Here is a 57,671-nt window from a genome sequence, read left to right on the forward strand (position 1 = left end):
ACATGGAAGCCGACAAACCCAGCGGCTCCAGTTACCAAAAGTGTCAAAATGTATTGCCCCACGCCGCAGGGCAACTTTTTGGCCCCACCCATGATTACTGCAGAATCTCAGCCGCAAAAGCGGCTGTTAATTAAAGCTTTTTACCTAAAGATGGTGCTTCCACCTTATCGCCTACAGTAATGCCAAACTTGGCAGTTACCCCCCCTGCCAGCTCAAGCGTAGCAGCTACCGGGCCATGACTGCTGATTCGTGCCAAGCTGCGTGGCACTGCATTTTCTGTAATAGCCTGAATACGATGATCCGCATCTATAAAAACAATATCTAGCGGAATCAGCGTATTTTCCATCCACATGTCACTCTGCTGTGGTGTTTTCCACACAAAAAGCATGCCAGAGTTTTCTGGCAGATGTTGGCGGAACATTTCCCCCACCTGCTGCTCACGCGGAGTTTTTGCCAACTCAACTGAAAAAACATGCCGCCCACTGGGGGAAACTATAGCCAATTCTTCCCGCTGTAATTCAGCCTGAGCGTGTGTTGGCTCTCCCGTTTCTTCTGCATAAGCAGGTAAGAGAGAACCCGCGGCACCGCCGATCATGCAGGCTGCCATCAGCCCCAACAGTTTTTTTGTCAGCACCTTATCTGTTCTCCTCGGTCCCATCATCTTTGCAGAAATGGATTACTGGCACGTTCTGCCCCTAATGTCGTCAACCCGCCATGCCCAGGCACGATAACAATATCATCCCCTAAAGGAAGTAGTTTTTCCTTTATGCCTTGAATAAGCTGTTGGCTATTACCGTATGCAAAATCGGTTCTACCTATTGTTCCTCTAAAAAGAACATCTCCCCCAAAAGCAAAACGGGCCTTTTCATCCACAAATACAACGTGCCCGGGCGTATGCCCCGGAACATGCACAACACGAAATGTACATCCTAGATAGTTCAGACTTTCACCATCTTGGGTGAAACGGTCAACATCTGCATTTTCTAAATCTGAAAGCCCAAAATGCCGAGCTTGCTCTACAATGGATTGGAGCAAAAATTGATCATGAATATTCGGCCCAATGACATCTGGCCGCGTTACCTGCGTATTTTCCAACCCACGACACAAAGCCGCCACCCCTCCGGCATGATCTAGATGACCATGCGTGAGCAGAATGGCTTCTACTTCCAGTATATTTTTTTTTAAGAAATCCAGCAGGACATTCGCGTCTCCACCGGCATCTACAATAACGACTTTACGTGTTTTTTCATTCCACAGAACAGAGCAATTCTGCCGAAATGGCGTAACCGGCACGATACGCAACTGCATATCCGGGTAATTGACGTGCATACCTTATTCCTCTTGTTCTCTATAAATTATCTAAAAAATGCTTTTATGAGTTTTACACAAAAAAAAGCTGCCAGAACCAGTGTCTGGCAGCTTTTTATACAGCAAAAATGCTCTGCTTATTGAGGCAGCACCCAGCCTGTTTCTGGAATATCAAAGTGCTTACGCAATTCATGCGCAGGCACGTTGGTTAGATCCTTGGTGAAGGTTTTGATAATCTTTGCCGTTGCAGGCTTGCTCAGATGCGTCTTGATTTCATGAATAATTGGTGCCGGAGCAGCCACCACAAACCCATCAACCTTGCCGCCATGCGCAATCATGCTGTTCATGCGGTCTGCCACAACGCGGGCAAAAGCATCTTTCGCATCATCCGCCGGGGTAGAACCAGAAGGCATTTTACCCGGGGTACCTTCATGGCCACGCGTGTCAAAATCCTGCACATCGCGCATTTCGCCTTCTGCATCATGCAAAAAACGCACTTTGCCACCATCTGCAACAACATAAACTACCAGGCCATCTCTTGCTTCCGTCATGGAATACATCCTTTTCAAATCACTCTATCAGCCTGCCAGCATGCCGTATTATGCGACATTTAACCACCAGCGCTGCTGCGCTGCTGATGTGCAGTCTGCGTGCTGAGTGATATAGGATTGAGGCATGACAATTCCACCCTTCTTTTCCCAACTTGTTACTCCTCTGGATCATGCCCTGCTCTGGGCCCGTCAGGGCCAAGCCGTTGCCATTGCAACCGTAACAGGCACATGGGGTAGTTCCCCCCGCCCCCCAGGCAGCAATATGGTCATGAGCAAAAATGGCCTTATGGAAGGTTCCGTAAGTGGCGGCTGTGTGGAAACAGATGTTATGCTCCACGCACAAGAAATTATGGAAGGGCAAGCACCAACCGTTCTTTCCTATGGTGTGAGCAGTGCCAAGGCGTGGGAAGTCGGGTTGGCCTGCGGAGGCACACTGGATGTTATGGTAGAAGCCGTTCAAAGCCCTGCCTGCCCAACCGGAACATGGCCGCTACACCTGCTAGAACAGATATGCGATCTTCAAGCGGCTCGAAAAGCCGCAGTGTTGGTGCGCAGCTTGGATGGCAAGCAGCACATTCTTGCGCAGGAACACCAAAAAAGCACTTTCGAAGAGCTTCCACCATTCGTGAAAGAAGTCGCCTTTCACCAGCTACAAGAAGGGCGCTGCGCAGCAATAGAAGAAGCTCTTGGGCAAAAATGGTTTGTGCAACCCATTATTCCGCCACCTCGGCTTCTTATAGTGGGCGCTGTGCATATTGCGCAGTATCTTGCTCGCTTGGCGCAGATAACCGGCTTTTCTCCCATAGTCATAGACCCGCGTGAAGCACTGGCGACAGCAGACCGCTTTCCGGGGCTGGAAAGTGGAAGCACCCTTATTACAGAATGGCCGGATGAAGCTCTGGAAACCTTAGGGGTTGATAGCATGACTGCCATCGTGACCCTAACGCATGATGCCAAACTAGATGACCCAACACTTGAAGCAGCCCTGAAAAGCCCAGCTTTTTATATTGGTGCTTTGGGGTCTCGCAAAACACAGGCGAGTCGGTTGCAACGCTTGCAAACTCTTGGCTTTACCGAGCAGGATCTCAAACGCATACGCGGCCCAGTTGGCTTAGCTATTGGTGCAGTGGGAGCTGAGGAAATTGCTCTTTCTATAATGGCGGAAATTGTTGCCACCCGCCGCCATGCCCCCTTGTCAGACATTCGCGGGTGGTAAAACCTGCGTTTCTGCCAGGAACATGGGCCTGCGTGCTATGCGCAGGTCGTTCTGCCCGTACTGCCCCAGCCAACAAATTATTAGCTCCGGACGCTACCGGACAACCTATGCTGGTGCAGACACTCAAAAATATTCTCAACAGCAAAGCTGAAACTGTTCTGGCCCTTCTACCGCCAGACCAGCCAGAGCTTGAAACCATTGTGCAAGCGCATTTCTCCCACTTCTTGAAAGCAGACAGGCTACAGCTACAAACTGTTTTGAATGCGCGCTTGGGCCTTTCCGCTTCTCTGCATGCAGGTGTTCAGGCTGCTCAAGCAGGAAATGCACAAAGCCTTCTTATGTGTCTGGGCGACATGCCTCTGGTTTCCACAACGCTGTTGAACACACTGTTGGAGAACCAGAATCAATATGCTCCTGCCGCCACCGCACCGTTACGAGACGGCAAGGCTGGAAATCCTGTTGTCTGGAATCCATCACAATTCAGTAAATTGCTCCAGGTTACGGGGGATCAGGGCGGGCGGGCTATTTTGCGCAGTCTGGGTGCTGATATACGCCTCATTCCAGCCAATTCTACCGAATTGGTCGATTTTGATACGCCAGAACGGCTGAAAATATATCAGCAGATGGCTTTTCCTGGCAGTTGACCAGACGGACACACCCTCCGACAATTCACAACAGACCGTAAGTTTTCACTGAACGGTCGTTTTATCTATTTTTCAACAAGGTCTCACCATGAGCAAAATTCTACGCACTAACCCCAACCTCATTCTTTCTGCTGCGGTTGAATATCACGGCTTTATTTTCACGCAGGGTGTTGTTGCCCGCAATCTGGATCTGGATGTTGAAGGCCAGACACGTGATGTGCTGGAACAGATTGACACACTGCTAGAGCAGCACGGCACAGATAACACCCGCATTCTGCAAGCTCAGATCTGGGTGAAAGACATTAATGACCGTGACAAGCTGAATAAAATCTGGAGCGCTTGGCTGCCAGAAAATATGGCCCCTGCCCGCGCTTGTGTTCAGGCTGTGATGGCTGACCCACGTATCCTTGTGGAAATCATGGTCACCACCACAAAATAAGCCCTTAATATTGACCAGTTGGTGATGTGAGAAAACGTGGCATTCATGCAACATTCCTCCGAATCATCACCAACTGGCGCGTGTTCCCTATTCTCTTAAACAAAGGCTGGAATGAAACGGAATCAGGCGAATTTATGACGTAATATAGGATAAAAATCCTATTTTTCCTTTTTAATACCCATCAATGAAGCAAAGAGTAACTTTAACGATTTTGGTGCGCAATGAACGCTTGCCTGATCTGCATGGATGTTTAATACCTGAACCCGAACATTGCAGTACCCCAACTCACGGCAAATGCGATCAGGAAAGGTAAGCACAATGCGGCACGGACGGTCCGGAATTTTCAAACTGAAGCTGGCCGTTTTGTCTTTTCTGTCCGTTTCTGCCTTTACTGCTTCTGCATCTGCCCGCACCCATCATGCCGCCGCTCACCATAGCGGTGTGCATAAAATTGTATTTTCTGCATCCGGCCATGCGGCAGGCCGATACGCAGGTGGCCGCTGGCACCCATCTGCGGGGCGTTACCGTTCCGGGTATTATGGTGGGCACGTTATTCAGTGCGTTGCTTATGCCAAATCTGCATCTGAAGTGGTGCTGCATGGCAATGCGCGTGATTGGTGGCATAACGCAAGTGGCGTTTATGACCGTGGCCATGCACCAGAAGCAGGTAGTGTGCTGAACTTCCGTGCAACACGCCGCATGCCTTTGGGCCATGTTGCTGTTGTGCGCAATGTTGTAGATAACCGCACCATTATGATTGATCAGTCACACTGGGCACAGGCAGGCATCAGCCGCAACGTAGCCGTGATTGACGTTTCTCCAAACAATGATTGGTCTGCCGTTCGTGTAGCCCTTAACAATCATTCTGGTGGTTTCGGGTCCATCTATCCAACTTACGGCTTTATTTATGCACGCCACCCTGGTGCAGAACGGAACATGCAGCAGGAAGTTATGACAGCATGGGCCAAAAAAGGCACCACCACGCAGCTGGCACAGGCTCCGGCAACACCTCGCCAGATCTCTGCTGGTCAGGAAGATCCGAATATTGCCTTTGATGATAACAACTGAAACCAACCTTTAGTTTCTTTGCAGAATCTTCTTTTCAACGCTCGGCTTTGTCGGGCGTTTTTTATTGCTTTTTCCATAACAAGAAACTCTTACACAGAGCATAAAAAAAGGGGGGCAACCTCCTTTGGTTGCGCCCCTTTCTTAGTAACCATCAGAAACGATTTGCTTATTCCATCCATTCAGCAATATCTGGACAAGAGCAAACTAGGTTTCTGTCACCATATACGTTGTCAATTCGGCCTACAGGTGGCCAATATTTGGTAGAAAGCTGCACATTACCGGGGAAACACGCTTCCTGCCGTGTATAAGGGTGCGTCCATTCCGTTGCAGTTAGTGCAAGACCTGTATGAGGGGCATGACGCAACACTGCATCTTCTGCCGTAACCTTACCACTTTCAACTGCACGCACTTCCTCACGTATAGCCAGCATGGCATCGCAAAAACGATCCAGCTCCGCTTTTCCTTCAGATTCAGTTGGCTCGATCATGAATGTGCCGGCCACCGGAAAGCTAACTGTTGGCGCATGAAAACCGTAATCCACCAAACGCTTGGACATATCATCCACAGTAACGCCTGTTGTATTCTTGATCGGTCGTAAATCCAGAATACATTCATGCGCAACACGCCCGTGCGCCCCTTCGTAAAGCACAGGGTACGCATCTTTCAGGCGGCTCACAATATAATTGGCGTTCAGAATAGCCACCTGCGTAGCCCGTTTTAGGCCTTCATCTCCCATTAAGCGAATATAAGCCCATGAGATCGGCAGAATAGAAGCTGATCCAAAAGGAGCAGCGCTTACAGCCATAACAACATCTACATCTGCCGGGTTTCCGGGCAGATAAGGTGCCAAATGTGCCCGCACACCAATTGGCCCCATACCCGGGCCACCGCCACCATGTGGAATGCAGAAAGTTTTATGCAGGTTAAAGTGGCTAACATCCCCACCGTAGTCTGCCGGGCGTGCAAGCCCAACCTGAGCATTCATGTTGGCGCCATCCACATATACCTGCCCACCGGCTGCGTGCACCAGATCACAGATTTCACGCATGTTTTCTTCAAACACGCCATGAGTAGAAGGATAAGTGATCATCACTGCGGCCAGATCATTCGCATGCGCCTTTATTTTCTCACGCATGTCTTCCAGATCAATGTTGCCGCCTGCATCACACTTTACCACCACAACCTTCATGCCCGCCATTTGGGCAGAAGCTGGGTTGGTACCATGCGCAGAAGCCGGAATTAAACAAACTGTCCGATGCCCTTCCCCACGCCCCTGATGATACGCACGAATAACAAGCAAACCTGCATATTCCCCCTGCGCGCCAGAATTAGGTTGGAAGGAAACAGCATCATAACCGCTGATAGCACACAGCCACTTTTCCAGATCCTGCAAAAGAACCTGATACCCTTTTGCCTGATCTGCCGGTGCAAACGGATGAATGTCACAAAAACCAGACCACGTAATGGGCAGCATTTCCACCGTGGCGTTCAGCTTCATGGTACAAGAACCCAGCGGAATCATTGTCCGATCCAACGCCAGATCCTTGTCTGACAAGCGCCGCAGGTAACGCAGCATATCCGTTTCTGAACTACAGGAGCGGAACACAGGCTGCGCCATAAAGCCAGACTGGCGGCGCACACCATCAGGCAATGCTGTGGAAGCCGCCACAAGCGCCTGCGCCATTTTTTCTACACGCCCGTGTTCAGCGCAAAAAACAGACCATACAGCGTAAACAGTTTCCGGCGTGCTGGTTTCATCCAGACTGATGCCAATACGGCCATTCCCTGCATTACGCAGATTCATGCCAGCAAAACGCGCACGTTCCAGAAGGTCAACAGCACCTTCGCCTACATTCACGGTCAGCGTGTCAAAAAATGCGGTTGTTTCAACAGTTACGCCCAGTGTGCGCAAACCAGCGGCCAGTGTAGCAGCCAGATCATGAATGCGCTGTGCAATTGCCTTCAGACCTTCTGGGCCATGATAAACGGCATACATGCCCGCAATAACAGCCAGCAACACCTGCGCCGTGCAGATATTGGATGTCGCTTTTTCACGCCGGATATGCTGTTCACGCGTTTGCAGGGCGAGACGATAGGCCGGGCGCCCAGCACTATCGACCGATACCCCAACCAAACGCCCCGGCATGCTCCGTTTATAGGCATCCCGCACAGCCATATAAGCTGCATGCGGCCCACCATACCCCATGGGAATACCAAAGCGCTGGGTAGAACCAATAGCAATATCCGCCCCCAGTTCACCGGGAGAAGCCAGCAACGTTAAAGCCAGCGGATCTGCCGCCATAACAGCAATACCCCCCGCGGCATGCAGGCTTTCTATCTGCTTTTGCGGGTTTGCAATCTGGCCGGATGTGCCGGGATATTGGAAAATGGCTCCAAATACGTTTTGGGCATCCAAATCTATTTCAGGCTGCCCAATCTGGAGCGTAATGCCCATAGGTTCCGCACGGGTTTTCAACACAGCAATTGTCTGCGGGAGACATTCTGCATCTACAAAAAAGACGCTGGACTTAGAGGTTGCAACCCGGCGAGCCAACGCCATGGCTTCTGCCGCTGCTGTTGCTTCATCTAGCAGAGAAGAGTTGGCGATATCCAACCCTGTCAGCTCTGTAATCATGGTTTGGAAGTTCAACAGGGCTTCCAGACGCCCTTGGCTGATTTCTGGCTGATACGGCGTGTAAGCTGTGTACCAAGCCGGATTTTCCAGAATATTCCGCTGGATAACAGCGGGCAGCACCGTACCGTAATACCCTTGCCCGATCAGGGATGTCATAACCTGATTTTGTCCGGCCAGTTCACGCAGGCGTGCAAGAACCTGTGTTTCCGTCCATCCAGCACCGAGCCCCAAAGGCTGTGTGGCACGAATGGAAGCTGGAAGTGTCTGATCTATCAGATCATCCAAGGAAGCCGCACCAACAACACGCAACATTTCGGCCTGATCTGCCACAGTCGGGCCAATGTGGCGCGTAGCAAACGCCTCACCTTCAGCTTTTAAGGCAGCAAAAGCGGGAAGAGCTTCAATATTCTGTTGGGAACGCGCATCCGAACCGGGAGCAAGGGAGAACATGCAGAAATTTTTCCTGAACAAGGCCTGTTTGGAACAGGCCATTTTTTCCAATCAGGCAGAAATCAGCCTACAAAAGCTGCATATGCTGCGGCATCCATCAGCCCAGAAAGCTGATCTGGATTAGCAACGCGAAATTTGACAATCCAACCTTCGCCTTCAGAGTCAGAGCTTACCCGTGCTGGATCATCAGCCAGTGCTGCATTGCTTTCCAAAACCTCACCATCAACTGGCGCGTAAATATCGGAAGCTGCCTTAACGGATTCCACAACTGCGATGGATTCCCCAGCTTTGACTTCCGTGCCCGATGGGCGGGCTTCAATAAACACCAGTTCACCCAGTTCATCAGCCGCGTGGCGAGTGATGCCCACGGTTGCTGTTGCACCCTCAACGCGCAGCCATTCGTGTTCTTTTGTGAAATACAGGGTCATTTCTCAATTTCTCCAGTTAAGCGTAAATTAATGTATCAACGGCCTAGCGTTTGAAATGCGCTGACACAAAAGGCAGTGCGCTCACGACGGAAGGTACGGAACGCCCCCGCAATTCAGCAAAAATGGTGTGCCCTATTTGGGTATCATTGCTTGCCACATAGCCCATCGCCACCGGGCCACCTACTGTGGGGCCAAATGCACCAGACGTTACCTTGCCGATATGCGTGGCAAATTCTGCATCTGCATATAAAGGTGCATCATGGCGCACAGGCGCACGCCCCTCCGGCCGCAATCCAACGCGGCGGCGGCTTACACCATTTTCAAGCTGGCCAAGAATAATATCGGCACCCGGAAAACCACCTGCACGCGCGCCACCATTGCGGCGAGACTTCTGGATAGACCATTCAAGCGCGGCCTCAACCGGAGTGGTGGTTGTATCAATATCCGCCCCATACAGGCACAGCCCGGCTTCAAGCCGCAGGCTGTCTCGGGCACCTAAGCCAATCAGTTTGACGTTTGGCTGTTCTAGCAGTTTACGGGCAACCCGATCTGCATCCTTGGCGGAAACAGAAATTTCAAACCCATCTTCTCCCGTATAGCCGGAACGGGAAATAACACAGCGGGCACCGTCTACATCCAGCGTACGCACATCCATGAACATCATCTTGCGCACATCTTCAGCAAACGCTGCCAAAACTTGTTCAGCTTCCGGCCCCTGCAAGGCAAGCAATGCGCGATCTTCCTGCGGCTCTACAACGCATTCTGCCACCAGTGCAGATTGCAGAAGCTCAAGATCAGCCTCCTTACATGCGGCGTTAACAACCAGCAGCAGACCATCTTCCAGACGCGCCACCATCAGATCATCCAGAATACCGCCTTCGGCATTGGTAAACTGGGTATAACGCTGGCGGCCATGTTTAAGGGCAGCAATATCTGCTGGCACCAGTTTTTCCAGCGCCAGAGCCGCATTATCTACATCCCCCGAACGCGGGCGCAGCAGCACTTGCCCCATATGGGAGACATCAAACAGACCAACATGCTCACGCACATGCCGATGTTCGGCCATAATGCCATCTGCATACTGCAAAGGCATGGCATAACCCGCAAACGGCACCATTTTGCCGCCGGATTCTTCATGCAATGAATAGAGGGGAGTATGAAGGAGAGTATCGGTGCCCATGCACGCTGCCTTGCCAAAAAGGCCGGAACCCACTGCAATCTGACAGACACATCAGCACAACACGAGGCTCCGGATTACATAATCCGCTGCCCCTTCTGTGCTTTTGCCTGAGATCGCTATCCCGTCGGCGGGTGCGATTGCACCTCTCTCCAGAAGTTTTAAAACGCAGGGTCCTTCTGCCTGAGAGTTTCCGGGGCGGTTGCTCCTTCGGCGCTGGCTAAGCCAGTCTCTCCCTCTGCGTTAAGGAACCGTGACATCATTTCGCTTTCAAGTCAATCACGGCCCCTATTATGCGTATTACCCCGCAGCTTTAGGCAAATGCTTGGCAATATAAGGCGGTAGATTAAACGAACCTACGTGGATTTCAGGCGTCCAGTACTGGGTTTTTTCCAAAATGCCGGATTCCTGAGCACGGGCACGCACCTGCTCTACATCCTGCGCTTGCAGGTTGCGACCTTTGCTGGCGATCCCCAGTGTCATAAACCCACCTACATAAGTTGGCACAGCAGCCACATAGGCAGATACATGCGGAAAAAATTTTGCACGCCGCACACTGGTTTCATGCAGTTCATCCGCCTGCATAAACGGCACACCGCACTGGTTTACAATCAGCCCTTCGGCGGTAAGGATACGTGCGCAATGTTCGTAAAATGAATCTGTAAACAGCACTTCGCCCACACCTATCGGGTCTGTGCTATCAACAATAATCACGTCAAACGAGGCATTATCTGCGCGGGCAACGTAATCTATTCCATCCCCCACAATCACTTCTGCCCGCGGATTATTCCACGCATCACCGGCAATAGATGGCAGATGCTGTTTTGAAAGCTCTATAACAGCACCATCAATTTCCACCATCACAGCTTTTTCGATGCCGGGATGTTCCAGAACGCGGCGCAGTACCCCGCCATCCCCTGCGCCAATAATCAGCACTTTTTTCGGGTTGGGGTGAGTAAACAGCGGAACATGCGTAAGCATTTCCTGATAAACAAATTCATCCTTTTCGGTAATCTGCACCACGCCATCCAGCATGAGCACACGACCGTGGGATTCACTTTCAAAAACAACAATATCTTGAAACGGGCTTCGCGTGCGGGCCAGTTCCTTTACCACACGGAAGTGCTGCCCCCAGTTATCATATAGGGTTTCTTCAATCCATGTTTCAGCCATACCAGCCTTATCTTCCCACATACGTCATGAGCTGCACTGCTACAGCCCTTTTACAGAACTGTAGCAGCACGACGATCAAACAGAGTTTTACAACTTTAAGAAAAACAGCCTTTAGGCAACCACGCGGCCACGGCGTTCTTCATCCACCTCAAGCCGTTTGGCCTGAAAGAGACGCTGCATAACAGGGATGGACAGGTGCGGATCACACGCACCACACATAAAGATGTCCACCGCAGCAAAGTTGCGTTCTGGCCATGTGTGAATGGAAATATGGCTTTCAGCCAGCACCACCACGCCAGAAACACCCCCATTGGGTGAAAAATGATGGAAATGACTGTGCAGGATTGTGGCCCCGGCAGCACGCGCTGCTTCGCACAGTGTTGTGTCGATCTTTTCTGGATCATCCAGATTTGTGGCGCCCCACATATCGACAAGCAGGTGAGTACCTGCAAACTTCTCGCCATTCTTTTCGACGAAGTAATCTTTACGCTCTTCGTCAGCAGACGAGACCGGAACAGAAAATGCCTGGTTATTGCTCGGGTGTTCCGAGACCATCCCCAGTTGAGCAAGTGCGTTCATAGACGTACCCCCAAACCAGTAGACAGCCTGTTGGGCAAAAATTGCCCCCTTGGGCCAAGAGCGCGCTTGGTAAGACCCCTGCGCCTGAGTTGCAAGCATTATTTACGTGTTTCATAAATTTTTCAGAAACACGCCACCCCAAAATACAGAATAATCAACGCTCTGTAGAATAATGCACAGTTTGTTTCACAAGCATGTCAAGCTGACGATCACGCTCTTTCCCCAGCGTTCGCCCTGCTAACCAAGCCTTTAAACGCTGCAAGGTATCTGCATCATGTGCGGCTGCAGAATCGGTGGCAAGCTGCATGGCAAGGTCTTGCTGCGGTTCTGTTAAAGGCCCTGTTTCTGGTAAAGCACGACTGGCCAAGCGGCCCACCACGCGCACAGCATCTGCCCATTGCTTGCCTTGCTCATACAATTGCCCGCGCAGTTCTAAACCAGTGTCGGATTCATCATCCGCCAGTAAGGCCAATGCCCCAGCCCTATCCCCCTTGGTAAGCGCAAGATGCGCTTCATCATAATGGCGGCGGGCAGCCATATCCTCCGGCAAGCCGGGAACAGTGCTTTGTTCCAATGCTTCCATGGCGGCATTCACATTTCCCGCCTTGAAAGCTGCCTGAACAATCTGCTCCTGTATTTCTGCGCGTGCTACCGGATCAGCCGTCAACACAACGGCTTGTTTGAACGCCATAACAGCAGCTTCGGCTTGCCCTATCTGCAATAGAAGCGTTCCGTAACCTCTTAACAGTTTTGCCTTAGATGTATTCTCTTCCAGTAAAGGCAATTGGGTCTGCAAAATATGCACCCGTTGCTCTGCGGATAACGCCCCATCCTCTCCGCTTACAGCTTTACCAGATGGTAAGGTATTAAACACAAGCACATACAAAGCCTGCCGTCGCACAGCCTCCAACCTGTCATATGGCGTTTGTGCAGAGGCAGAAAGCTCGCCCAGCACAGCTAAAGCCTGTCGTGCCCGACCACATTGCACAAGTGCTGTAGATAATAACAAACTGGTGTATGCCCGAGCAGTAGGCACAAGCTTTCCAACGCCTTCTTTTCCATCAAGAAGGTTTTGAAAGCTCTCGGCAGCCATGGCCGCAGCAATCTGATCATGCTGCAACAGAAAATTCACCAGATCTGCACGCGCATAAGCGGCTTTTTCTGGATCTGCCGCAGCCGTTAGATTTTCCAGCGTAACCCGTGCGGTTTCTACATTCCCTTCACGATCCTGCATGCGCGCTCGCGCAAGATCATAAACGCCATCACTGGGTAAAGGCTCCAAAATCAGAGCTGTTTCATCCGCACCATAACGCGCGATATAATTTGTAACTTGTGGAAGAAGCAGATCACGCAGCGGTTGTGGATAGCGCAGAATCTGTTCGTAATGACGCGCAAGTAAAACAGAAGCATCTTTGCTGTTTGCGCCACTCATCATCAGATACAATGCGTGCCATATTTCCAGTTCTGGGGGGGCTCCATCCATCTGCGTCAGAACGGATGCCGCAGCATCCACATCATGGCTTAATAACGCTGCGCAGGCCCGCAGAAAGAGCACTCCCGTTGGGGGGGCTCCCGGTTCAGACCGCTGAGGCATATTTTTTACAAGACGCCACGCATCTGCTGGATACCCAGCCACAAAAGCAGCGCGCGCAGCAGCAACCTGCGCAGGCCATCGTAAAGAAGGTGGTGCTTTTTCGGCGTCAACCTTCGCGCTAAGCCAGTTCTTTTGTAAAATGACAACTGGTGCAGCATGCAGTCCCAGCCAGAACCAGTCTAACCCACCTTCGGGTGGCACTGTCTCTGCTGTTCCCTGCCCTACAGGCAAAGCATCCAGCCCTAAAGCAGAGAGGAATACGCCTTTATCTGCAACAGCATCTAATCTGATTTGCGATGAATCCGCAGCCACTACAATACCTTGGGCAGAATCTCGCACACCATACCCTATGGCCCGGTAAGAAGAGCGATATCCCGTTTCCATGACAGACGGCGTTATCAGCAAACGTGCGCCAGTTGTCGGATCTGGAAACGAGATAACGTGCCCAGACTGTTTTTGTGGAAACAAAACGGCTTCTGGCATCATAACCGCAGGCGGTGCAGCCCTTACGCTACCTGTATCGCCTTTTGGAAGCTGTTCCAGCAACCAGCCATCCAGCTTTTTATGTAACGCAATATGTGGATGAGACGGCACATGAACGCGCAAAACCGTGGCGTATTCCAGCACCGTTACATCCGTATCTGCAAATATGCCTTGCCCTGTAAAATTATGAACTAACGAAGTCACGGGACGGTCTGCCACAATCAGCAAATCAGACCCAGACCAGAAAGCCGCAAGAGCAACCTCCGCTCCTATAGGCAGAAAAAGGGATGCCCCTTGCTGGCCATCCAGAGATTCCTCCTGCACTGCGGGAACAGGAAGCGCATGCAGGCCATCTTCACCCGCTACAGCCGACAACGTGGGCAGCAACAAATAGGCGAAAAGCATTCCGCACATATATCTGCCCATTACGGATTTACCTGTTGCCACATCTTCTCCAACCTCAAACGTGCTGCAACGCTGCTTTTGGCAGCATACGACCTGCATGACAAAGGAGCCACGGTCTGTGCTAGAAAAAACTAACCATTTCCATCATGCCGGGGCACTATAAATGCTCGATCGCATCACCAGTATGCAGATTTTTGTCAAAGTTGTAGCTGCGGGCAACTTTACAGGGGCAGCACGCCTTATGGCGCTTTCCCCAACAATGGTAACCAAACATGTGACTGCACTGGAAACCCGGTTAGGAGTTTCTCTCTTTCAACGTAGCACGCGGCATCTTTCCTTAACCGAAGCAGGACGCCTGTTTTTGGAAAGCTGCCAAAAAATTCTGGCCGATGTAGAAAACATGGAGCAAACTGTAAGCGAGCAGTACCGTGAACCACGTGGGCAATTACGCCTTAACGCTCCGGTTTCCTTCGCCATTCGGTATGTCGCGCCTTATCTGCCTGAATTTAGCAGAAGATACCCGCAGGTTCAGGTAGAGCTTGGCTTGAATGACAGACCCGTTGATTTGGTTGAGGAAGGGTGGGATCTTACGCTGCGTATCCGCAACCTAACAGTCAGTACGCTACGTGCACGTAAATTGGCTGCTGTACGTATGATTATCTGTGCCTCTCCTGCTTATTTAGAAAAGGCTGGCACACCCACGCATGTAAATGAATTGCAGCAGCACAATTGTCTTGGATACACCCTTAGCGGAAACAATAGCGCATCCCGTTGGCATTTTGGAGAAAGCGGAGAAAAAACCGTTTCTGTTTCCGGCCTACTTTCCGCCAATAATGGAGATGCTTTGCGAGAAGCCGCAGTAGCTGGCGCAGGCATTGCTTACCTGCCGCTTTTTGTTGTGAGCCAAGAACTGCAACAAGGCCAACTTATTGCTTTATCATTGGATTACCCCACCACACCGGGGCCAGACTTACACGCCGTGTATGCACCCGGCACAAGTATTCCCTTAAAAGTCCGCGCCATGATTGATTATCTTGCGCAGTGCTATGGCCCGATTCCACCATGGGAAAAAGCAGCATAACCCAAGGGTTATAGGCGCTAAAACTGTCTTTTATATTTTGGAAGATTTTAAAATGGTGAGCCGGGAGGGACTCGAACCCTCGACCATTCGATTAAAAGTCGAATGCTCTACCAACTGAGCTACCGGCTCACACCTTTTAATCGTGCAAAACTTAATGTCTGCGCGATGGAGGTGTTCCTAAACGGATTACCTTACCTCTGTCAAGCAGTAGAAAGAATTTTGTGCCATTCCTGAAAAATCAGATGGTTCGATCGGTTTCAGATATAAAAAAAGCGCCACCCCAACCGGAGTGACGCTTTTTTGCAGATATTCGAAAAATCAGGATTTTTCGCCAACAGCCGGACGCATGCGAGAAATCCGATCCGGATCCTTCACCATGCCGGACATGCCAGACCCATGTTTGATTTTATCGACGTTTTCCATACCTTCGATCACTTCACCCACAATGGTATACTGGCCATCAAGGTGCGGAGAAGGTTCAAACATGATGAAGAACTGGCTATTAGCACTGTTCGGATCAGACGTCCGCGCCATACCAATGGTGCCACGTTCAAACTTGGCTTTGTTTGTGAATTCTGCGGGTAGATCCGGTAATTTGCTACCGTGCATACCCGTACCCGTTGGATCACCACCCTGTGCCATAAAACCGGGGATAACACGATGGAAGGGTACGTTATCGTAAAAACCTTCTGCCGCCAGCGTGCGAATACGTTCCGCAGCCTTGGGGGCCAGATCTGGACGCAGTTTAATAATAACGCGACCGTGCGGGATATCCATATGAATGATATCGTTTTTATCTTCTGAAGACATCAGAAACTCTCCTTGTGTTTGCAACACCCATGTTTACCACGTCAGGCAGAAACGTTTTTCCTGTCAGCAAGGCGTGCCAACAAACGCACCTGCGTGCCCGGTGTTACAAATTCCGAAATATCTCCACCGTAACTGGCAATTTCTTTCACCAGACGGGAAGAAATAAATTGGGTGCGTTCTGAAGCCATAAGAAACACGCTTTCAATTCCGGCATCCAGCTTGCGGTTTACGCCGCTCATCTGGATTTCGTAATCAAAATCAGAAAGCACCCGAAGACCACGAAAAATCAGTGTTGCACCATGTTCTCGTACAGCTTTCACCAGCAGAGAATCAAATGGCACCACCAAGATATCCCCACCCGTGTTCTGACGAATAGCAGGCAAGGCTTCTTCCACACAGCCAATCCGCTCATCCAATGGCATAAGTGGATTTTTGCCTGGGTTATGGGCCACACCTATTACCAGCCGATCCACCAAACGGGATGCGCGTTCAATCACATCCAGATGGCCAACCGTTACTGGATCAAAGGTGCCCGCATAAAAACCTACACGTTTGGGCACCACAGAGCCTGCGGGGGCGTTCATTCCCCCTCAGCCTCTCCCGCTTCATCTTCACCGTCATCCATAACAGGGAAGACACTGGTTACGCGCTCATCGTCATTCAAGCGGAACAACGTTACACCGCTTGCCTGACGCGCCATAACACGCACCTGATCAACCGGCACACGGATAAGGCGGCCCGCATCCGTTACCAGCATAACATCCGTGCCTGCCAGAACCGGCAAAGTAGCAGCCACTTCTTTCCCACGCTTGTTGGCCGAGAACGTCATGTTGGTAATGCCTTGCCCTCCACGCCCGCTTACACGGTAATCATACGCGGAAGAGCGACGCCCAAACCCACCATCACTCACGATCAGCAGGATTTCCTCGGCGACTTCAAGCTGCTCAAACCGTTCTGGAGAAAGCAGAGCATCCGTATCGGTGCCTTCTTCATCCGAATCGGGCTGCACCGCATCCACATCTTCCTCAGCCGCTTCTGCTGCGTTTTCAGCCCGACGCTTAGCATTCGCCATCCGCAGATAAGCCGAACGTTCTTCCACCGTTGCTTCAACGTGGTTCAGCACAGCAAGGCTGATCACACGGTCACCTTCGGCCAAGCGAATACCCCGCACGCCAGAAGAGCCACGACCGGCAAAAACACGCAATGTGTCATCGGTAATCTGGAAGCGGATACAACGTGCCCCACGCGTGGCAAGGAACACATCCTGCCCTTCACGACAGGTAGCAACACCTATCAGGCTATCTCCTTCATCCAACTTCATGGCAATCATGCCAGACGAACGGATATTCCGGAAATCACTCAAACGGTTACGACGCACATTGCCGCTGGCCGTTGCAAAGACCAGATGCAAGGCTTCCCACAGTTCTTCATCCTGCGGCAGCGGCAGCACGGCCGTAATGCTATCAGAGCCCAAATCTGGCAACAGGTTCACCAAGGCGCGGCCTTTAGCAGCAGGCCCGGCTTCTGGCAGACGCCAGACCTTCTGACGATATACCTTACCGCCTGAGGAGAAGAACATGACCCACTGATGGGTGTGTGCATTAAAGGATCGCACAACAATATCATCGCCACGTGTGCTGGCCCCCGTACGGCCACGGCCACCACGGTTTTGCGCCCGGAACACATCCAGCGGTGTGCGTTTAATAAACCCTTCCCGCGTGATGGTTACAACCATCTGGCCCGGTTCGATCAGGCTTTCATCGTCCTGATCTCCTGCATAATCCGCAATTTCGGTCATACGTGGGGTGGCAATTTCCGCCCGTGCTACGGAAAGTTCATCACGCAGCACTTCCATACGGCGAACGTGGCTACCGATAATTTCCAGAAGCTCGTTAATACGCTGAGCAACTTCCGAGAGTTCCTGCTGGATCTTGTCTCGTTCCAGCCCTGTCAGACGTTGCAGGCGCAGTTCCAGAATGCCGCGTGCCTGTGCTTCTGTTAGCCGCACTTTGCCATCCACAACCACGTTGCCGTCATCATGAATCAGGGCCAGCAGCGGTTCCACTTCTGCGGCGTCCCACTGGGCGGCCATCAGGGCTTCACGCGCTGCGGCTGCATCTGGCGCGCCACGAATAAGAGCAATAACCGCATCAATATTGGCAACGGCAATGACCAGCCCAACCAAAATGTGCCCGCGATCTCGCGCCTTATTCAGTTCAAAGCGCGAGCGGCGCAGAATCACTTCCTCACGGAACGCAATAAAGGCTTCCAGCACATCCTTCAGGCCCATCAGGCGGGGCTTGCCACCATCCAGCGCCAGCATATTCACGCCAAAGGAAGTCTGAAGCTGCGTGAAGCGATAAAGCTGATTCAACACCACTTCTGGTGTGGCATCCCGCTTGATTTCGATAACCACACGCATACCGGAGCGGTCAGATTCATCGCGGATATCAGCAATGCCTTCAATCTGCTTGTTACGTACCAGATCAGCAATACGTTCCTGCAAGGTGGCCTTGTTAACCTGATACGGAATTTCCGTAACAATAATGGCCTTACGATCCTTACGGATTTCCTCAATATCTGCCTTGGCACGAATAATAACGGCTCCGCGCCCTGTGGCAAAAGCACTGCGGATGCCAGAACGCCCAAGAATAATGCCGCCTGTGGGAAAGTCTGGCCCCGGCACATATTCCATCAGATCATCAAGTGAAAGATCCGGGTTAGCAATCAGCGCCAACGTGGCATCAATAACTTCTGATGGATTATGCGTAGGAATATTGGTGGCCATACCCACCGCAATACCTGTGGCACCATTGATCAGCAGGTTCGGGAATGTGGCAGGAAGAACAGTTGGTTCTTCCTCACTTTCATCATAGTTCGGCTGGAAATCTACCGTATCGCGGTCAATATCATTCAGCAGAAATGTAGAAGCTTTGGCCAGCCGAGCTTCCGTATAACGCATGGCAGCGGGGCTATCACCATCCACCGAACCAAAGTTGCCTTGCCCGTCAATCAGCTTGACCCGCATGGACCAAGACTGCGCCATACGCACCATGGCATCGTAAATGGAGGAATCACCATGTGGGTGGTATTTACCCATAACCTCACCAACCGCACGGGCAGATTTACGGTAAGGTTTGTCGTAGGTAAAACCACTTTCATGCATGGCATACAGGATGCGACGATGAACAGGTTTAAGACCATCTCGCACATCCGGCAGCGCACGGCTGACAATAACCGACATCGCATACGCGAGGTAGGAAGAGCGCATCTCCTCCTCAATGGTTACGGGCAGAAGGTCTGAGGGTTCCGGTACACCCGGCTGGTCAGAAATCTCGGTCAAGGTTTATCCGCTCTGTCATGCTGCACGCCCCGGATTATGGAGCATGTGCCAAATCCACTTCTGCACCGGTTACCCGGCACTTGCAGAATATTTTCTAGCACACAAAACCCGCACCACCTAGCGGCTGAAAGAGCAGACTTGCTTCAGGCAAAAGGCTGTGCCCATCATGACGGGCACTATAAGGAGTTTCAGCCATGCGCCTGCTTTTGGCATTACTGTTTCCGTGGTTTCAGTTTTTTACAATTGGTCGCCCTTTTTCGGGCATTATCTGCCTAATATTGCAGATAACGGTTATTGGCTGGATTCCGGCGGCCATCTGGTCTGTTTACGCACTCAATCAGTATGAAACAGATAAAAAAATTTCCCGCATGGGGCGATAAGCCTCCGATTTATGAGATGAGTAAAAAAGGCGGCTCCCAGTAGGAACCGCCTTTTTTATAGAAATCAGCATTTATATCTGGCTAGCTTAACGTCCTGTCATAATCCGATCCACCAACTGCTGTACTGTTGGCACAAACCCGTTGGCATAGAAAGGATCGGTCGCAAAGCGCCAGGCGTTTGTACCACCGAACATCAGATTATGATCCAGCACCTGAGCAGCATCTGGCCCGCTGGCATGTGCCACAGCCTGAAGCGTTTTCTGAATACAGAAAGAACGTGGATCTGCTTTATGGCCCGTTGAATACTTGGGGCCACGCTGGCTCCAATTAGAGAACTGACATTCAGACAGGCAGCCCATACAATCAGCCTGATCTGCCAGAATTTCTCGCGCTCTGTCTGGCGTTACAAAAATCAGGGTGGAATCCTGTGTGCGCAAGGCTTCAGTAAAACCCTGCTGTTCCCATTGTTGGATGCGCGGCAGATCTTCTGCCTTTACAAACACTTCACGCTTACGTGCGCCAATGCCGTAGGGCGTAACCAGATCTTCTTCTGCCGCCATAGCAAAAGGAACCTGCCGCTCTGAGCGCTCGCGCAGTTCCTGTAAGAAACTGTTGTTAACCGCAGAAGAGTAAAAGCCCGTAGGAGAGAAGCGGTTCAGGTACACATCACCCTTTTTCAGGGTGAGTAAGCGCTGCTTCCATGCTTCTGGAATAGGGCTTTCCTTCGTCAACAGCGGGCGCGTGCCAAACTGGAACACAATGGGGCCAAGCTCTGGATTATCAATCCAATCTTCCCATTCTTCCAGCCACCACACACCACCAGCCATGATGATGGGCGTATTATCCAACCCAAACCCGCGCATAAGTTTACGCAAGGCTGCAACACGCGGGTAAGGATCTTCCGGCTTTAATGGATTTTCCGTGTTGGAAAGGCCATTATGCCCCCCTGCACGCCAAGGATCTTCATAAACCACGCCACCCAACAGATCGGCGGATTTATGATAGGCCCGCTTCCACAATGCATTGAAAGCACGTGCAGATGACACGATGGGATAATAATGCACCCCAAACCGTGTTGCAATTTCAGACAGCCGATACGGCATACCTGCGCCACATGTAAGACCGTGAATAAGGCCTGGCGCGCCTTCCAGCACACCAGTAATCACCCTTTCGGCTGACCCCATTTCCCACAGAATATTGGCATGAATCCGACCTTTTCCGCCGGATATTTCATGCGCTACACGCGCTTGGGTAATACCGCCACGAATGGCGTAATCTACCAGTTCCTCATGCCGCTCACGGCGCGTACGGCCGTGATAGATCTGGGGAACTGGCTGCCCGTTTTCATCATAACTATCTGCATTGACGATAGAAACCGTGCCCGCGCCGCCTGCTGCAGCCCATGCCCCGGCCGATACGCCTGTGGAGACAGAAACCCCCTTACCGCCTTCTACCAGCGGCAGGATATCCACACCCCCCATGCGAACCGTATTGATCGCCTTCATGACCGTCCTATCGTTCCTGCAACTATCCGTATGATTGAAAGTGACCCGAAAAAGGATGCTTATTCAGCATCCCGACGGGGGCCACGTGAGGGCTTTTCACCCACAGTTTCCGTGATATCCGCACCCGTGTTCTGATCAACAACACGCATGGACAGCTTAACCTTACCGCGATCATCAAAGCCGATGACCTTAACCTTCACGGTATCGCCTTCCTTCACCACATCCGTGGTTTTACCAACGCGGCCCTGCGCCAGTTCGGAAATATGTACTAAGCCATCACGTGCACCAAGGAAGTTTACAAACGCACCAAAATCGGCAGTTTTAACAACCTTACCATCGTAAATGCGGCCCAGTTCCGGTTCCGCCACAATGCCGTTGATCCGGTCAATAGCCTTCTGTGCCTGATCATCAGAAGCGGCGGCAATGGTGATTGTGCCGTCATCCCCAATATCAACCTTGGCGCCAGAATATTCCACGATTTCGCGGATCACTTTACCGCCAGAGCCGATCACATCACGGATCTTTTCCCGAGGCACCTTCATGGTGGTGATCTTCGGTGCTGTGGAAGACACGTTGGTGCGTGTTTCTGTCAGCGCCTTGCTCATTTCACCCAAAATATGCATCCGGCCATCACGAGCCTGACCCAAAGCAATCTTCATGATTTCCGGCGTGATGGAAGTAATCTTAATATCCATCTGCAGGGCTGTCACACCCTGTTCGGTGCCAGCCACCTTGAAGTCCATATCCCCAAGATGATCTTCATCGCCAAGAATATCAGACAGAACAGCGAAATCATCGCCTTCCTTGATCAGACCCATAGCAATACCAGCAACCGGACGCTTCAACGGCACACCAGCATCCATCAGAGCTAGAGAGCCACCGCATACAGTTGCCATGGAAGAAGACCCGTTGCTTTCCGTAATTTCGGAAACCACGCGCACTGTGTATGGGAATTCCTTGCGGGAAGGCATCAGCGGGTGAATAGCGCGCCATGCCAGCTTGCCATGCCCGATTTCACGACGGCCCGGAGAACCGATACGCCCACATTCCCCCACAGAGAAGGGTGGGAAGTTATAATGCAGCATAAAGTTGGTGCGGTATTCACCTTCCAGCGCATCAATAACCTGTTCGTCCTGCCCTGTACCCAGCGTGGTCACAACCAGCGCCTGCGTTTCACCACGAGTGAACAGAGAAGAGCCATGTACGCGCGGCAGAACACCAACTTCCGGCACGATCGGACGGACAGTTACCAGATCACGACCATCAATACGCTTGCCGGTTTTCAGAACGGAAGAGCGCACAACATCAGCTTCCAGATCCTTGATCATCGGCTTGGCGGCTGCAACGTCCAGTTCATCAGCAGTTAGCTTTTCAACAATGGCTGCACGTGCTGCTTTCAGCTTTTCGTAGCGCACCTGCTTCTGCTTCTCCTTGTAAGCATCAGCAATCAGCTTGCGACCAGCTTTTTCCACCTGCTTGCGCAGCTGAATTTCTTCCTTGGTGGGCTCTGCCAGTGCCCATGGTTCCTTGGCTGCGTGCTCTGCCAAGGAGATAATGGCATCCAGAACCGGCTGGAATGCTGTATGGCCGAACGTTACGGCATCCAGCATAACTTCTTCAGACAGTTCGGAAGCTTCGGATTCCACCATCAGCACGCCTTCTGCCGTGCCAGCCACAACCAGTTCCAGATCTGATTCTTTGATCTGTTCCTGTGTCGGGTTCAGGATGAATGCGCCATCCTTAAAGCCAACGCGGGCTGCGCCAACGGGCCCAAAGAACGGAATACCAGACAAAGTCAGAGCGGCAGAACAGCCGATCAGCGCAGGAATGGAAGGATCATTTTCCATATCGTGCGTCAGCACAGTTGCAATTACCTGCACTTCGTTGCGGAACCCTTCAGGGAACAGCGGACGCAGCGGGCGGTCAATCAGGCGGGAAACCAGTGTTTCATTTTCAGAAGGACGGCCTTCACGCTTAAAGAAACCACCGGGAATCTTACCTGCAGCGTAAGCTTTTTCCTGATAATTAACTGTCAGCGGGAAAAAGTCCTGACCGGGCTTTACCTCTTTTGCACCAACAGCGGTGCACAGCACAACGGTTTCACCGTAAGTGACCATCACGGCGCCATCAGCCTGACGAGCAACTTTGCCGGTTTCCAGAATCAGCGGGCGACCGCCCCATTCAATCTCTTTACGGAAGTAGTTAAACATTCTGTAAGCCTCTGTTCTATTTCACTTCAGAGCCACAGAACAACAGGACAGACCGGCTGGGCGGACAGCGCCTCGGACGGCATGGTGACTGGCGGAACAAACCTCCCAGGCGCCATGTGGTCGGAAACGCCGTGGCTTACCGGGCACGAAACGCCCTGATGCAAAACCTGTGGCTGTATCCAATATGGTGACGCCAGCAAACAAGTGCTAGCGAAAATTCCGAACGGGAAGAGAGATCATGCCTACACACCCCCTCTTCCCGCCCGTTGAGCCGTTTTTAGCGGCGCAGGCCCAAGCGGCCAATCAGCGTTTCATAACGCGTCTGGCTCTTGCCCTTCAGGTAGTCCAGCATGCTGCGGCGACGACCAACGAGAATCAGCAGACCACGGCGAGAATGGAAGTCCTTCGCGTGAGTCTTCAGATGTTCGGTCAGGTTGTTAATCCGTTCGGTCAGGATCGCCACCTGCACTTCCGGGGAGCCCGTATCACCCGGTGCAGTCTGGTATTCAGCAATAACTTGCGTGCGACGTTCAGCAGTAATCGACATCACATGTCTCCATCAAAAAACATATCAGGTTTTAGAGAATCCGTACCGGCTTCAACCACCCGTCTTCCAGGCGGCCAATACCCAGCACGTGCTCACCGTCCATAACACGCACAACGCCCCCCTCCTCGGCGGTCTGTGGGATACGCCCCATCAGATCAACAAGGCCGAGAGCTTGCCCGTGCCGTAGCAGAACCGCTTCATCCTGTGTCAAGGCCAGCGCCGGGATGTCGGCCAGCGCGGTCGAGACCGGACGCAGAAGTTCCGGTGAAGCATGGGCGTTGTCGTCGTTTGGGGTGATTTTGTCCAGCACAATCGCATCGGCTTCTGTAAAAGGCCCCACACGCAGGCGGCGCAGCACGGTAATATGTCCCACTGTTCCGCATGCCAAAGCCACATCACGCGCCAGCGCACGCATATAAACGCCCTTGCCGGATTCGACTTCAAACACTGCTGTATCCCGATCTGGCCGCTCAATCAGTTCAAACCGATCTACGCGTGCGGGCCGCGGCGGCAATTCCGGCGGACGACCTTCTCGCGCCATATCGTAAGAACGCTCTCCCCCCACTTTCAAAGCAGAAAAAACGGGAGGTACCTGCATGATATCACCCGTAAGCGCGGGTAAGGCTGCTCGCAGTTCTTCATCAGAAGGCCGCACATCAGATGTACCAATAACATTGCCATCGGCATCATCGCTATCTCGCGCTTCACCCATTTTAAGAGTGAAGCGGTACACCTTGGTTCCATCCATCACGTAAGGCACGGTTTTTGTAGCGGTACCAAAAGCCAGTGGCAGCAAACCCGTCGCCAGTGGGTCCAGTGTGCCGCCATGCCCAACTTTTTGCGCATCAAACAGCCGTTTGGCGCGCCCCACTACCTGTGTTGATGTCATGCCGGAAGGCTTGTCTACTATAAGCCAGCCATTAAGTGGCCGCCCACGTCTGCGTCGCATGAAAACTCCCGTATGCGATTCATCAAATACCATGCAGCAGCCATGAACGGCTCAGCCAAAAGGTTTTTGCGTTAGTACAACTTATAATGGAGTGTGCACTCCATCTGGGGGTGCATGTAGCCGAAGGCTGCCATGCCGTGCAATGTTGCCATCAGGCGCAACGCTGGCCTGTTAAAAAGGACTGCCGACCAAGTTATTGTTCTTAAACCAAGGCAAACCCAAGGTTTGCCACTTCTAGCATGTATGAACCAAGGGGGCTGGTCATAGGCTTGCCTGTGCCGTAATGTCGCCACCAAATTATGGTTGATCAATCTTCCTCTTCCGGTCTTCACAAGACTCCCGACACCCCTTCGTGGTCTCTCCAGAACACGGCAGATGGTGTATGTTTGAACGTTGAAGGGGCTTGGACAGTTCAGGCAGGGGGCGCAACCCCCTTCCCGCAAGATAAACTGCCGATAGAGCCGGGCCATACCCTCCATATTAATACAACCGGTTTAAAAAACTGGGATTCGGCTTTTGTTGCCTTTTTGTGGGATGTCAAACAGGCCGCCAGCAAGGCACAGCTTCATTTTGATGAGCAAAACCTTCCGGCTCCCGCGCAAAGGCTTCTCGCCCTTTTACCCGATGCACCTGCCGAGCCTGCACAACCTCCGCGCAACAACGAAGGTATTTTTGCGCGTGTAGGTGATATGACCCTGAATGGGTTGACCGAAACAGGCACAGTAAGTGAGCTGGCATTAGATACCGCCAAAGGTGCCGCACAGGCTGTGCGTGGCAAAAGTGCCATGCGCATGAAAGACCTGTTGCTGGATATCTGGAATGCTGGGCCAGATGCCTTGCTGATTGTCGGCATCGTCAACTTTTTGGTGGGTGCCATTCTGGCTTTTGTTGGACTGGTAGAACTGCGGAAATTTGCTGCGGAAATTTACGTTACAGACTTGGTAGGCATTGCCTGCGCGCGTGAAATTTCTGCTATCATGACTGCTATTATCATGGCGGGCCGAACTGGCGGTGCTTACGCAGCCCGCATTTCCACCATGCTAGGCAACGAAGAAATTGATGCCCTACAGGTGTTTGGCATTCCCATCTCCAGTTACATTCTGCTGCCATCCATTGTCTCTCTCGCGCTCATGATGCCGCTGCTCTATCTATATGGCACTATTGTTGCGATTTTTGGTGGCTTTGCCGTTTCCATGAGCATGATGGATGTTTCCCCCATCGGCTATTGGATTTCCACCTTTGATGGTGTGGAGCTGAAGGAATTTATCTTCGGGTTTATCAAATCCTTCTTTTTCGCCAGCTTTATTGCACTGGCAGCTTGCCGTGTAGGCTTAAAAGCCGGACGCAGTGCGGCTGATGTTGGCATTGCCGCCACACGCGCTGTGGTTATTGGCATTGTGGGTATTATTGCCATGGATGCCATTTTTGCCGTGATAGCCAACGCGCTTGGAATCTGATGATGTCTGATGCAGAAACCCTTATTTCCGTTCGCGATCTGCAATTATCGTTCGGCCCCAAGATCATTCAGCAAAATGTTTCCTTTGATCTGAAACGTGGCTCCATCTTTGCCATCATGGGTGGTTCAGGCTGCGGCAAAAGCACGCTGCTTAAAAGCATGATCGGGCTGCTACGACCAACTGCCGGGCAGATTCTGGTAGATGGGGAAGATTACTGGGCGCAATCAGATAACCGTCGCACTGATATTAACCATCGTTACGGTGTACTGTTTCAGAGTGGTGCTTTATGGAGTTCCATGACGGTAGGGGAAAATGTAGCCCTGCCCTTGGAAATGTTCACCTCACTCAAGCCTGACACCATTCGGCGGTTGGTGGAATTAAAACTCGGGTTTGTTGGTATGGAACAGGCGATTGATCTGTTCCCCTCTGAAATCTCCGGCGGCATGTGCAAACGCGCAGGGCTTGCGCGCGCCATTGCTCTGGAGCCCGATATCCTGTTTTTTGATGAACCCTCCGCAGGGCTAGACCCCATTACGTCTGCCCGGCTGGATGATCTGATCCTGACATTACGGGATGGGCTGGGGGCAACCATTATGATTGTCAGCCATGAACTGCCCAGCCTGTTTGCCATTGCAGACGATGGCATCTTTTTAGATGCCAAAACACACACACCCATTGCGCATGGTTCACCGCGCGCATTGCATGACACCTGCAAGATTCCAGAGGTAACGGCGTTTATGAACCGATCTGCCTCTATTCCCTCCGCAGATAAGACAGAAGGCTGAGCGGCATGTCTCAAAGCACAAACCGGAAAACTCTGATCGGCGCGTTTGTGATCCTTGGCGGCTTGCTGGGCCTGTTCATTATTATGGCTTTTGGGCACATGCGCTTTTTCACACCCTCGCGTGAAGCCGCTGTTGTGTTCCAGAACTCTATCACCGGTCTTTCTGTGGGTGCGCCTGTAAATTTCCGCGGCGTTAAGGTTGGAACAGTTAAAAACATTACGCTGCGTTTTGATCCGCAAGACCGTAAAGCTTACATCCCTGTTGTGCTTACGCTGGAGCCAGATCAGATTCATGTAGTGCGGGATGTGCCGGGGGGCACAAAAGTGAGCATTCAGGAAATGATCAGCAACGGACTCCGCGCTGAACTGAACCTGCAAAGCTTTGTAACGGGCCAATCCAATATTGAACTGGATTTTGATAAATCCGTCACACCCGTTTTACACCCACGCATTACCGACTTGCCGGAAATTCCTGTGCGTCTTTCCACTATGGAAAAGCTGAAGGACACTATCGGCCAGATTCCGATCAAGGATATCAGCCACCATGCAGATCTGGCTCTGCTGTCTATTACATCCCTAAGCGATCATCTGCGTGATGATCTGCCGCCGTTGATTTCCAGCGTAAAGGAAACAGCAGATCGCTCCCACGAGACGGTACAGGCCGCAACCGATGCCATTAAGGATCTACAAGCCAAGCTGGATGTAACGCTCCTGAAAATGGACAAGCTGATGGACACCGGAAATACGCAACTTGATGCACGCGGCAAAGATCTGCACGCAACGTTGGCCTCTGCTACAAAAACTCTGGATTCCTTGCAGGATATTCTCTCACCACGTTCTATCGACCGAGCAAATCTGGATGCCTCACTGCGAGATATTGCTGCTGCGGCGGCCTCCCTACGTGGCTTCGCCAGCGATGTGGAACGTAACCCGCAACTTCTGCTGATGGGACGCCGCCCATGATGTTTCCTCCTCGCCGTATTGCTCTGGCTTTTTTGGGAGCCTGTACCCTGCTTGCAGGCTGCGCCTCTCCTCCCCTCCGGCTTTACACACTTGGCATGCCGGGAGACCGGGACGTTCAGCAGCCGCACCTTTCTACCCGCTTGACCACCATAGAAATTAGCCGCACGGTACTGCCTGATTATCTTGATAGCCAGGATATGATCACCCGGCAGGGAGAAGAAGTTATTCGTAGCCCGCGCTCACGCTGGGCAACACGGCTCTCTCTCGGCATTACGGATTTGGTGACCAACGAAATTGCATCATCCCACCCCAACGAACTGATTACAGATCAGCCATTGGCCGATGCAGCCAATATGCGCGTTCAGATCAACGTTTCTCGTTTTGATGTGAATGTAGATGGGCAGGCGGTCTTGGATGCAAACTGGGCCGTTATCCCACGGGATCCTAAAAAGCCGCTTATTCGTAACCGTGCGCATCTTACAGCTACCGGGTCTGTTTCTACGGATGCGGATACAGCATCCTTAATGCGTAATCTGGTTATTCAACTGGCAGACCAAGTTAATCTGTCCATTCCATCCACGCAGTAACAAAGCTGCCCGATACAACCACTTACGCGTAATTTCTGGTTATATCGGGTTGGGCTTCTAACCCCGCTTTTTAACTGAAGCAGTTTTGCGCGGTTTTGCGGCTACTTTCTGAGCCACAGGACGTATTGTTTTTGCCGCAACAGAAGGCGCTGCTTTTTTGGTAGTGCGTGCAGCAACAGTTTTACTGGCAGCACGACGAGACACTGGCTTTCTTACAGGCTTTGCTGGCTTTTGTGTTTCTTCCAATTCTTCAGAATAAGAAAGACTAGCCTCAGCTCTGTGCGTTGCAATCAAACGCGCAATAAGCGCTTCATATTCAGCCAGATACGACTTGATACACAGAGTTTGTTCAGCTTTTTCTCTAACTGCGCGACGCAAACGGGTTGCCAGCGGCTTATTATTCAGCAGTTCCAACACACCATCGGCAATTTTGTCTGGTTCTGTAAACGGCACCAGCACAGCCGTTTCCTGATCTGTCAGAAATTCCTGTACTGGGGCTGTCGCGCTTCCAACAATAGCGCACCCCATAGCCATTGCCTCGCGCAGAGACCACGAAGCCACAAAAGGATATGTGAGATAAACATGCGCATCTGAACGTTGTAGAAGACGCAGAAAATCTGGGTAATCAACTTTACCAGCAAAGTGTACCCGGCTTAAATCCAGTTGCCCTTCCAACTCCTGAAGCATTTTCTCCCGCCAACAACCAGATGCCAGCGGTGCGCCGTAACTCACACCATCTCCCCCAACCATAATGACATGCGCGTTGGGTTCTTCTTCCAAAATTTGGGGAAGCGCACGCATAAACACATGGAAGCCGCGATAAGGCTCCAGATCGCGCGAAACATAGGTAATCAGCTTGTTCTTAGGTGAAATTTTGATATCACCCAGCTTGAATATCTTTTTTGCAAGTTTGGGATCTGGTTTACAGGTCTCCAGATCTACACCTTCACGCAGCACGGTAATTTTGTCTGCGGCCCATGCTGGGTAAGCGCTTTTCTGGAAATCAGTAGGCGTCTGGCCATAGCTGGGGCCAGTAAGAGCCAATAAGTTAATGGCGTTCTTGGCTCGCACAATAGGCAACATTTGAGGCCGAAGCGGAAATTCTGGATCAAACCCAACATCAAACCCAGGTTCTGTATGATAATAGAACTCAAAATACCCCAAGACAGGCACATCAGGGTACACATCCTGAATATTCAGCAGTTCTCCCCACCCGTGGTGGCCGATAATAATATCAGGCTGAAATCCTAGGTTTTTGAGGGTGCGAGCGGCTTTTTCCACTTCATTGGCCCGCACCATTCCCATATCCAACTCGCGCACGGCCAGATGAGCCTGTGCCGCAGCCCCACGGGGCATACGGTACCTTACCCGGCGCACACCCTTAATGGCGTTTTGATTATCTTCACTAATGAAAACAACTTCGTTATCACCGTTTTGCACCAGATGGCGCACAATGTGCAGATACTGGCCGGGAAAATTTTGATGGATAAAAAGGTATTTCAAACCTGCACCTGCGTGCTGCTCTAATCACAAATAAAAAACAGGCCCGATATTTCAACCGGGCCTGTTCCTACATATTTAACGGCGGGAAGGCTTGCGCCCACGTGCGCCACCGCGCCCTGCTGCTTTAGGCTTTGCCGCTTTCTGAGCGGTAGAAGAAGCACGACGAGGCTGAGGTTTGGCTGCGCGCCTTACTGGTTTAACCAGAATTTCCTCTTCAGCATCATCTTCTATTTCTTCTTCAAGGTCTTCTTCCTCAAGAAGTTCGGCTGCCTCTTCCAGAACTTCAGCTTCCAGTTCTTCTATTTCTTCTTCCAACAGAGCGGCCAAGTCTTCTGCGGCATTCTGCTTCCGTTTACGCCCACCCCGCTTGGCTTTACTTTCTGCATCACGCGGAAGAATTTCAACAAGGAAAGCTTCTAATGGTGCAAGGCTATCAGCTTCTACGGGTTCACCGTTATCAACAGGCCCAATTTTGGTGCCATCCGTAAAGCTGGCTGTAACTTGGCAAATGAATTTTTTAGCCGCAGCACCTTTCAGGCGCACACACAAACCCAAAATAGGCAATGCCATTCCGCGGCTGCCACAATACTGGCCACCTTCTACCCACGGAGAGAGCCACCCTTTACCCAGAACAGCCTGATATTCAATATCATCAGACTGAATGAGATGAGCGGGTGCGATACCAAAACCTTCAATCCATGCCTGGCTACCCGGCACACCCATCCATTCACCAAGGATACCGGTAACATCACCACGCCGTTGGATATGGGCCCCAATTTCTGGCTTCTGGGCCAGCGCAGCTTCTGCGGGTGCTGTTTCTTTTGGAGCAGCAGCGGCTCCTTCAGGTGCTACAGGTACAGCAGCAGTTGCAGGAACGGGCAACGGATCAGATTCCGCACTTAGCTGAATCACTTGCAAACGCGGTGCATCATGCCGCGTGTTCATTTCCTGATAAATAGTGATCATCACCTGTGCTGGGCCACGCCGCACACGTACCAATGCAGCATTGTTTCTGCCGCCCATCCAGCCATCTTGCTCAAACGTGACAATCTGCACATTGCCCGGAGCAGAAACAGGAGAAAGAGAAACACGAACCCCAGGCAAACCGGCAGATGTTGGCGGCTGCTGACCTGCTGCATGGCTGATGCAGAACAGACCGGTCTGGAGTGTCATCAGATGACCTGTGACTTTCAGATCAGTAATCCGCTGCTGGCTTGCCTGAGACATAAAACCTCTTCCATCCTAAATTTTCAGCTAAACTGTAAAACAAAAAAACACCGGTAAGTAAAGAAAGAGTTAGGTAAGCGAAAGCCTTCTTTTTTTCTCCATCTCTTTCCCCTTTTCCAGTAATTTCTTATTCAACTCCTGTATGGAAATACCAAACGGTACCACGCTTCCCAATCCTGTGGAACGAATGCGCTCTGCTGGGGCTCCCAGATCAAATGCAACAACATGCAATCCGGCTTTCCAGATATCTCCCAAAGCAAAACACCATGTTTCCGGCCATACAGACGGAAGCAAAGCGATGTCCGCATCTACTGCATGAATTAAGGAAACAACATCCTCTTTTTGGAACTCACCTGTTACAAAAATACGTTCTGTTTTTAACAATCGCGCATCATCACGTGTATGGCCTACAACCACAAACTCCAGCGGCAAATCGCGCAAAGCAGCATCCACTGCCAGTGCGAGCAAAATGTCATACCCTTTTTCTGGCCCTATTCCACCCACAACACACACCCGAATACGCGGTGCAGTGCGTTTAAGACCTTGCGCCAAAAATGCACTTGCTTGTGCTGTTTTACGTTCAACCTGAACTGGAAACTGAAATTGCTTTTTTAAAAAGCTGTCTTTTTCCAGCCTTCGCACAGAAAAACGGACATCAGAAAAATATTTTTGCATCCTTCGCCCTGTATCGCGCGAGGGCACAAAAACCTGCTCTGCTTTTTTTAGAAAAATATGTGCCGCTTTACGATAGGCCGCAACACTCAGCGTATCATCCACGCGCCGCCCTAGCACCGTCACGCACACTTCACATGTGGCCACATCGGGTTCACCGCAATAACGATTTTCCCACCCCATTAATGAAATACGCGGGCAAAACCAGATATAATCATGCACAAACACATCATATGCGCATTTCAAACGTGCAGGCAGGTCCATAACTTGCTGATCATGCCCGGCAGTTTGATGGAACTCAATTCGTCCCACGCCTTCTGCATGTAAGAGACGCAGCAAAAGCGCCATCTCCTTGGCAAACGTAAAATATAAGGAAGGATATTTTGCTGAGCTCCCCCCATCTTCCAGCACACATCCCTGCTCAGATGGACGTAAGATAAGTGGGCGTATTTTCCGGTCACACCAAAAGGCTATGCGCTCTTGCACCACCTTTTCCACACCACCACCTACGGCATGTGTGACCAACAAGACGGCTTGATCTGAAAAATCTTCTGCCCTGGCACTTCTAAAACGAACAAGATCAAGGCGCCTGCGTTCTGGAAAAAGTGGATCTGCCGCCATCCAGCGCGCAACGTAATCATGATACCCAGGATGCAATTGCTCCAGAACCTTTTGGTTCCGCACCATTAAGGGGCTGCCACTTTCTCCAAACGAACTGCTACCCACATGCGCCACAAAAACACCGGAAGCAACCATATGCTTCCACCCAAGAGCACGGGCACGCATACAAAAATCGTTTTCTTCACCATAGCCTTGTGCAAACACATCCTCACGGAGCAACCCGGTCTGCTGCAAACAGTCATGGCGAATATACATGCAAAAACCATGAGCCGTGGGCACTTCTACAGCACGCCCCCTATTGGCTGCCTGTGCCATTTGCATGAACATATCTGTTTCTTCCTGATCCGGTACCGGATTTGCACCGTTTTTATCTGGATAGGAAAAAATACTGGCATCATTAGAAAGCGGCGTTACTGTTCCTGTATCTGCTGCTGCATAGGCAATTTTGCGTAATGCTTCCAGCCATCCTTCTGCCACCAATGTATCGCTATTCAGCAAGACAGCATCATGCGCAATGAGATGACGAAGCGCTTCGTTTACCGCACATGGGAATCCACCATTGCGCGCCCTTTCCAGATACCGGAAACCTGCCTGCTGACAAAAAACTGAAACAGAGGTGACCAAATCTGGCTCCGGGGATGCATCATTCACCACCCAAACGTGCACAGCGTCTTTTGGTTTCAGACTTGCTCGCACACTATGCAAACATGCTAAAGTAAGCATAGCATTTTTAAAAACTGTAATAACAACAACGGTTCCAGCAGTATCACCCAAAACCTTTGGTTGTGCGCCGCCATCTTCCATAACTGGAATAGGTATAATTTTTGGAACAGACACGCATGATTGAGACAGATCTTTCCCTTTGGTCTGCTCTGCTATGTAGTGTGCAATCTGGCTAACCCCAGAACGCAGCATATCCGGATCTATCGGACTCCCGGCTAGATCTTTTCCATCAGGCCCCACCACCCTTACCGGACCTTCTGGCAATGCAGAAAAAGAAACTGTGAACGCCCTATATCGCGCTAATGGTTGTTTTGAACTCACAGAATCACAAAAATCTTCTGCGGAAAATGTTAGAATTTTCTTATTTGTTTTTGCATCTAGAATGTTCAAAAGAGGCGCGTTATCGGAATCATGCGGCAGCCAGACCCAGCCTGTCAGTCCTTCTTCTCCTGCATCCACCAATCCTTCGCACTGCATGATTTTTTGTGGACACACACCGCCATCTGGAAAAATCATGCCCTGAGCAGGCATTATGCAAAGCGTATGCGCCGTTTGCCACCCTGATGGACAAAACCAAGCCCCCTTTTTACGCATGGCTTTTTTTAGATGACCATCAACAACCAGTTGCAGTCCTTTTGCTGGAAGGCCTACCCCTACAATTTGGCCATTCCCCCGCACTCCATACCAACTGGGCACGCCATTCAAACGTGCAATAATTGTTGCCAATTTTTCTATATCTGGTGTGCAGGCATAATATGTGAGCAAATGCCGTATAGAGAGCAAAGCCTGATACCCAACACCATTGGCCTGCTTTAATGTTGCCCGCAGGCTCCACCCTTCACGAAAATCAAATTTTTCTAAAAGCTGATCTAAAAGTTCAACAGCAGCATCATTGTCTCCCATTGCCTGACGCGCCAAAATCAGCGCAAACATAACATGTGGGTTATCACGCGCTTGTCTGTTCGCTCTTTCCAGCCAATCCCGCGCTAGGGCGTAAGATCCTGCTTGCCAGGCAACATTTCCCTGCCTGAAAGATTCCTGTGCGGCCGCACTTGCGCGTTGTTCATACGCAGTTCGGTCTGCCTCCGTGACAAACCCTGCCTGCTGACTCTCAGACTGTTTCAGGGCTGCCATAAATATGCACCTACTCTCTTAATTATACTGTAAAATAAAATACCAAACCTTTTGAAATTTGAAGAAATTTTCTAAGAAGGTGCTTTGACGCCCTCATCAACTCCAAGCTTGGAAAGCTCAATACTTGCTTGCAGAATATTCTGCTTTTCTGCTTTGCGATACCAAGATCTGGCTTCTTCCAGGTTCTTGTCTCCACCAATTCCATTGGCCAGATAACGCCCCATCATCAACTGCGCGAGGGCATGACCGCCTTCTGCCGCCTGCTGAAACCATGACCGTGCCAGAACCAAATCTTCTGGAATTTCATGCCCGCCACCATACATGGCGCCAATAGAGAACATAGCATCCACATTGCCAGAATCCGCTGCTTTTCTATACCACTGTAGGGCCTGTGGATGATCTTTTACACCACCTGTTCCTGTAATCAGCAAGTGTCCATAGGTAAGCTGCGCTTCGGTCATACCAGATTCAGCAGCCTTTTCCATCCACTCCCGCCCTTCTTGAGGGTTACGTTCTGCACCGCGTCCCTCTAGCAGCATACGTCCATACCAATACTGCGCATTTACAACCTTATCGGCAGCTTTACGTATCCACTTAAGAGCCTCTTCCTCATTCTTCTGAGAGCCAAGCCCTTGGGCAAGCGCAACACCAACATTAAACGCAGCCAGAAAATCATCCTGTGCCGCAGCTTTCCGATAACATTCTAAAACTTCGGCAGCTTCTGCTGTGGGAACAATACCTGCCAAGGCCAGATTGCCCAATTCAGCCGTAGCTTCCTTATCGCCTTGCTCTGCTGCAATTTTAAACCACTGCGCGGCTGCCTGCGGATCTTTTGGTACCCCCGTGCCACTCAGATAAATATTGCCTAATATACGACTGGACGCTGCATGCCCCTGATCCGATGCAAAACGATACCAAGAAATAGCTTCTGCATAATTGGGGGGCATATCGCCTCCCCGTCCGTGCATATCCCCCAAAATGGCAGCGGCTTCACCATCCCCCGCCAATGCGGCACGCCTTAACCACGTTTCACCTCGCACAGTATCACGCGCAACGCCTTTGCCAGAAAGCAGGGCCAAACCATATTTTGCTTGCGCACCACGAACTTTCTTTTCCGCTGCTTTTGCAAAATATTGTGTGGATTCAGGAATGTTTTGCGGAATACCTATGCCACGTTCCGCCATAACACCCATAAGATATTGGGCAGTACCCATATCGCCATCAGCAGCTTTTTTTAGCTCAACTGCGGCATCTGCATAATCTTCCTGCGTTTTTGCTTTAGCAAGCGCTGCAAGACCAAGCCCCAGATGCCCCTGCACGCAACCACTGGCAGCAGCCTTTTGATACCAATCCAAAGCCTGTTCAGGATTACGAATTTCTTCCGGGCCAGCTGTTAAAATATACCCATACAGGGCCTGACCATCAGCATATCCAGCCTCTGCTGCACGCTGGGCCCAGTGTGCAGCTTTAATAAAATCGGGCTCTCTCTTGGTTTGCTCGGCAGAATTATCAAAAATTGATTTCGGTGCTTGATCTTCCACTTCCTGTGGCAGACCATGCAGATACAACGTTGCAAGAATAAAAGAAGCCTGCGCCCATCCATTCTGGGCAGCACGGCGCATCCAGCGTGCGCCTTCCACCAAATCTGGCGGCGCCCCTTTTGCCGTTAAATAACATTGACCTACTAGAAATTCGGCCTCTGGAGATCCTTCCCGTGCAAGAACGGCCAGTTGGCTGAACGCGACATTAGGTTGGTTTTCCAGTTGTGCTTTGGCCTGCTCAAGCCGCGTTTGTATATCTTTGCCCGACTTGCCAAACGTTTTCTGAAACAGTTTCCAGACCAAAGCACCAACCCTCTACAACTCAGAGTATTATATTTCACCCTTTCTAATCAGGGTTCGCGCATACCATTTGTCATCAATGGCACAAAGCTGTTCAGCATATATTGCATGATAGTACGCTTACCAACACGAATATCCGCCGTAACTGGCATACCTGGCTGTGGGTGAAAGAAATTGGGCACATTATGCAATGTATATTTATCTACCCGCAGACGAACTCTGTAAAAGGACTTGGAAGTGTTATCTGGCGTAACATCTTCTGAGCTTGGCCCACTTCCGTTACCCGACACAAAAGAGTCTGCACTGATAGTTTTTACAGTTGCTTCAGCACCACCATATTGCTGGAAAGGGAAAGTCGCAAACTTCACCAAAGCTTTATCACCAAGACGCACAAAACCTGCATCTTCTCCGGACATAGCAGTTTCAATTTCCAGCCCCTTACCTACAGGCACAAGAGTCATAATTTTTTCGGCTGGCGTTACAACAGATCCGACTGAAACTTTGGCAATATTAAGCACAACAGCATCTTCATCCGCTTTAAGCCCGACCATACTGTTATGTAAAACAGCTTTTTGATAAGAGCCTTTGGCTTCGGACAGCTTATGCTGCGCGGAAATCAGATCTTTATAAATCTCTGCTTTCCACGTTTGAATGTAACCTTCTTTTTCAGATATAGCAGCCGCCAGTTTATTCCGTGTTGAAGATGCCTGCTGCTGGGCCGAAATCTGTGAGCGCTCAACTTCCATCAAATCGTTCTGAGCACTTAAAGTGGAAAGTCGGCTACCTACCTGATCCTTCTGCAACTGCATACGCATTGTATGCACATCACCAGCTACCTTTGCGCGAGCGGCATACATTGCAGCATTTGCAACGTAACCCTGTAAATCACTTTGCAAACTGGCAATCTGCCTGTTGTAGTTTTCAACTTTAGCATCAAATTCTGCCATCCGTCGCAAATAGGCTTCGCCCTGCGGCAAGGTTGCAGCATTGTTTAGGTCGGGTTTGTAAGTCTGTCCATTAGCTTCTGCTGTAAGGCGATCCACCTCTGCTTGATACTGATCCATCTGAGTTTTCAGATTTTCACTATCTGCACCAGTTTGCGTGGGGTCTAGATGCGCAAGAATATCACCTTTATGGACAAAATCCCCTTCCCTCACATCAATAGACCGCACAATTGATGTATCCAAAGGCTGTATTACCAATGAAGCTTCACTGGAAACCAATCGCCCTTGAGTAGAAACAACACGATCCAGCGGAAACACTGTAAGCCCGATTAAGGAAAACAGCATCAATCCGCCAATAATCCAAATCATATACTGAGCGGTGGGCGTGGGTGGCATATTGACCAGCGCCGCCGTTGGAGAATGAAACTCCAACAATGCAACGGGCATATCCCCTGGTGCATACGGATCATCCGCCTGCTTAAGGAAATCATCCGAAGAGGGCACTACCTCTTGCTGCTGGTTATTGCCTGAAGAACCTTGTGGCACAATATGTGCATCCTGTTCGCTCATGGGATTATTCTCCTTCCGCGATCAAAGATGCATCTCCAGATTGGGCACGAGATTCCGTATGCCGGTTCTGCTGCATCCAAAGTGTCCGATAAATATCACACCGTTCAAGCAGAACGTCATGTGGCGCAATATCAACCACTGCGCCCTGATCCATCACGCAGATCTGATCACAATTCACCAAAGAAGATAGTCGATGAGAAACAATCACCATGGTACGGCCTTTACCAATCCGTTCCAGGTTGGCGTTAACCAAAGCTTCACTTTCTGGATCCAAAGCAGACGTTGCTTCATCCAAAATCATTAGCTTAGGATCAGTAATGACAGCACGCGCAATGGCAAGGCGCTGGCGTTGCCCACCAGAAATATTGGTTGAACCTTCCTCAATAAAGGTTTCGTAACCTGCTGGCATCCGCTCGATAAATTCTTCAGCACCTGCCATTCTGGCAGCGTGAACGACATCATCTATCGTAAACCCTGGGCGGCCAGCGGTAATGTTATCACGAATAGTGCCACGGAACAGGAAGTTATCCTGCAACACAACCCCGAACGAACGGCGCAAATGGGTTAGATTAATTTCACGCAGATCAACACCATCCAGCTTGAGATAGCCTGTATAAGAACGGCTAACACCTTGTAGCAGACGTGTAATGGTGGATTTACCCGAGCCGCTTCGGCCAACAAGCCCAAGCATGGTGCCTGCGGGAACTGAGAAGTTTACATCCTTCAAAGCCAGCCGGGTAGAACCTGGATAAGAAAAATTCACATTTTCAAAGGAAAGCGCCCCCTGAATACGTGGACGCATACCCGTTGTAAGGGCTTGTGTTTCTGTAGGCTGGTTCAACACCGAGGCAGCTTCCCCCAAGGATGCCATGACTTCATTGAAGTCATCCATAAGCCTTGCCACTCCAACCAACGGAGCAGCCACACGGCCACCCAGCATCATGAACGCAATCAAGCCGCCCACGCCCACTGTGCCGGGGCTAACAAGAGCCAGATAGGCACCCACAAGAATGATGCCACGACTGATAAACAGATCTAGCGGCATAACCAATGTTTGAGGCCAGTTTGAAAAACGCCCCACGGCAAGCTTCCAGCGGATAACGTTTGCCGTAGCATCATCCCATGTCTGTTTGCGGATTGGCTCCAAGGCCAATGTTTTCAGCGTACGAATACCAGCCACGCTTTCATACAAAATGGCGCTTCGTTCCCGGTCTGCTGCAAGCTGATTCCCCATCAGCTTGGCCAGCGGCCCCATAGCCACCACCACAATCAAACCAATAAGGCCAGCACACGCCACAGTCATCCATGCCAGCGTCGAACTGAGAATGAACAGGAAAGGCAAAATAACAACCAGTGTGAACAAATCCAGAAAGGTCGACATCAGCCGACCTGTCAGAAAATCTCGCACTTTATAAATGGCCATTACACGCCCAAGCACGTTCCCCGCCTGTTGCCGTTCAAAATACTCCAACGGCAAGGATACAAGACGATTAAACAGATGCAGTGAAATACGAGAATCGATACGCGTTGTGAGCACCAAGGACAGCTCACGTCGGGCGTAACTGATTAAAACTTCATAAATCGAAAATATAAACAGCAACCCAGAAATCGACACAAGTGTCGACATCGAATGGTAGCCTACAACCTTGTCCACCACCTGCATAACAATAAGCGGGGGGAAAATTTGCAACAAACTCAATGTCATGGATGCAATGCATATATCACGCAAGGAGCGCTTTTCACGCAGCACCATCTTAGCCAGCCAACCCAGACTGACTGGTGCCTCGGCTTCTGATTGCCCTTTGCGCTGCTTAATAAGCAGAATATCGCCCGTCCAGATTTGGGACAAGCGCAGCTCATCCACCGGCACGGCGGCTACGGCAGCCCCTTTAAGCGGATCTTGCAGCCATACAACACCACGCTCTGGTGTTGCGTTGGTCATCAACGCTGCCGAACCATCACGGAACATCAGAACGATTGGCGGCGAGTTCACCATCTTAACAAGATAACGCCACTTTATCCGTATTGCCTTTGCAACAGCACCCTGATCTTCCAACCAGCGCACCAACGTTGCAGGAGATGGCGTATTTTCCCCCGGTTCTGCCGCAAAATCACGGATATCCAGCTCCAGACCGTGATACTTGGCAGCTGCAATAACAGCTTTCAGCCTGATAACCGGTGCAGAAACAGGAGCCCCTTGGCCGCGCTCTGTATTTGAAGAAGAACCGGCCTGTTCCGGCACATGATCAGTCTGGTCCACGCACAACCCTTTTGGTTAAACCAACTCAACAAACAGCAATACCGTACAAATATAGCAGAGACTTGTTCGCCCGGCACATGCGCCGTTATGACAGGAGAAGACACACTCTCCAAGTTTTTCTATGTGGTTTATCACAAAATCCATGAAGAAAACGAAGCAGTACCTAAAATTAGAAACCATTTTAATCAGGAAATTGATAAAAAGAATTTAAAAACCCTTCTTTCCGCAACCGGTTGCGCACTTTTTGTGCTTCATTTTCGCAACATATAACCCATACCGAGCGATAAGGCTCGCAGCGCCCCAGAACACTTTGTTGAGCCTGCGCCAGCAAAAAAGCCGATAGCCCTCCTTGCCCCACACAACAGACGCATTGGGCAGAATGACGCCCCAATTCTGGCCCCAGCACTCCGCTCCAGCGCCAGACATGCTGCCATTTTGCCTTCTGTTCTTCTGTTACTTCTGTATTAACAAGTAAAAGTGCATCTTTGTGCCCGTATGCTGCATCATCTGGCACCGATGTACAAACATGCAGCATTATCCGGCCATCCTTGGGCTTTGCGCTCTGCTTCATAAGGCTAGTGGACATACGGGCTGCTCTCTGAAATAACGTGAAACCCTGTGCTTTGCGGTGTTGGGAAAGCACTCTTCCCTTTCCTTTTATATTTTATGGTCGCCATGTCTTCTCGTCTGCCTCTTCTTGATGCCCTCCGTGATCAGGTTCTGCTTTGTGATGGAGGCATGGGCTCACGTATCCAGATGCTGGATCTGGATGTCCAGCGTGATTACTGGGGGCAGGAAAACTGCACCGAAATTCTCACGCTCTCACGCCCGGAACTTATCCGTGAAATCCACCGCGGTTATTTTGAAGCTGGCGCAGATATGGTGGAAACCAACACGTTTGGTGGCTCCCCCATCACACTAGGCGAATTTGGGCTGACAGATAGAACGCGTGAGATCAACAAAAACTCCGCCCTATTGGCGCGCGAAGCCGCAGAAAGCTTTGCCGATGGACGCGCCCGCTATGTTCTGGGTTCCATGGGGCCTGGCACCAAGCTGCCCTCTCTGGGCAATATTGATTATGATAGTTTGGAAGCTGCTCTGGCAGAGCAAGCACGCGGTCTGATTGAAGGCGGCGTAGATGCCATCCTAATTGAAACCTGCCAAGACACACTCCAGATTAAAGCTGCCGTAAACGGTGTAAAAATTGCCCGTACAGAACTTGGTGCTTCCACGCCTATTTTTGTGCAGGTTACCGTAGAAACCACAGGCACCCTTCTGGTAGGGCCAGATATTGCTGCGGCAGCCACAGTCATTCACAGCCTTGATGTAGATCTGATGGGTCTGAACTGCGCTACAGGCCCGCAGGAAATGGCCGAACATGTAAAATGGCTGTCTGAAAACTGGCCGCGGCTGATTTCCGTCCAGCCCAATGCGGGCCTGCCTGAACTCGTAAACGGCCAGACCCATTACCCCCTAACTCCCGCAGAAATGGCTACATGGGTTGAGCGCTTTATTACAGAAGATGGCCTAAATCTGATTGGCGGATGCTGTGGCACTTCCACACCGCATACAGAAGCGCTGGATGCCATGTTGCGCCGCCGTGCAGAAGGAACAGGCCGCCTGCGCCCTGCCCCTGTGCCGCGCACATCCGTATGGGTGCCTTCTGTTGCCAGCCTTTATTCTCAGGTGCCGCTCCGGCAGGAAAACGCCTATTTCTCCATTGGGGAACGCTGCAATGCCAACGGCTCCAAGAAATGGCGCGAACTTCAGGAAGCGCATGACTGGGATGGCTGTGTAACTGTTGGGCGCGAACAGATACGAGAAGGCTCTAATGCTCTGGATATCTGCACGGCCTTTGTAGGCCATAACGAACGTGCAGAAATGGATGAAGTAATCAAACGCTTCACCTCATCCGTAAACGCACCATTGGTAATTGATTCCACCGAAACGCCGGTGATTGAAGCCGCTCTCAAGCTGCATGGTGGCAAGCCCATTATCAACTCCATCAACTTTGAAGATGGTGAAGGTCCTGCTTCAGACCGCATGACACTGGCCCGTAAGTTTGGTGCCGCTGTTGTTGCCCTGACCATTGATGAAGAAGGCATGGCCCGCAAGCCAGAAGACAAGCTGCGCATTGCCAGCCGCCTTGTGGAATTTGCCTGCGAAAAATACGGTCTGCCACAATCTGACCTGATGATAGACCCCCTCACCTTTACCATCGCCACCGGTGCGGAAGATGACCGCAAACTGGGGCAATGGACGCTTGAGGGCATTAAAATGATTCGGGATGCCTTCCCGGATATTCAGATCGTACTAGGCCTCTCTAATATTTCCTTCGGGCTGAACCCAGCAGCCCGTGCCGTGTTGAACTCGGTCTATCTGGATCATGCCGTCAGAGCAGGCATGACAGCCGCTATTGTGCATGTTTCCAAAATCCGTCCACTGCACCTGATTGCCCCCGAAGAGGTAAAGGTTGCGGAAGATCTGATTTTTGACCGCCGCACAGAAGATTATGACCCATTACAAACACTTCTGGCCATGTTTGCAGACCGTAAGGCAGCAGATGCGGTGAAGCGCAAACGGGCTGAAACGGCAGAAGAACGCCTGAAAGACCGTATTGTTGATGGGGACCGAAAAGGGCTGGAAGCAGACCTTGAAGAAGCCATGCAGAACATGGCTCCGCTGGATATCATCAACACCGTTCTGCTGGATGGTATGAAGGTGGTTGGAGAACTGTTTGGTGCAGGCAAAATGCAGCTACCATTCGTGCTGCAATCTGCCGAAACCATGAAAGCCGCCGTTGCCTATCTGGAACCGCATATGGAGCGGACAGATGGCCAGCAGCGCGGCACAATTGTGCTGGCTACAGTAAAAGGCGATGTGCACGATATCGGCAAAAACCTTGTAGATATCATTCTCACCAACAATGGGTACCGTGTTGTCAATCTGGGCATCAAAGTGCCTGTGCAGGACATGATCGAAGCCGCACTCAAGGAAAAGGCCGATGCCATTGGCATGTCTGGCCTGTTGGTGAAGTCCACCGTTATCATGCGTGAAAATCTGGAAGAAATTTCACGCGCTGGGCTGGATACACCCGTTCTGCTGGGTGGCGCTGCCCTTACCCGCAACTATGTAGAAGAAGATTGTGTTGCTGCCTATGCACCCACAGGCCGGGTAGCTTACGCGCGCGATGCTTTTGATGGCCTGACCCTTATGGATCAGGTCAGCCAGAAAAATTTTGATGATTATCTGGCCGCCATCCAAAAACGGCGTGAAGGCAAAGCCACCCGCACCAATGCCCGCGCGCCAGAAACGGCAGAAACACGCGGTTTTGGCCCTGTTGATGTTGCAGCAGCCCGCGCACGGCGCGAACGCCTGACAGCAGATGAACCACCCATGGTTCCGCCATTCTGGGGTTCCCGCGTTCTGGAAGCTACACCGGAAGCCGTTCTGCCGTTTCTGAACGAACGCGCACTTTACCAGTTCCAGTGGGGCTTCCGTAAACAAGGCCGCTCCTTGGATGACTTCTTGATCTGGGCACGGCAGGAATTGCGCCCGATCCTGCGCCGCATGCTGGATCTGACAGCCAAAGAAAATATTCTTAAACCGCAAGCCATTTATGGCTACTGGAAAGCCGCCGGCGATGGCAACGATCTGGTGCTGTTTGAAGAAGACGGCACAACCGAAGCCTGCCGTTTCACCCTGCCACGGCAGCCAAAAGCGGATGGCGAATGTATTGCTGACTTTGTGCGCGATATATCAAACCCAGAACGTGATGTTATCGGCCTACAAGTTGTAACAGTCGGCCAGAAAGCATCCGACATCGCCCGCGATTGGTTTGAGGAAAACCGGTATCAGGATTATCTGTACCTGCACGGTCTTTCCGTTGAAATGGCAGAAGCCATGGCCGAATACACCCACAAGCGTATCCGGGCCGAACTTGGCTTTGCTGGGGAAGATGCCCGCGATATGGAAAAGCTGCTTCAGCAGGGATATCGCGGATCTCGCTATTCCTTTGGGTATCCGGCCTGCCCGCGCCTGGAAGACCAGCACCCCATTCTGGCCCTGCTGGATGCCGAACGCATTGGGGTTTCCCTAACAGATGGAGATCAACTCCATCCGGAACAGTCTACCTCCGCCCTTGTTATTCTCAACAAGCACGCAAAATACTTCACAATCTAACACCATTGACCAAGGGTGAAGATGCAGCGCATCATTCACCTTATGGTTACCTCACCCCCACCTGCCTCTCCTCCAGCCAGCGTCGCTCTCAAGCGGCTCTGTCGGCAGGTTGGGCTCCATGCCACAAACTGCACTGCTGCGTTTATAGATAACCGGCAGCAGGATGTGGTGCATGAAAGTGCCTTGTTCCTGCAAACCCTACACAAATTGTGGGAAAGCCAAGACGTTGATCCGGCTGAAGTATGGACAGAACTGCTGCGTAGGCTGGAAGTGGCAGAATTGCTGATGAAGCTGAACCAACCGCCGCACAGAAAAAAACGAAACGGCAAGATTGTGCGCCCTTGGCGCGTCACCACTAGCAAGCTGCCATAAAATACAGAAGCGCATGACAGGTCGCTCATTCATTGGCATAAAGCGTCCCTCATGGCTGCCATAGATGCTCTCTCTCTGCTGATTATTGGCCTGTCTGCCCTGCATGGCGCATGGCGGGGGTTTACGCGGCATGCGTTAGGCTTTGTCAGTTGGGGCATTGCCATTGTGCTAGCTCTGCGGTTTCACGCAGTTTTTCTGCCCTATGTGCAGCGCTTTATCACCTCTTCTGCGGGTGCGCAGATAGGCGCCTTTATTCTGCTGCTGCTGGGCGTGCTGTGCGCTGGCTATGTGCTTTCTGCAGCTATTGTCCGAATCGTGAAAGCAACACCATTGGATGCGCTGGATCGGCTTCTTGGGCTGCTTTTTGGTATTGTGCGCGGGATGTTTTTGGTGGTCGTGCTCTTCATGGCCGCACAATGGCTTTTGCAACCCCAAGATATGGACGCCCTGACAGAAGATAGCCGACTGGCCCCTTACATCCGGCTCGGTGCATCCCATATCCAGCCATATCTACCGGATTTAAGCGCAAAAGGGGTTGCGCGGAATCCTTCTACAGGTCATGACGCCACCTTGTGATCCCATACGGCCAGTTTCTGACCTTCTGCGGAGGCCCTGCACGCTTATGCTCGCCCATCCCACGCCGTCTGCTTCCTTACCTGATCCACTGACACTGGATGATGACCATCCGCACGAAGAATGTGCTGTCTTTGGTGTCTGGAACGCTAAGGATGCTGCCCCCCTTACCACTCTGGGTTTGCACGCCCTTCAACACCGCGGGCAAGAAGCCGCTGGTATTGTGTGTTTTGACCCGCAGGAACGTCGCTTCCATTCTCACCGGGGCCTTGGCCTTGTCAGTGATGTGTTTGCAGATTCCCGCGTTATGGCCACGCTTAAAGGCACACGCGCCATTGGTCATAACCGCTACGCCACAACAGGCGCTACGCTGCTCCGCAACGTGCAGCCTTTGTTTGCTGAATTTGCGTTTGGCGGCTTGGCCGTTGCCCATAACGGCAACCTCACCAATGCGGACACCCTGCGCAGCGAACTTATCCGCCGTGGTTGCCTGTTCCAATCCACGACAGATTCGGAAGTTTTCATCCATCTGATTGCCATCTCTCTGTACGCAACAGTAGAAGACCGGCTGATTGATGCGCTTAAACGGGTAACCGGCGCATATTCGTTGGTTGTGCTATCTGAAGAAGCGCTGATTGGTGTGCGAGACCCCATGGGTGTGCGCCCGCTGGTGCTCGGCAAGCTGCCATCTGAAGATGGTAAACAACCTTCTTGGGTGCTCGCATCAGAAACCTGTGGTCTGGACATTATCGGCGCAGAATTTGTGCGTGATGTGGAACCGGGCGAACTGGTTGTAATTGATGAAAACGGTATCCGCTCTTTGCGTCCATTTGGTGACACGCATCCACGCTTTTGCGTGTTTGAATACATCTACTTCGCACGCCCTGATTCTGTTCTGGAAGGCTTGCCTGTTTACGAAGTGCGTAAGCAGATCGGCCACGAACTGGCGCGCGAAAGCCATGTAGATGCAGATGTTGTGGTGCCAGTGCCCGATTCTGGTGTGCCTTCTGCTATCGGCTATGCTGAAGCCAGCGGCATTCCTTTTGAACTGGGCATTATCCGCAACCATTACGTGGGCCGCACCTTTATCGAACCCACAGATCAGATCCGGCATTTGGGCGTGAAGATGAAACACTCCCCCAACCGCCCTATTCTGAGCGGCAAGCGCGTTATTCTGGTGGATGATTCCATTGTGCGCGGCACCACATCCCGCAAGATTGTGGATATGGTGCGGGCTGCTGGTGCAACAGAAGTGCATATGCGCATTTCTTCCCCACCCACACGGCATTCCTGCTTTTATGGCATTGATACGCCAGAACGCAGCAAGTTGCTGGCCGCCCAGAATGATCTGAAAGCCATGGCGGAACTCATTGGCGTAGATAGCCTTGCCTTTATCTCGCTTGATGGGTTGTATCGCGCTATGGGTTATAAAGACCGTCAGTCGAGCGATGCCCGCTATTGCGATGCCTGCTTTACGGGGGAATATCCTATCCCCCTTATTGACCATGATGCGGAATTTGGCCCGGGCACCGCCTGAAGCCAGCATTCTCACCAAATAAAAAAGCGGCCAAGTTGGCCGCTTTTTTTGTAACCTTTATTCTCCACGCTTTCGCGCAAGATCACCCATGCTGTGCTTTCTTGCGCACAATAGTATGCCGCCCAGAAGATTGCCCGGAAGGAAGCTGGCGCAACTGCTGCGCAGCAACATCTGCCAATTGGCCCAGAAGCTGGCTTAACACCTGTACCATTGGCATGGTGGCACTGGCCTGTGTGCCTTGCAGTGTAAAGTTCTGCATATAATACTGCTCATCCTTACCGGGAGCGCCAGCAGAAGCAGGCTGGATGGATAACGTGGCATCCAACTCCACATTACCTGATGGGCCAGTTGAGAAGCGGCTGATGGACATATCCACATAGGCCTCTGGTTCTGTCGCCACTGTATCATTCTCTACAAACACGCCTGTACCCGGCAGGCGCTGTGCCAGATCACCCGCCATAACGCGGCTGATCTGTGCTGGCAGAGAATCACTCCATGCATCAGCAGAAGATACTGTAAGTTTATAGCCACTATCTGCCGTAACAATCCGATCCCGATCCAGACCAGATGCCACGGTTGGTAGGCGCACTTCTACAAAGCGCGGGCCACCCGGTTGCGGTTGGCCGGGCGTAACCGCCAATGTGTAAAGTGAAGGGCTACCGCCAGAGCATGCGGTTAGCGTAACAGCCATAACACCCAACCCGGCCACACCACTCAGGCGGAGCAACATACGCCGGTCAAGACGGGTGTTCATGGGCTTACAAGAAACAGTTTGCGTCATGATCTTATCGTCCTGAAAGCAGTGCGGAAGGATGATTGGTCAGGAAGTCTGACAGGAAACGCAGGGAGCGCGCTGTCTGCCCCAACTGCACCACCATGGATTGCAGATTGCGATGGAAATCACTGTTGCCGCCATAACTGGCCAGCAAGCGGTTGGCATTTTGCAGGGTTTGATCAAGCTGCTGTGCCATTTCTGGTAGACGCTTGCTCAACGGTGCCATGCCGTTGCGCAGATCCTTTGTAAGAGCCTGCAGGTTCTGCATGGAATTCCGCAACCCAACCAGAGACTGCTTTACGTCTGGGCTCACCAGTGTCTGATCTGCATGGGCTAGCAGGTTATTGGCGTTTGTACCAATCTGTTCAAATGGCATCGCGGCCAAACGAGATGTAATGGTGGACAGGGAATCCATAATCCCGCCCATACCACCAGCTTGGCTTGGAATAACCAGCGTTGCGCCTTCCATGCTGGTTGTAGCGGGCGCTGGGTTCTTGATAAAGTTGAGGGAAATCATCCCCTCACCCGTCAGAAAGCTCACGCTATCTGTTGAGGCACGCAGGCCGTTCGCTACCAAAGTGCGGAACATGTCTGTCAGATTATTATTCCGTAGCTCAGCCGAAGACAGCACACGTTCAGGCTGCACTTCCATGCCAATACGTACGCGCGGATGCCCGGGGTTGGAGCTTAGGTCCAGCTTTACACTGGTTACATTCCCCACCTGAATCCCAAACATCGTCACCTGGCTGCCAACATCCAGACCTTTGACAGAAGACATCACATAAGTAGCAAGGGGCACGCGCTCACGGTAGCCCGCATTATCTGCATCCTCATGCGTGTCATACAGCTTGAACACCGTATTAGCCGGAGCCTCTGATGCCGGGTGCATGCGGCTTTCTGCAACAGGTGGCAAACCAAAAGCCACGCCACCAGAAAACAAAGCCTGCAAGGATTGCAGCTGCACTTTAAGCCCACCGGCACCAAATCCAACCTTAACGCCAGACACATTCCAGAAGCGGGAATTGGTGTTCAGGTAATGGTCATAAGGGTCGCGCACAAAAATCTGGATCATCACCGGGCCGCGGCCGCCGGGTGGCATGGTGTACCCCAGCACTTCCCCAACATCCACATCACGGAAGAAAACAGGGGCGCCCTGCCCGATAGACCCAATATTACCCGCTACCAGCGTGTAAATACGGCCCGGCTGATCAGACCGCACACCCGGGGGCGCTTCCAACCCTTCAAACGTTGTGGTGCGTTTGCCTGCCGGGTGGCCATTTTTGTTCAGGCCAGGATCAAACGCAATATACGCACCAGACATCAGGGTTTCCAAACCGGTAATGCTGGCCCCATTGATACGCGGACGCACAACCCAAAACCGGCCGCTATCCGTAAGCATATCATTCGTACCCTTGTTCATACGGATACGCACTTTGACATGCCGCAGATCATCAGTCAGCGAAACATCTTCCACCGTACCTAAAACCACAGATTTGTTTTTCACCTGTGTCTGGCCGCTGGTCAAACCATCTGCCGTATCAAATACAACGGTAATTTCTGGCCCGTTATCCATAAAACTGCGCCAGACCAGAAAGCCCGCAATCAGTACGGAAACAATGGGGATAATCCAGATAATGGAAAACCGAATGCGCCTTACCAGAGCATCCTGAGCACTTTCCCCTTCTGGAGGAGAGAAATGATTATGACTGTGTCCGTTCACGCCCTGTCCGGCTCCATGTTGTCCCAATATGCAGCGGCCTCAATTTTTGCCGGACAATTTTGCCCGGCATCGGCTGGGGCCGTATCGCCGTTTTTGCCCGCTGCATCCCACATCAGCCGAGGGTCAAATGCATGCACTGCAAAAATTGTCAGCACCACTACGGCGGCAAAACATACCACACCACCATTGGCGCTGATGCTGGCCATACTGCTGAAGCGCACCATAGCCACCAGAATGGAAACCATGAACACGTCAATCATAGACCAGCGCCCGATAACATCTACCAGCCTGTAAAGTCTGGATCGAGCAGGCAGATTTCGTGCAGAATGGCACTTGGTGCTGATCACCATAAACATCAGCCCGATAATTTTAAGAACGGGCACCAGCACACTGGCAAAAAGTACCAACAGGGAAAGCGGGATCATGTTGCTCTCCCACAGCTCTATGGCCCCTTCCACAATAGTATGCCCTGTTCCCGCACCCAGCCGGATAACGGTCATAACCGGGTAAATATTGGCAGGCAGGTAAAACACCACCGCAGAAACAAGCAGCGCCACAGTGCGGGCAATGCTGTCTGGCTTGCGTTGCCGCAACACATGCCCACAGCGTGGGCAAAAACCCAGTGGAGCTGTTTGATCCAACTTTTCATCAAACACCAGCACCGCAGAGCAAGAAAGGCAGGATACCATATGGCTGGCTGGTGGGATCTGATCATCCGGCCCGATTTCTTCGCAGGTCAGACGCACACGTTGATTATCCATCCGCCGCAAACTGGTATCTGTTTGCCTGCGTCGCCAAATCAGTTCCGTATCCAAAGTGGCATCTGTGGCAGACATGGTAACCATAAGTGAGGCAACCAGAAAGACCGCTGCCCCAACTTGTACGTAAGCCATATCTGACAGCTTGGTATAGGCCACGAAAACGCCCAGAATATATACTTCCACCATCGACCACGGGCGTAAACGTTCATACCACTTCAGAAGATGCGGCACCCAGAACGGCAGCTTGGGCTGAAGCGCGCCCACCAGCACAAGCATCATCATGCTGATAACAAGCCCCGGCACAATAATGGTGGCTATTGCCACCAACACGCCAATTTCGCCCCAGCCCTCATGCAGTAATTCTATCGGGCCGGTAAGGATATCTACGGTTCTCTCCCGCCCATACAGATCCAACATCATCAAGGTGGAAAGCAGCATGGCCAGGTAGAGAGATGCCGAACTGATGCAAAAGGCCAATGGCGTTGCGATAGGAGAGGTACGATTACGCCGATCCAGCAACTGCCCACACCGACAACACCGTGCCTGTGTTCCGGGCTTAAGCTCTGAAAGGTGCTGGTAATGGCCACAACAGGGGCATTCAACAATACCCTGCACAAGCCGAACATGCCGCTTTTCATCAACCGGAACATTCTGCCCGGGATTAAGGGCCTCCCGCACCAGGCCAAATAACTGCGACATATTCATACGGATAGTTCTTAAAACGAAAAAACCGTTCCGTCACACTCAAAACAGAATGGCACCCCTGCTTAAAGCCAGAAATGCCGTTTTGTTGTTGTTCAAGTCACCGGGTGAATTGCAATTTCTCCTTGCGTAGGCATGGGGATCATGATAGTCACCGCCCCGCAAACAAAATGTGCCCGCTTAGCTCAGTTGGTAGAGCACGTCATTCGTAATGATGGGGCCGGTGGTTCGAATCCGCCAGCGGGCATTTCCTTTTGCACTTCCCAAAATACTGAATACGCTTTTGCATTATGCTGTAGAATTGCGTTTTATATCCACCCAATCAAACAGATTTATTACTTTGGTGGCGTATTCAGCTTGTACAAACTTATAAGCAAATGGCGGCCGTTAGAATAATTCATTCCACCTACAGTGCCCAGACTGACGGCATCTTTCGCTTTATTCCCCAGCGCTGCCATAAATACTGAGATATCTCGCTTATCAACAAGCGCGACCGTGCATTTTGCATCTGCCTTCATGGCTGATGCCGCATTTTCTGCGCCTGTTAGCAGCACTTTGCCCCCAAGCAGAAAGACCAGACTGGGTTCAGAAAATGACACTGAAACAACATGCGACTCTGCACATGGTTGGTGTGCCTGCACCAGTGCTGTCAGGCGTGGTGCCAACCAGATGCTCTGAATCTGCGGCACAACAACTGTAAACAGCCCCACATAAAGCAGTACGGCAGCAGCCACACTGCTTAACGCTGCCTGCTGCAAACGCGCACGCGTAATGTACCACGCAGAAAGACCAACAAGCGGCAACACACCCACAGCCAAAACAATTGCTGCTACAGATATCTGGTGTTCAAGCACCCAAACAAGCGTTGGACCGGCAACCGCCAAGGCAATACCTACCAAAGCCCATGCAACAGCATAAATGCCTAGCAATACCTTGCCCCAAACACGAACAGGCCAATTGCGCCATACATCCCCACCCTGAACCAGAAACGCGGCTGTAAGAATGGCAATAGCTGGATAAGTAGGCAGCACGTAATGCGGAAGCTTTGTAGCAATAGCTTCAAACACCAGCCAATGCGGCATAATCCAGCACAGCAAATAGCGCACAGTCTCTTGCTTACGCGCATGCCAAACCAAGGGCACCACGCACGCAGCGAAAAACGATCCAGGCCAGAACGCCAGCAGGAAAACCAGCAGATGGTAACCTGGCGGCAGCCCATGCGCTTGCTGCCCGGAAGCCACTTTGCCTAAAAAATTGGTGCCAACAGCATTCCGAAAAAATTCACCGTGGCTCACAACCCCAATAGCTACACACCACGGCACCAGAATAGCAGCAGACAAAAGCCAGCCCCATGCCGGACGCATTCTGCGCCACAAACCGAAATCCCGCTCCAGCATCCCCAACACCAGTGGTGTGGCAAGAGATGGGATAAGAATGACCGGCCCTTTCAACATCAAGCCGCAGCCAATAGCGCCCCAATACAGCAAAGCCCGTTTGACTGGTGTGGCCACGCCTTGCTGGCAATCTCGCAAAGCACCTGTTAGCGCCAATTGGGCCAGCAGCACCGTAAGCAACAAGCAGGAATCGATCGTAGCCATCCGGCTTTCTGCTGCCACCAGAACAGAAGCCATAAACAGCAAACCCGCACCAAGTCCGGCCGATGCTCCAAACAGCATGGAGCCAATAAGCGCCGTTAGAACAACGGCACCAGACATGGCCAAAAGCGAGGGAATGCGATACGGCCATACAACCCGCTGATGCTGCATGCCTGTAAGAGAAACAGCAGCAGCCTCCAGCCAGTAAATACCAGCGGGCTGTAAATAACGTGGTTTGTCCTGAAAGCGCACATCTACAAAGTTGTGCGATTCTAGCATCTGCGCCGTGGCTTCCATGTATCGGGGTTCATCCCGATCGAATGGTGGCGTAACGGCCCGTCCCGGCAAAAACAGCAAAAAAGCAGCAAGGCCTAAGAGCAGCAGGGCTTTAATAGAAAGTGGTTGGTGACCGTTTTTCTGCTTCAGCATTCACGAATCGATTTTGGAAGATGTGTGCGATTCCGTAACCACATCACGCCCAGCAGATCCCGCACCCCAACGACAGCACGATTGAAGTTGGTATATTTAGACTGCCCATGCAAACGCGGCCTGTGTGTAACTGGGTGACACACCAACGGCACACCGTAAGATGCAAACAATGCCGGAAGAAAACGATGCAAACCTTCAAACTGCGGCAAGCGCAGAAAGTCTGCTCGCTGAAAAATTTTGATCGGCGCACCTGTATCCGGGCACTGATCATTTAGTAATTTTTGTCGCAGCCCGTTAGCGAAACGTGTTGCAAACCGGCGAGACCAATCATCTTTACGGCGCGTGCGCACCCCTACAACAAGCGGTGGCCTACCCTTGGTAGCCTGTGCCTGCGCAAGGGAAATCAACTTACCAAGTTCACGCGGATCATCCTGGCCATCGCCATCAATTGTGGCAATCCAAGTCCCTCGGGCAGTTGTAATGCCTGTACGCAACGCGGCAGACTTACCGCAACGCCGATCATGAGAAAGAATACGCAAGTTCGGCAAACACTCATCCCGCAAGCGTTGCAAAACTTCTACGGTTTGATCTTGGCTGCCGTCATCCACAAAAACAACTTCGGCCGCAGGCAATTGCTGCATGGCCTCGGCTAATTCTCGGCAAACCTGTGGCAGGTTATCCTGTTCATCCAAAACAGCAATAACGATGCTCAGTACGAACTGAGCATCGTTATGCTGTGACGGTGCGGCTGAAACCAGACCTGTCACATCTTCACCATTCAGCTGATAATGTTTCAGGCTGCCTTGCGCGCAAGAGCGGCAGGCAAACCAGCCAGCGCCTGATCAACAAGCCCTGCGGCTTTCTGTTCATCAAGCGTCTGAGGAATAACACCATTGGCAGCCTGTACAGCCACATCAATTGCAAGCTGGCGCACTTCTTTAATAGCAGCACGTTCTACAGCAGCAATACGATCACGTGCCATTTGTTCATGGCGCTGCACAGCGGCTTCTGCCTCTGCGCGTGCTTTCTGGGCCATTTCGGCAGCCTGCTGATGAGCCTGCTCCACATAAGATTTGGCTTCTGCCAGTGCCTGCTCACGATCACGCGTGGCATCTTCTAGCATCTGCTCTGCTTCTCTTCTCAAGCGGGCAGCTTCATCCAGTTCTTCACGGATACGGTTGGCGCGGCTGTCCAGAATGGTGGCAATAGGCCCCCAAATCTTTTTACCAACCAGCACAAAGAACAGAACAAACGAAACAGCGACCCAGAAACCCGCTTCGTGAAAAATGCCAGACATGACGAAAATTCCCCCGGAGCTGGTCAGATAGTGCTGTGCGCCGAAGCGCTTTCAACCTTCTGGGCAACAAGCTGAGCATCAGGCACAATACCCGTCAGACGCTGAACCAGAGCCTGCGTGGTATCACCCGCAATTTCTTTAAGCGCACTTAATGCACGCATTTTTTCCTCAGCCACGCGTTTTTCGGCATCAGCAATTTCTGCTGTTACCCGCGCGTTGATTTCCTGCATCTGCTGTTCGGCTGCTTTATGTTCTTCTGCCAGAACCTGATCAAGATGCGCCTGGGCTTCTGCCATAGCATCTTTACGGGCCTGCTGAAGTTCAGCAACAGCTTTATCGGCATCCTGCTTGGCCGCACGTGCAATTTCCAGATCCCCGGAAATACGCTTGCTACGGTCTTCCAGCACCCGGGCAATACCGGGCAGCATGGCTTTGCTGAGCACCATATAAAAGACGAAGAAAATTACCGCGCCCCACATAACCTGACCGGTTACAAGGGGGTTGGCAAAATCTAGCTGAGGCATTCCCGTGGCATATGCACCAGGCGCGGAAACGGCCAGAAGAGACACACCGGAAACCGTTGCGAACAGACCGGCACGAAGCATCTTCTTAATCACACCCACAGGAATGTTCTCCTCTTTCCTGAAAGCTTTCTCAGACGAACAGGATCAGGAACGCGATCAGCAGCGCGAACAGAGCGATAGCTTCTGTCAGAGCAAAGCCGAGCATACCCAGACCGAACACATGCGGACGGGAAGCCGGGTTGCGCGCAATGCTGCTTACCAGCGTGGAGAAGATGTTGCCGAGGCCGATACCAACGCCGGCAAGGGCGATCACGGCGATACCTGCACCGATTTCCCGGGCTGCAGCGATGTCCATATCAGTCACTTCCTTGTTTCAAGTACAGTTCAAACGAAACGGGCAAAGCAGCTCCTCAGTGAGCCACGGCCTCCCGCAGGTAGATGCACGTTAGAATGGCAAACACATAGGCCTGCAACACACCAACAAGCAACTCAAGAGCCATCAGTGCCACGTTAATGGCAATCGGCCCAACCGCAAACACGTCACCCACCACACCAAAACCGGCGAGCATGACAACAAAGCTTGCGAAAATATCGAACATGACATGCCCGGCAACCATGTTGGCGAACAGTCGGATGGAGAGGCTGACAGGACGCGAAAGAAAAGAAAGAATTTCAATCGGGATCAGCAGCGGAGCCAGGAATGGGCTAGCGCCTTCCGGCATAAAGTGCGCAAAGAAATGCAGCCCCTGCACCTTAAGGGAGACAATAACCGTAAGCACAAACACCATCATGGCCAACGCAAAGGTTACAGCAATATGGCTGGTAAACGTAAAGGAAAACGGCAGCAGACCAATATAGTTACCGGCCAGAATAAAGAAGAACAGCGTGAAGATGAATGGGAAGAAAGCCGTGCCTTCTGGCCCGATCGTATCAACCGCCATGTTATGAATAAATTCGTAACAAACTTCTGCTGCGGCCTGCAAACGCCCGGGAACCACCGCTGCTGGGCGCATACCAAAATACAGGAATGCCAGAACCAGACACACTGCCACAATCATGTACAGGGGGGATTGGCTGAAACGCAATGCTTCGCCCAGCCCACCAAGAACGGGATGAAGCTCAAACTGTTCAAGTACGTTGATGCTGGAACCGCCCGCCACAACCGCTCTCCTAAAACCCTTTACCGCATCCGAATCATATCCGGATTACAGCTTCTTACTTACCGTCTATCGACTTGACCAGCCGCCAAACATTCAGCACGCCAGCACCTCCGCCCATCAGTGCGAAAATAATGAGAAAAACTGCCCGGGTTTTCAGCCAGTGATCTAGCTCCCACCCAATGGCAACGCCCACTATCAGTGCTGAAAGCATTTCTGCCCCAGCTCTTAGCGCCAACCCAGGAAGAGATTGCTCTACAGCATCTTCTTTCTCGGCTGAATCTTCCTTTTTTTCCAGACCGGAGCGGCGTTCTGCCGCCTTTAGCCGAGCATCAAAGGAATCGTTACCGTTCTTACTCATTCTTCGCCCCTTCAGAGGGGTGCAGGCGCTTGCTAACGGGGCTGTCATATCCTGTCAAGAAACCATGATGGGTAGATGCATCAAAATCTGTCTTTTCCATCATAATTCCCCACAAAAAATCAGACTGTGTCCGTCACACCCACTAAACCGCGCGCATAATCCACAGCGGAGAACGGCCGCAGATCTTCTGCCTGTTCACCTACACCCACAGCATGCACAGGCAACCCAAACTGATCAGCCAGCGCCACCACAATGCCCCCACGGGCAGAACCATCCAATTTTGTCACGACCAAACCGGTCACATTCACAAGTTCGCGAAACACACGCACCTGCTCCACGGCATTCTGGCCAGTTGTGGCATCTAACACCAACAACACGGAATGTGGTGCTGTTTCATCGAACTTACGCATGACGCGAATAATCTTGGCAAGTTCTTCCATCAACGCACTTTTATTGTGCAAGCGGCCAGCCGTATCTACAAACAGCAGATCAGCCCCTTCCGCCTTACCGCGCTTAAGTGCCTCAAAGGCCAGACCAGCCGCATCTGCACCGGGAGGACCGGCAATAACCGGGCAACCCGTTCTTTCACCCCAGATCTGCAACTGCTCTACAGCAGCGGCGCGGAAGGTATCACCCGCCACCATCATCACCTTCTTACCTTCTTCGGTAAAAAAGCGGGCCATTTTGCCAATAGTGGTGGTTTTACCTACGCCATTCACACCTACCACCAGCACAACATGGGGTTTGTGTTCTGGATCAGGCTCAAAAGGCTTTGCAACGGGCTTAAGAATCGCGGCAATTTCGTCTGCCAAAGTTGTCCGGATTTCCTCATCCGTCACTTCGGTTCCGAAACGGGAGGAACGGAAGGATTCGATAATACGCTCTGCAACAGCCGGGCCCATATCTGCTGTAATCAGCAGGTCTTCCAGCTCTTCCAGCGCTTCGTCATCCAGCTTGCGCTTGGTGAAAATGCCCGTAATCCCCCCACCCAGTTTTTGGGTGGAACGCGACAAGCCCTGCTTGAGACGAGAGAAAAAACCAAGCGCCATCTCAGATCCTTTCCACCACCAGCCCGGCCTTATCGGCCATTGTGGGCTGAAGGGTTATAATTTCCCCCACTTCGGCTTCACCCTGCGCAAGCCGCACTGGCGCAAACTGTTCACTATGGCCGGTTGTGGGGGTTTCCATCAGCACACGTAGCGGCTGACCTATAAGACTTTCATAATACCGGGCGGCAGAAACCGCCCCCACCTCCCGCAACTGCGCAGCACGTGCCTTGCGCTCGGGCACAGGCACCGCGCGCATACGCGCAGCAGGCGTTCCTGGGCGTTCACTATACGGAAAGACATGCAGATACGGCAGCGCCTGCTGAGCAAGAAAATTGCGTGTTTCTTCAAACAGCGATTCGTCTTCTGTTGGAAAGCC

General features: G+C 51.6%; 50 protein-coding genes, 2 tRNA genes and 1 riboswitch (2 of these 53 only partly in view). Of the genes, 15 read left to right on the top strand and 37 right to left on the bottom strand.

Features of this window, described 5'->3' with window-relative positions; translation table 11 throughout:
* The 4 genes from WG31_RS11955 to WG31_RS11970 all read right to left on the bottom strand — a co-directional run.
* Positions 1-47, bottom strand: partial view of an NAD-dependent epimerase/dehydratase family protein gene (locus WG31_RS11955; protein ID WP_063354973.1) — the 5' portion only. It extends 928 nt beyond the left edge of the window; the window shows 47 of its 975 coding nt (coding positions 1-47); it begins with the start codon at positions 45-47; its stop codon lies beyond the left edge, outside the window.
* Positions 48-130: 83 nt separating this feature from the next.
* Complete coding sequence (locus WG31_RS11960; RefSeq protein WP_035352237.1) at positions 131-661, bottom strand: DUF192 domain-containing protein; 531 nt, start codon at positions 659-661, stop codon at positions 131-133.
* Positions 658-1,329: an MBL fold metallo-hydrolase gene (locus tag WG31_RS11965; RefSeq protein ID WP_063354667.1), complete on the bottom strand. Its 672-nt coding sequence runs from the start codon at positions 1,327-1,329 to the stop codon at positions 658-660. The genes WG31_RS11960 and WG31_RS11965 overlap by 4 nt, the downstream gene beginning before the upstream one ends.
* A gap of 116 nt (positions 1,330-1,445) precedes the next feature.
* Positions 1,446-1,868, bottom strand: coding sequence for a host attachment protein (locus WG31_RS11970; RefSeq protein ID WP_003631043.1), 423 nt, complete (start codon positions 1,866-1,868; stop codon positions 1,446-1,448).
* Positions 1,869-1,983: 115 nt separating this feature from the next.
* Between WG31_RS11970 and WG31_RS11975 the strand changes: the two genes are divergently transcribed.
* The 4 genes from WG31_RS11975 to WG31_RS11990 all read left to right on the top strand — a co-directional run bounded on the left by WG31_RS11975 (position 1,984) and on the right by WG31_RS11990 (position 5,226).
* Positions 1,984-3,075 (top strand): XdhC family protein, encoded by a 1,092-nt coding sequence (locus WG31_RS11975; RefSeq protein WP_063354668.1) that lies wholly within the window; start codon positions 1,984-1,986, stop codon positions 3,073-3,075.
* Positions 3,069-3,719 (top strand): nucleotidyltransferase family protein, encoded by a 651-nt coding sequence (locus WG31_RS11980; RefSeq protein ID WP_063354669.1) that lies wholly within the window; start codon positions 3,069-3,071, stop codon positions 3,717-3,719. The genes WG31_RS11975 and WG31_RS11980 overlap by 7 nt, the downstream gene beginning before the upstream one ends.
* Before the next feature lie 88 nt (positions 3,720-3,807).
* Positions 3,808-4,158: a RidA family protein gene (locus tag WG31_RS11985; RefSeq protein ID WP_063354670.1), complete on the top strand. Its 351-nt coding sequence runs from the start codon at positions 3,808-3,810 to the stop codon at positions 4,156-4,158.
* A 294-nt stretch (positions 4,159-4,452) separates the two neighbouring features.
* Positions 4,453-5,226 (top strand): CHAP domain-containing protein, encoded by a 774-nt coding sequence (locus WG31_RS11990; protein WP_035352239.1) that lies wholly within the window; start codon positions 4,453-4,455, stop codon positions 5,224-5,226.
* A gap of 166 nt (positions 5,227-5,392) precedes the next feature.
* Here the strand turns inward: WG31_RS11990 and gcvP are convergent, their stop codons facing one another.
* The 6 genes from gcvP to WG31_RS12020 all read right to left on the bottom strand — a co-directional run bounded on the left by gcvP (position 5,393) and on the right by WG31_RS12020 (position 14,249).
* Positions 5,393-8,353 carry an aminomethyl-transferring glycine dehydrogenase gene (gcvP, locus tag WG31_RS11995; protein ID WP_209439348.1) on the bottom strand — a complete coding sequence of 987 codons (2,961 nt, stop codon included), beginning with the start codon at positions 8,351-8,353 and terminating at the stop codon, positions 5,393-5,395.
* Between the two features lie 20 nt (positions 8,354-8,373).
* Positions 8,374-8,739 (bottom strand): glycine cleavage system protein GcvH, encoded by a 366-nt coding sequence (gene gcvH, locus WG31_RS12000; RefSeq protein WP_063354671.1) that lies wholly within the window; start codon positions 8,737-8,739, stop codon positions 8,374-8,376.
* Positions 8,740-8,782: 43 nt separating this feature from the next.
* The gene (gene gcvT / locus WG31_RS12005; RefSeq protein WP_063354672.1) at positions 8,783-9,919 is read right to left on the bottom strand and encodes a glycine cleavage system aminomethyltransferase GcvT; all 1,137 of its coding nucleotides are present in this window, start codon (positions 9,917-9,919) and stop codon (positions 8,783-8,785) included.
* Positions 9,920-10,078: 159 nt separating this feature from the next.
* Positions 10,079-10,164: riboswitch (glycine riboswitch) on the bottom strand.
* Positions 10,165-10,216: 52 nt separating this feature from the next.
* A complete protein-coding gene (gene speE, locus WG31_RS12010; RefSeq protein WP_063354975.1) occupies positions 10,217-11,089 on the bottom strand; it encodes a polyamine aminopropyltransferase in 873 nt (290 codons plus the stop codon).
* A 111-nt stretch (positions 11,090-11,200) separates the two neighbouring features.
* Complete coding sequence (speD, locus tag WG31_RS12015) at positions 11,201-11,668, bottom strand: adenosylmethionine decarboxylase (RefSeq protein ID WP_035352291.1); 468 nt, start codon at positions 11,666-11,668, stop codon at positions 11,201-11,203.
* 154 nt (positions 11,669-11,822) lie between these two features.
* The gene (locus tag WG31_RS12020; protein ID WP_063354673.1) at positions 11,823-14,249 is read right to left on the bottom strand and encodes a tetratricopeptide repeat protein; all 2,427 of its coding nucleotides are present in this window, start codon (positions 14,247-14,249) and stop codon (positions 11,823-11,825) included.
* Positions 14,250-14,313: 64 nt separating this feature from the next.
* Between WG31_RS12020 and WG31_RS12025 the strand changes: the two genes are divergently transcribed.
* Positions 14,314-15,231, top strand: a complete 918-nt coding sequence (locus WG31_RS12025) for a LysR family transcriptional regulator (RefSeq protein ID WP_006115372.1) — start codon at positions 14,314-14,316, stop codon at positions 15,229-15,231.
* A gap of 53 nt (positions 15,232-15,284) precedes the next feature.
* Here WG31_RS12025 and WG31_RS12030 read toward each other — a convergent pair.
* The 4 genes from WG31_RS12030 to gyrA all read right to left on the bottom strand — a co-directional run bounded on the left by WG31_RS12030 (position 15,285) and on the right by gyrA (position 19,384).
* Positions 15,285-15,360: transfer RNA gene (locus WG31_RS12030), tRNA-Lys, on the bottom strand.
* 189 nt (positions 15,361-15,549) lie between these two features.
* Entirely contained in the window at positions 15,550-16,041 is a 492-nt protein-coding gene (locus WG31_RS12035) for a peptidylprolyl isomerase (protein WP_014457518.1), read from the bottom strand.
* 41 nt (positions 16,042-16,082) lie between these two features.
* On the bottom strand, positions 16,083-16,625 hold the full coding sequence (gene coaD, locus WG31_RS12040; RefSeq protein ID WP_063354674.1) for a pantetheine-phosphate adenylyltransferase: 543 nt from the start codon (positions 16,623-16,625) through the stop codon (positions 16,083-16,085).
* The gene (gene gyrA, locus WG31_RS12045) at positions 16,622-19,384 is read right to left on the bottom strand and encodes a DNA gyrase subunit A (protein ID WP_063354675.1); all 2,763 of its coding nucleotides are present in this window, start codon (positions 19,382-19,384) and stop codon (positions 16,622-16,624) included. Before gyrA ends, coaD begins: the two co-directional genes overlap by 4 nt.
* Positions 19,385-19,578: 194 nt before the next feature.
* Here gyrA and WG31_RS12050 point away from each other — a divergent pair, with 194 nt between their 5' ends.
* Complete coding sequence (locus WG31_RS12050; protein WP_006115375.1) at positions 19,579-19,764, top strand: YqaE/Pmp3 family membrane protein; 186 nt, start codon at positions 19,579-19,581, stop codon at positions 19,762-19,764.
* Between the two features lie 86 nt (positions 19,765-19,850).
* Here the strand turns inward: WG31_RS12050 and WG31_RS12055 are convergent, their stop codons facing one another.
* The 4 genes from WG31_RS12055 to truB form a co-directional block, all read right to left on the bottom strand.
* Positions 19,851-21,269 (bottom strand): NAD(P)H-dependent flavin oxidoreductase, encoded by a 1,419-nt coding sequence (locus WG31_RS12055; protein WP_063354676.1) that lies wholly within the window; start codon positions 21,267-21,269, stop codon positions 19,851-19,853.
* A gap of 59 nt (positions 21,270-21,328) precedes the next feature.
* Positions 21,329-23,479 carry a polyribonucleotide nucleotidyltransferase gene (pnp, locus tag WG31_RS12060; protein ID WP_063354677.1) on the bottom strand — a complete coding sequence of 717 codons (2,151 nt, stop codon included), beginning with the start codon at positions 23,477-23,479 and terminating at the stop codon, positions 21,329-21,331.
* A 277-nt stretch (positions 23,480-23,756) separates the two neighbouring features.
* Positions 23,757-24,026 (bottom strand): 30S ribosomal protein S15, encoded by a 270-nt coding sequence (gene rpsO / locus WG31_RS12065; RefSeq protein ID WP_014457520.1) that lies wholly within the window; start codon positions 24,024-24,026, stop codon positions 23,757-23,759.
* A 31-nt stretch (positions 24,027-24,057) separates the two neighbouring features.
* Positions 24,058-24,975 carry a tRNA pseudouridine(55) synthase TruB gene (gene truB / locus WG31_RS12070; protein ID WP_063354976.1) on the bottom strand — a complete coding sequence of 306 codons (918 nt, stop codon included), beginning with the start codon at positions 24,973-24,975 and terminating at the stop codon, positions 24,058-24,060.
* Positions 24,976-25,274: 299 nt separating this feature from the next.
* On the opposite strand from truB, the gene WG31_RS12075 reads away from it, so the two are divergent.
* From WG31_RS12075 to WG31_RS12090, 4 genes are read left to right on the top strand one after another with little or no spacing between them, the layout of a single operon-like run.
* Entirely contained in the window at positions 25,275-26,432 is a 1,158-nt protein-coding gene (locus WG31_RS12075) for an MlaE family ABC transporter permease (protein ID WP_063354678.1), read from the top strand.
* Positions 26,432-27,217: an ABC transporter ATP-binding protein gene (locus WG31_RS12080; RefSeq protein WP_006115380.1), complete on the top strand. Its 786-nt coding sequence runs from the start codon at positions 26,432-26,434 to the stop codon at positions 27,215-27,217. Before WG31_RS12075 ends, WG31_RS12080 begins: the two co-directional genes overlap by 1 nt.
* 5 nt (positions 27,218-27,222) lie before the next feature.
* Complete coding sequence (locus tag WG31_RS12085; RefSeq protein ID WP_006115381.1) at positions 27,223-28,179, top strand: MlaD family protein; 957 nt, start codon at positions 27,223-27,225, stop codon at positions 28,177-28,179.
* Entirely contained in the window at positions 28,179-28,766 is a 588-nt protein-coding gene (locus WG31_RS12090; RefSeq protein ID WP_170315283.1) for a PqiC family protein, read from the top strand. Before WG31_RS12085 ends, WG31_RS12090 begins: the two co-directional genes overlap by 1 nt.
* Before the next feature lie 57 nt (positions 28,767-28,823).
* On the opposite strand, the gene WG31_RS12095 is transcribed toward WG31_RS12090, so the two are convergent.
* The 7 genes from WG31_RS12095 to WG31_RS12125 form a co-directional block, all read right to left on the bottom strand.
* Positions 28,824-30,269 carry a glycosyltransferase family 4 protein gene (locus tag WG31_RS12095; RefSeq protein WP_063354679.1) on the bottom strand — a complete coding sequence of 482 codons (1,446 nt, stop codon included), beginning with the start codon at positions 30,267-30,269 and terminating at the stop codon, positions 28,824-28,826.
* Positions 30,270-30,344: 75 nt separating this feature from the next.
* Positions 30,345-31,496, bottom strand: a complete 1,152-nt coding sequence (locus WG31_RS12100) for a hypothetical protein (protein ID WP_063354680.1) — start codon at positions 31,494-31,496, stop codon at positions 30,345-30,347.
* Between the two features lie 69 nt (positions 31,497-31,565).
* Positions 31,566-34,652 (bottom strand): glycosyltransferase, encoded by a 3,087-nt coding sequence (locus tag WG31_RS12105; RefSeq protein WP_082823212.1) that lies wholly within the window; start codon positions 34,650-34,652, stop codon positions 31,566-31,568.
* Positions 34,653-34,717: 65 nt separating this feature from the next.
* Positions 34,718-36,490: a tetratricopeptide repeat protein gene (locus WG31_RS12110; protein ID WP_063354682.1), complete on the bottom strand. Its 1,773-nt coding sequence runs from the start codon at positions 36,488-36,490 to the stop codon at positions 34,718-34,720.
* A 47-nt stretch (positions 36,491-36,537) separates the two neighbouring features.
* Positions 36,538-38,001 (bottom strand): HlyD family type I secretion periplasmic adaptor subunit, encoded by a 1,464-nt coding sequence (locus WG31_RS12115; protein ID WP_006115386.1) that lies wholly within the window; start codon positions 37,999-38,001, stop codon positions 36,538-36,540.
* Between the two features lie 4 nt (positions 38,002-38,005).
* Positions 38,006-40,261 carry a peptidase domain-containing ABC transporter gene (locus tag WG31_RS12120; protein ID WP_081461405.1) on the bottom strand — a complete coding sequence of 752 codons (2,256 nt, stop codon included), beginning with the start codon at positions 40,259-40,261 and terminating at the stop codon, positions 38,006-38,008.
* Between the two features lie 181 nt (positions 40,262-40,442).
* Positions 40,443-40,847 (bottom strand): hypothetical protein, encoded by a 405-nt coding sequence (locus WG31_RS12125; protein WP_209439349.1) that lies wholly within the window; start codon positions 40,845-40,847, stop codon positions 40,443-40,445.
* 89 nt (positions 40,848-40,936) lie between these two features.
* Between WG31_RS12125 and metH the strand changes: the two genes are divergently transcribed.
* Genes metH through purF form a run of 4 tightly spaced genes read left to right on the top strand, consistent with a single transcriptional unit; the run spans position 40,937 to position 46,925 of the window.
* The gene (metH, locus tag WG31_RS12130; RefSeq protein WP_063354683.1) at positions 40,937-44,443 is read left to right on the top strand and encodes a methionine synthase; all 3,507 of its coding nucleotides are present in this window, start codon (positions 40,937-40,939) and stop codon (positions 44,441-44,443) included.
* A gap of 21 nt (positions 44,444-44,464) precedes the next feature.
* Positions 44,465-44,815 carry a hypothetical protein gene (locus WG31_RS12135; RefSeq protein WP_063354978.1) on the top strand — a complete coding sequence of 117 codons (351 nt, stop codon included), beginning with the start codon at positions 44,465-44,467 and terminating at the stop codon, positions 44,813-44,815.
* A gap of 51 nt (positions 44,816-44,866) precedes the next feature.
* Complete coding sequence (locus WG31_RS12140) at positions 44,867-45,391, top strand: CvpA family protein (RefSeq protein WP_063354684.1); 525 nt, start codon at positions 44,867-44,869, stop codon at positions 45,389-45,391.
* A 46-nt stretch (positions 45,392-45,437) separates the two neighbouring features.
* Positions 45,438-46,925, top strand: a complete 1,488-nt coding sequence (gene purF, locus WG31_RS12145; RefSeq protein ID WP_063354685.1) for an amidophosphoribosyltransferase — start codon at positions 45,438-45,440, stop codon at positions 46,923-46,925.
* An 82-nt stretch (positions 46,926-47,007) separates the two neighbouring features.
* On the opposite strand, the gene WG31_RS12150 is transcribed toward purF, so the two are convergent.
* The 3 genes from WG31_RS12150 to WG31_RS12160 are packed head-to-tail and all read right to left on the bottom strand — an operon-like array spanning position 47,008 to position 50,886.
* Positions 47,008-47,706, bottom strand: coding sequence for a PqiC family protein (locus WG31_RS12150; protein WP_006115393.1), 699 nt, complete (start codon positions 47,704-47,706; stop codon positions 47,008-47,010).
* Between the two features lie 4 nt (positions 47,707-47,710).
* Entirely contained in the window at positions 47,711-49,420 is a 1,710-nt protein-coding gene (locus WG31_RS12155) for a PqiB family protein (RefSeq protein ID WP_063354686.1), read from the bottom strand.
* A complete protein-coding gene (locus WG31_RS12160) occupies positions 49,417-50,886 on the bottom strand; it encodes a paraquat-inducible protein A (protein ID WP_063354687.1) in 1,470 nt (489 codons plus the stop codon). The genes WG31_RS12155 and WG31_RS12160 overlap by 4 nt, the downstream gene beginning before the upstream one ends.
* Before the next feature lie 171 nt (positions 50,887-51,057).
* Between WG31_RS12160 and WG31_RS12165 the strand changes: the two genes are divergently transcribed.
* Positions 51,058-51,130 (top strand) — tRNA-Thr (locus WG31_RS12165).
* A gap of 88 nt (positions 51,131-51,218) precedes the next feature.
* Here the strand turns inward: WG31_RS12165 and WG31_RS12170 are convergent.
* From WG31_RS12170 to mtaB, 9 genes are all read right to left on the bottom strand, one after another.
* Positions 51,219-52,907, bottom strand: coding sequence for an ArnT family glycosyltransferase (locus WG31_RS12170; protein WP_063354688.1), 1,689 nt, complete (start codon positions 52,905-52,907; stop codon positions 51,219-51,221).
* Complete coding sequence (locus WG31_RS12175; protein WP_063354689.1) at positions 52,901-53,674, bottom strand: glycosyltransferase; 774 nt, start codon at positions 53,672-53,674, stop codon at positions 52,901-52,903. Before WG31_RS12175 ends, WG31_RS12170 begins: the two co-directional genes overlap by 7 nt.
* Before the next feature lie 26 nt (positions 53,675-53,700).
* A complete protein-coding gene (gene atpF / locus WG31_RS12180) occupies positions 53,701-54,204 on the bottom strand; it encodes a F0F1 ATP synthase subunit B (protein WP_006115398.1) in 504 nt (167 codons plus the stop codon).
* Between the two features lie 23 nt (positions 54,205-54,227).
* Entirely contained in the window at positions 54,228-54,809 is a 582-nt protein-coding gene (locus WG31_RS12185) for a F0F1 ATP synthase subunit B family protein (protein ID WP_063354979.1), read from the bottom strand.
* 49 nt (positions 54,810-54,858) lie between these two features.
* On the bottom strand, positions 54,859-55,083 hold the full coding sequence (locus WG31_RS12190; protein WP_003624142.1) for an ATP synthase subunit C family protein: 225 nt from the start codon (positions 55,081-55,083) through the stop codon (positions 54,859-54,861).
* Positions 55,084-55,138: 55 nt separating this feature from the next.
* Positions 55,139-55,888, bottom strand: a complete 750-nt coding sequence (locus tag WG31_RS12195) for a F0F1 ATP synthase subunit A (RefSeq protein ID WP_063354690.1) — start codon at positions 55,886-55,888, stop codon at positions 55,139-55,141.
* A gap of 55 nt (positions 55,889-55,943) precedes the next feature.
* On the bottom strand, positions 55,944-56,246 hold the full coding sequence (locus WG31_RS12200) for an AtpZ/AtpI family protein (protein WP_063354691.1): 303 nt from the start codon (positions 56,244-56,246) through the stop codon (positions 55,944-55,946).
* 119 nt (positions 56,247-56,365) lie between these two features.
* Positions 56,366-57,295, bottom strand: coding sequence for a signal recognition particle-docking protein FtsY (gene ftsY / locus WG31_RS12205; RefSeq protein WP_063354692.1), 930 nt, complete (start codon positions 57,293-57,295; stop codon positions 56,366-56,368).
* A gap of 1 nt (position 57,296) precedes the next feature.
* Positions 57,297-57,671 carry the 3' end of a tRNA (N(6)-L-threonylcarbamoyladenosine(37)-C(2))-methylthiotransferase MtaB gene (gene mtaB, locus WG31_RS12210; protein WP_063354693.1) on the bottom strand. 870 nt of this gene lie beyond the right edge of the window, so 375 of the gene's 1,245 nt are visible here — the last part of the coding sequence; the start codon falls outside the window, past its right edge; the stop codon is at positions 57,297-57,299.

It is taken from the genome of Acetobacter oryzifermentans, assembly GCF_001628715.1.
In the GTDB taxonomy this organism is placed as follows: domain Bacteria; phylum Pseudomonadota; class Alphaproteobacteria; order Acetobacterales; family Acetobacteraceae; genus Acetobacter; species Acetobacter oryzifermentans.

Coding starts and splice junctions, on each gene's coding strand:
- WG31_RS11960 (WP_035352237.1), bottom strand. CDS start 661: ATGATGGGACCGAGGAGAACAGATAAGGTGCTGACAAAAAAACTGTTG.
- WG31_RS11965 (WP_063354667.1), bottom strand. CDS start 1,329: ATGCACGTCAATTACCCGGATATGCAGTTGCGTATCGTGCCGGTTACG.
- WG31_RS11970 (WP_003631043.1), bottom strand. CDS start 1,868: ATGTATTCCATGACGGAAGCAAGAGATGGCCTGGTAGTTTATGTTGTT.
- WG31_RS11975 (WP_063354668.1), top strand. CDS start 1,984: ATGACAATTCCACCCTTCTTTTCCCAACTTGTTACTCCTCTGGATCAT.
- WG31_RS11985 (WP_063354670.1), top strand. CDS start 3,808: ATGAGCAAAATTCTACGCACTAACCCCAACCTCATTCTTTCTGCTGCG.
- WG31_RS11990 (WP_035352239.1), top strand. CDS start 4,453: ATGCGATCAGGAAAGGTAAGCACAATGCGGCACGGACGGTCCGGAATT.
- gcvP (WP_209439348.1), bottom strand. CDS start 8,353: ATGGCCTGTTCCAAACAGGCCTTGTTCAGGAAAAATTTCTGCATGTTC.
- gcvH (WP_063354671.1), bottom strand. CDS start 8,739: ATGACCCTGTATTTCACAAAAGAACACGAATGGCTGCGCGTTGAGGGT.
- gcvT (WP_063354672.1), bottom strand. CDS start 9,919: ATGGGCACCGATACTCTCCTTCATACTCCCCTCTATTCATTGCATGAA.
- speE (WP_063354975.1), bottom strand. CDS start 11,089: ATGGCTGAAACATGGATTGAAGAAACCCTATATGATAACTGGGGGCAG.
- speD (WP_035352291.1), bottom strand. CDS start 11,668: ATGAACGCACTTGCTCAACTGGGGATGGTCTCGGAACACCCGAGCAAT.
- WG31_RS12020 (WP_063354673.1), bottom strand. CDS start 14,249: ATGCAGGTCGTATGCTGCCAAAAGCAGCGTTGCAGCACGTTTGAGGTT.
- WG31_RS12025 (WP_006115372.1), top strand. CDS start 14,314: ATGCTCGATCGCATCACCAGTATGCAGATTTTTGTCAAAGTTGTAGCT.
- WG31_RS12035 (WP_014457518.1), bottom strand. CDS start 16,041: ATGTCTTCAGAAGATAAAAACGATATCATTCATATGGATATCCCGCAC.
- coaD (WP_063354674.1), bottom strand. CDS start 16,625: ATGAACGCCCCCGCAGGCTCTGTGGTGCCCAAACGTGTAGGTTTTTAT.
- WG31_RS12050 (WP_006115375.1), top strand. CDS start 19,579: ATGCGCCTGCTTTTGGCATTACTGTTTCCGTGGTTTCAGTTTTTTACA.
- WG31_RS12055 (WP_063354676.1), bottom strand. CDS start 21,269: ATGAAGGCGATCAATACGGTTCGCATGGGGGGTGTGGATATCCTGCCG.
- pnp (WP_063354677.1), bottom strand. CDS start 23,479: ATGTTTAACTACTTCCGTAAAGAGATTGAATGGGGCGGTCGCCCGCTG.
- rpsO (WP_014457520.1), bottom strand. CDS start 24,026: ATGTCGATTACTGCTGAACGTCGCACGCAAGTTATTGCTGAATACCAG.
- truB (WP_063354976.1), bottom strand. CDS start 24,975: ATGCGACGCAGACGTGGGCGGCCACTTAATGGCTGGCTTATAGTAGAC.
- WG31_RS12075 (WP_063354678.1), top strand. CDS start 25,275: ATGGTTGATCAATCTTCCTCTTCCGGTCTTCACAAGACTCCCGACACC.
- WG31_RS12080 (WP_006115380.1), top strand. CDS start 26,432: ATGATGTCTGATGCAGAAACCCTTATTTCCGTTCGCGATCTGCAATTA.
- WG31_RS12085 (WP_006115381.1), top strand. CDS start 27,223: ATGTCTCAAAGCACAAACCGGAAAACTCTGATCGGCGCGTTTGTGATC.
- WG31_RS12090 (WP_170315283.1), top strand. CDS start 28,179: ATGTTTCCTCCTCGCCGTATTGCTCTGGCTTTTTTGGGAGCCTGTACC.
- WG31_RS12100 (WP_063354680.1), bottom strand. CDS start 31,496: ATGTCTCAGGCAAGCCAGCAGCGGATTACTGATCTGAAAGTCACAGGT.
- WG31_RS12115 (WP_006115386.1), bottom strand. CDS start 38,001: ATGAGCGAACAGGATGCACATATTGTGCCACAAGGTTCTTCAGGCAAT.
- WG31_RS12125 (WP_209439349.1), bottom strand. CDS start 40,847: ATGTCCACTAGCCTTATGAAGCAGAGCGCAAAGCCCAAGGATGGCCGG.
- metH (WP_063354683.1), top strand. CDS start 40,937: ATGTCTTCTCGTCTGCCTCTTCTTGATGCCCTCCGTGATCAGGTTCTG.
- WG31_RS12135 (WP_063354978.1), top strand. CDS start 44,465: ATGCAGCGCATCATTCACCTTATGGTTACCTCACCCCCACCTGCCTCT.
- WG31_RS12140 (WP_063354684.1), top strand. CDS start 44,867: ATGGCTGCCATAGATGCTCTCTCTCTGCTGATTATTGGCCTGTCTGCC.
- purF (WP_063354685.1), top strand. CDS start 45,438: ATGCTCGCCCATCCCACGCCGTCTGCTTCCTTACCTGATCCACTGACA.
- WG31_RS12150 (WP_006115393.1), bottom strand. CDS start 47,706: ATGACGCAAACTGTTTCTTGTAAGCCCATGAACACCCGTCTTGACCGG.
- WG31_RS12160 (WP_063354687.1), bottom strand. CDS start 50,886: ATGAATATGTCGCAGTTATTTGGCCTGGTGCGGGAGGCCCTTAATCCC.
- WG31_RS12170 (WP_063354688.1), bottom strand. CDS start 52,907: ATGCTGAAGCAGAAAAACGGTCACCAACCACTTTCTATTAAAGCCCTG.
- atpF (WP_006115398.1), bottom strand. CDS start 54,204: ATGTCTGGCATTTTTCACGAAGCGGGTTTCTGGGTCGCTGTTTCGTTT.
- WG31_RS12185 (WP_063354979.1), bottom strand. CDS start 54,809: ATGCTTCGTGCCGGTCTGTTCGCAACGGTTTCCGGTGTGTCTCTTCTG.
- WG31_RS12190 (WP_003624142.1), bottom strand. CDS start 55,083: ATGGACATCGCTGCAGCCCGGGAAATCGGTGCAGGTATCGCCGTGATC.
- WG31_RS12200 (WP_063354691.1), bottom strand. CDS start 56,246: ATGAGTAAGAACGGTAACGATTCCTTTGATGCTCGGCTAAAGGCGGCA.
- ftsY (WP_063354692.1), bottom strand. CDS start 57,295: ATGGCGCTTGGTTTTTTCTCTCGTCTCAAGCAGGGCTTGTCGCGTTCC.